The organism is Pseudomonas sp. S3_G06 (genome assembly GCF_054667565.1).
Map to the genome: position 1 here is coordinate 920,178 of NZ_CP162738.1, position 56,154 is coordinate 976,331.

Consider the following 56,154-nt stretch of genomic DNA (forward strand, 5'->3'; position numbering starts at 1 on the left):
GCCGCCGCAAGATCCGGCGCCAGCCCAAGAACCGGACGCCGCTGCACCGCAGAACGCGCAATGACTTTGATGAAGGACTGCCTGTGACTGGCTTGTTTATTACCCTGGAAGGCCCGGAAGGCGCGGGCAAGAGCACCAATCGCGAATACCTCGCCGAGCGCCTGCGCGCCGCCGGTATCGAAGTGCTGCTGACCCGTGAGCCCGGCGGTACACCGCTGGCCGAACGGATTCGTGACGTGTTGCTGACCCCGGCCGACGAAGTGATGCATCCGGACGCCGAGCTGTTGCTGGTGTTCGCCGCGCGCGCCCAGCATCTGGCCGAGGTGATTCGCCCGGCGCTGGCCCGTGGCGCTGTGGTGCTGTGTGATCGTTTCACCGATTCAACATACGCCTATCAGGGCGGCGGTCGTGGTTTGTCGCTGGAACGCATCGCCACCCTGGAAACTTTCGTGCAGGGCGACTTGCGGCCCGATCTGACACTTATTTTCGATCTGCCCGTAGAGATCGGTCTAGCCCGCGCCAGTGCCCGTGGCCGACTGGATCGTTTCGAACTCGAAGGCCGGGCGTTTTTCGAGAACGTGCGCAATGCGTTCCTGAAGCGCGCCGAAGCCGATCCTTCGCGCTATGTGCGCATCGATGCTGGTCAGCCATTGGCCAAGGTCCAGCAATCGCTGGACACCTTGCTGCCGAATCTGCTGGAGCTGGCTCGTGGCTGAGGCCTATCCATGGCAGGACAGCCTCTGGCAGCAACTGGCCGGACGCAGTCAGCATGCCCACGCGTACCTGCTGCACGGTCCCGCCGGTATCGGCAAGCGTGCTCTGGCCGAACGCTTGATGGCCAGCCTGCTGTGTCAGCGTCCTACGCCTGAGGCGTGCGGCGAGTGCAAATCCTGCCTGCTGCTCAAGGCCGGCAGTCACCCGGACAATTACATTCTGGAGCCGGAAGAGGCGGACAAGGCGATCAAGGTCGATCAGGTTCGTGATCTGGTCAGTTTCGTCGTGCAGACCGCGCAGCTCGGCGGGCGCAAGGTGGTTTTGATCGAGCCGGTCGAGTCGATGAATATCAACGCTGCCAACGCCTTGCTCAAAAGCCTTGAAGAGCCGTCTGGCGATACGGTGCTGCTGTTGGTCAGCCACCAGCCGAGCCGTTTGTTGCCAACCATCAAGAGCCGTTGCGTGCAGCAGGCCTGCCCGCTGCCTGGCGAGGCGATGAGCCTGCAATGGCTGGCCCAGGCGCTGCCGGATTGCGCGGAAGACCAACGCGTCGAACTGCTGACGCTGGCCGCCGGGTCGCCGCTGATGGCGGTCAGCCTGCAATCGCAAGGTGTGCGTGAACAGCGCGCGCAAGTGGTCGAAGGCGTGAAGAAGTTGCTCAAGGGCCAGCAATCGCCGACGCAACTGGCGGAAGAGTGGAAAAGCATTCCGATGTTGCGTCTGTTCGACTGGTTCTGCGACTGGTCGAGCCTGATCCTGCGCTATCAACTGACTCAGGACGAAGCCGGCCTCGGCCTGGCCGATATGCGCAAGGTCGTGCAGTACCTGGCCCAAAAGAGCGCGCAGGGCAAAGTGCTGGATATTCAGGACTGGATTCTCGCCCAACGGCAGAAAGTGTTGAGCAAGGCCAACCTCAACCCGGCCCTGTTGCTGGAAGCATTGTTGGTGCAATGGGTGGGATTGCCTGGTCAAAGATAAGAATGTGTACCTAGACTCTGAAGATCAGCAGTGGAGGTGAACATGATTGAACCTGTCAGCCCGGGGCCGCGTAACGGCATCTTGTCCCTGACCATCAAGGACAAGTCGGTGCTTTACGCCGCCTACATGCCGTTCATCAAGAATGGTGGTCTGTTCATCCCGACCAACAAAAGCTACCGGTTGGGCGACGAGGTGTTCATGCTGTTGCACCTGATGGATGAAGCGGAAAAAATCCCCGTCGCCGGCAAAGTCGCCTGGATCACCCCCAAAGGCGCACAAGGCAATCGCGCCGCCGGTGTCGGCGTGCAGTTCAATGACGGCGACGACACCGCGCGCAGTCGCATCGAAACTCATCTGGCCGGAGCGCTGAAATCCGACCGTCCCACTCATACGATGTAAGTTGCAGTCCTTTTTATGCTCGTAGATTCCCATTGTCACCTTGACCGTCTCGACCTCGCCGCCCATGACGGCTCGCTGGATGCCGCACTCGCTGCGGCCCGCGAGCGTGGGGTCGGACACTTTCTGTGCATCGGCGTCAGTGCCGACAACGCCGCCGACGTCAAAGCCCTCGCCGAGCGGTATGCCGATGTTGATTGTTCGGTCGGCGTGCATCCGCTGGATGTTCAGCCGGGCGCGGCACCTGCGCTGGACTGGCTTCTGCACGAACTCAATCATCCGAAAGTGGTGGCGATCGGCGAAACCGGTCTCGACTATCACTACGAGCCGGAAGCCGCCGAGTTGCAGCAGGAGTCGTTTCGCCTGCACCTGCAAGCGGCGCAGCAGACCGGCAAACCGGTGATCATCCACACCCGTGGCGCCCGTGCCGACACCCTCGAACTGCTGCGCGAAGCGGCGCTGCCCCAGGCGGGTGTGTTGCATTGCTTCACCGAAGACTGGGACATGGCCAAAGCGGCGCTGGACATGGGCTACTACATTTCCCTGTCGGGCATCGTCACGTTCCGCAATGCCGACGCCTTGCGTGACGTGGCGAGCAAGGTGCCGGCCGATCGCTTGCTGGTGGAAACCGACTCGCCGTACCTGGCGCCGATCCCGTATCGCGGCAAGCCGAACCTGCCGCAGTACGTGCGCGAAGTGGCGGAGTTTCTGGCGATGCTGCGTGGTGAGAACTACGAGCGCTTTGCCGAGCAGACCACAGAGAACTTCAAGCGTCTGTTCCCGCTGGCGAGTGTTAAATCTGCCCTGTGACGGCTGGCCAAATCGCAGGCAAAAAAAACCCGGGTTCTGGGGGGTGAATCCGGGTTAAGACCATTAGGAGTAAAACAAAGGCACGCGGTCCGTTGGTACCTTTACCGGCACGACACTTGGGGGAGATGTCGCCCGACAGTTCAAGTATTGATCAGTCTGGCGTGCAGTCCAGTGAGCCGGTCGGGGTTTTTAAACAAATTTGGAATACGTTTGCTTCAGTTGAGTTCTCATTGCACCCGAATCGTTCTCGAAATGAACAAGAAACACAGATTTGGTCGATGAACCGTGCTTTTTTGCGCAAGTTAGGCATAATACGCGGCTTCGATTTTGACCCTTCAGACCTTTTTCTTATGCATAAAGAACCTCGTAAGGTCCGTGAATTTCGTCGCCGCGAGCAGGAAATTCTCGATACCGCGCTCAAGCTGTTCCTCGACCAGGGTGAAGACAGTGTCACCGTCGAGATGATTGCTGATGCCGTGGGTATCGGCAAAGGCACGATCTACAAGCACTTCAAATCCAAGGCGGAGATCTACTTGCGCCTGATGCTCGACTACGAGCGCGATCTGAACGAGCTGCTGCATTCGGCGGATGTCGACAAGGACAAGGAAGCGCTGTCGCGCGCCTACTTCGAATTCCGCATGCGCGACCCGCAGCGCTATCGCCTGTTCGACCGTCTCGAAGAGAAAGTGGTCAAGGGCAATCAGGTGCCGGAGATGGTCGAGGAGCTGCACAAGATCCGTGCCTCGAACTTCGAACGCCTGACCCTGCTGATCAAGGGTCGCATCAGCGAAGGCAAGCTCGAAGACGTGCCGCCGTACTTCCACTACTGCGCATCCTGGGCGCTGGTGCACGGCGCGGTGGCGCTGTATCACTCGCCATTCTGGAGCAATGTGCTGGAAGATCAGGAAGGCTTCTTCCAGTTCCTGATGGACATCGGCGTGCGCATGGGCAACAAGCGCAAGCGCGACCCGGAAACGCCGAGCACCTAAGTCATTCAGCGGGCTGATTGCGCCGTGTTTTCACAACATGGCGCAATAGCGCAGGAATATACTCAGGCATAGGGCTTGCTAAAACCTGATTTCTCAGTCAAGTTTTGCTCGCTCGATTTTCTTTCGCCGGAGTGTTTCATGATCGTTGACCGTCAAGGCAGGCGTTTTCGCAATCTGCGCATCAGCCTGACCTCTGCCTGCAATTACGCCTGTACCTACTGCGTGCCCAACGGCAAGCGGTTGGTCGCTGCGCAGGATGAACTGTCGGCCGAAGCCATGGCACGCGGCGTCGAATACCTGATCGAAGCGGCCGGCATCGAGCGCCTGCGCATCACTGGCGGCGAGCCACTGGTCAGCCCCAAACTCGAATCGTTCATGACTGCCGTCGGCCAGATGGGCCTCGACGACATCAGCCTGACCACCAATGGTCAACTCCTCGCGAAAAAACTGCCGCTGCTGGTCGACGCCGGTCTGCGTCGAATCAACGTTTCCCTCGATACTCTTGATGCCGCTGCTTTTCGTAGCATCGCCCGTGGCGGCGATCTGGCCAGCGTGCTCGATGGCATGGATCAGGCTGCCGCCGCCGGGATGAAGATCAAGGTCAACATGGTGCCGTTGCGCGGGCAGAACCTCGATCAGGTCATGCCGTTGCTTGATTACTGTCTGGAGCGCGGCTTCGAACTGCGCTTCATCGAGCTGATGCGCATGGGCCACCTGGCCAAGGATTCCAATGCCTTCCTGCAGCAGTTCGTCAGCCTTGAGCAGTTGCTCGGCCTGATTGGCGAGCGCTATGAATACGCCCAGACCGACGCACCGGTGGACGCCACGGCTGTGCGCTATGCGATTCCCGGTCGCGGCAATTTCGGGGTGATCGCCAACGAAAGCGTGCCGTTCTGCCGCACTTGTTCGCGCTTGCGCCTGTCATCGACCGGTTGGCTGCATGGCTGTTTGTCGTCGAGCAACCGCCACTATGTCGGCGATCTGCTCGACAAGCCGCGCCACCAGGCTTTGCCGGCGCTGCAACGTTTGCTGGTCAAGGCGTTGGGTGACAAGCAGGAGGTGGCGTTCTCTGGCGGCGCTACTGTCATGAAGATTATTGGCGGCTGATCGGCCGCTTTCGCGAGCAGGCTCGCTCCCACAGGGGAAAGCCTTTTACTGAATTTGCCGAGCTGGCGCAAAAGCTGCATCCAACGGCCATTCGCCGGTTTTCCGACACCGGCTTCTGGAGGAATAGGATGCGTAGCCTGGTTTTGCTGCTGGCCGTTTTGGCGCTTGGTGGCTGCATGAATGTCAGCGATATGGCCGAAGGCACTCGGTATCACATGAGCGATGCGGGGCTTCTGGACCATAGCGACAGCCGCCGGGTGAACAATATCCGCATTCAGCCGGACTCGTTCATCTTCATCGCCCAGGGCGCGTTCGCACCGCCGGGTGGTTCCTATCCACGGCCGAACGTGGTCGCCGAAGAAGCCTTCAAGGGCTTTGTCGAATATTTCCCGATGGTCCGCCGCGCCCGTGCGCCGGAAGGCCTCGATCAAGCCATGGGCGAAGCCCGTGATGCCGGCGCGCATTATCTGCTGTACACACGTTTCGCCAAGGCTGACGACCGCATCGGCAACTCTGACGAGTGGCTGGACCAGGAAGCCGTGGATCGCCTCGGTATCGACGGCGGCGTGATTCAGATCATGTTGATCGAGACCAGCACCCAGTATTTGATTGATACTGCACGGATCAAGAGTCGTGGCGGTTTACTGACGTTCCATGACTCCAAACCCGAAGACCTCATCGGTCCGCCGCTGGCGCAATACGCACGCAGCCTGCTGGGGATCGGCGACCAGTAATCAAGGAGTACGCCATGAGTGACCCGCAAACAGCCAATGACCTGCTGGGGCAGATCCCCAAGACCAAAGGCCTGCCACCGGTGCATTTGTGGAACCCGGATTTCTGCGGCGATATCGACATGCGCATCGCCCGCGACGGCACCTGGTACTACCTGGGCACGCCGATCGGGCGCAAGCCGATGGTCAAACTGTTCTCCACCATCATCCGCCGCGACGGCGATGATTATTTCCTGATCACTCCGGTCGAGAAGGTCGGCATCAAGGTCGATGACGCGCCGTTCGTAGCGGTTGCCGTGGAAGTGCAGGGCGAGGGTGAGGCGCAGGTTCTGCGTTTTACCAGCAACGTCGAGGAAACCATCGAGGCGGGGGCTGAACATCCGATCCGCGTCGAGATCGATCCTGAGACCCAAGAGCCTGCGCCTTATGTGCATGTGCGCAGCAACCTTGAAGCGTTGATTCACCGCAATGTGTTTTACCAGTTGGTGGAACTGGCGGTGAGCCGCGAGATCGACGGTCAGCGCTGGTTGGGCGTGTGGAGTGGCGGCGAGTTCTTTCGCATCGGTCTGGAACCTTAAAGATCGCAGCCTTCGGCAACTCCTACATGGCGTACACCTGTAAGAGCTGCCGGAGGCTGCGATCTTTTTTCGTTGACACCTAATCATATGATGATTAGCGTAGGCATCCATCGCGATTCGCCTTGAGGTGTACATGTCCAGCAGCTTTCATGCGTCGACCGTTGACTGGCTGGGCAGTTGGATTGCTGCCGGTCAGGTCAAGCCGGGGCAGACCATCAAGGTCGAGGCGGATCTGGGCGAACAGCTTGGTGTCAGCCGCACGGTGATTCGCGAAGCCATCAAAACCCTCGTCGCCAAAGGCATGCTCGAAGTCGGACCGAAAGTCGGCACGCGAGTGTTGCCGGTCCGGCGCTGGAATCTGTTCGATCCGCAAGTGGTCGGTTGGCTATCGCGCAACGGTTTGCCGGAAAACTTCGTCGATGACCTGCTGGATTTGCGCCGCACCATCGAGCCGATGGCGGTGCGCTGGGCCTGTGAGCGGGCGACGCCGGAGCAGATCGAAGCGGTGCAACTGGCCTTCAATGCACTGGAACGTGCGGTCGACGGCGGCATCGATTACAACCGCGCCGACCAGGCCTTCCACGAATGCATCCTGGCCGCCAGCCATAATCAGTTCATCGAACAAATGGTCCCGGCCCTCGGCGCGTTGCTGGCGGTGTCGTTCGAAGTCTCCGCCGCCGACCCCGATGAACTGCGCCGCACCTTGCCGATCCATAAAGACATGGCTGACGCCATCGCCGCGCGCGATTCGACCCGTGGCGTGTGGGCGTGCATGACCTTGATCGACAACGCCGATCTGGCGATAAAACGCTTTTATCCGAAAGTCATGGCCAGTAGAAAAGCTAGCTGAAAATGTCGAGACATCCTGTGGGAGCGAGCTTGCTCGCGAATGCGTCAGGTCAGATAAATCATCATTGACTGACACTCCGCCTTCGCGAGCCAGCTCGCTCCCACAGTAAAACAACAACTCAGAAGGACTTGATATGCCGTTCACCGCACTGACCCAACATCGCGCGCAACTCGGCGAAGGCCCGTTCTGGGATGCGCCGACCCAAGCGCTGTACTGGGTCGATATCGCTGGCAAACAAGCGTTGCGCCTCATCGGTCAAAACGTGCAGATCTGGCAGATGCCGGAGCACATCTCCGCCTTCATTCCCTGCGCCAGCGGCGATGCGTTGGTCACGCTCAGCAGCGGTGTCTATCGGCTGGATCTCGATTCACCCGGCCTCGAGCCCCGCTTGACACTGTTCTGTGTCGCCGACCCGCAACCGGGCAATCGCCCCAACGAAGCCCGTTGCGATGCCTTGGGCCGCTTGTGGCTTGGCACCATGCAGAACAACATCGGCGAGCACGGCGAGGATCTGCCGCTGGTGCGCCGTTCCGGTGGCCTGTTCCGTATCGATCCCGATCAGCGCGTCACACCGCTGCTGCTCGGCCTGGGCATTCCCAATACCTTGTTGTGGAGCGACGACGGCACCACGCTGCTGTTTGGTGAAAGTCTCGACAGCACGCTCAATCGATATTTCATCCGCACCGACGGCAGTCTCGATGCTCCGCAGGTCTTTTACTCATCCGATCAGAACGGCGGCCCCGACGGCTCGGCCATGGATGCTGAAGGCTACGTGTGGAATGCGCGTTGGGACGGCAGTTGCCTGCTGCGCCTGACGCCGGACGGGCAGGTCGATCGCAAAATCGATCTGCCGGTCAGTCGCCCGACCAGTTGCGTGTTTGGTGGCGAAGACTTGAAAACCCTGTTCATCACCAGTGCCAACAGCCCGCTGAATCATCCTCTGGACGGTGCGGTACTGAGCATGCGCGTTGATGTTGCAGGAAAACTCTGTACGCGTTTTGCTGGCTAGATCCCAAAATATGGGATGCAAAATTATATATTGAGATTATTTGGCGGTCGGGTTTATAGTCGGCTCCAGCAGTAACACGCACTCACACTTAAAAAGAACAAAACTGGTGAAGTGATGCAGCGAATTCTTCTCGCCCGCGCAAGCGGGATCCGCCTTTCGCCACGGCACAATGCCGGCGGAGATGCTTGCCTGTTTGTTTTCCCGAGCCGTCAGAACCGGTCATCGACCGATGGCCGGTTTTTTTGCGCCTGCGTGCAGGAGGCCTGAGCCATGGCTGAAGCGCTGACATTGCCGGCAGTGCCGCTGCCGCCGAAAGGCGAGCGCCTGAAAAACAAGGTCGTGCTGCTGACCGGGGCCGCTCAGGGCATCGGCGAAGCCATCGTCGCCGCCTTCGCCTCGCAGCAAGCCAGATTACTCATCAGCGACATCCAGGCCGACAAGGTCGAGCAGGTCGCCGCTCTCTGGCGCGATCAGGGCCATGACGTGCAGGCGCTCAAGGTCGACGTGTCGAATCAGCAGGATCTGCACGCCCTGGCCCGACGCGCCGTGGAATTGCATGGCCGCATCGACGTGCTGGTCAACTGTGCCGGGGTCAATGTGTTCCGCGATCCTTTGCAGATGACCGAAGAGGACTGGCGCCGCTGCTTCGCCATCGATCTGGACGGCGCCTGGTATGGCTGCAAAGCCGTGCTGCCGCAGATGCTCGAGCAGGGCGTGGGCAGCATCATCAACATCGCCTCGACCCATTCCAGCCACATCATTCCCGGCTGCTTCCCGTACCCGGTGGCCAAGCACGGCTTGCTCGGCCTGACCCGCGCGCTCGGCATCGAATACGCGGCCAAGGGCATTCGCGTCAACGCCATCGCGCCGGGCTACATCGAAACGCAGCTGAATGTTGATTACTGGAATGGCTTTGCCGATCCGCACGCCGAGAGGCAGCGCGCCTTCGACCTGCATCCGCCCAAGCGCATCGGCCAGCCGATCGAAGTGGCAATGACGGCGGTGTTTCTGGCCAGCGATGAGGCACCGTTTATCAACGCTTCGTGCATCACTATCGATGGTGGCCGCTCGGTGATGTACCACGACTGAATAAAACGGATCTCCAGCGCTGAACTACGCTTGAAATCCAATCATCATACGATATGACTATTTTCAACCAGCTTCACTGAGAACACGGCTTCAACGCTTTTCAAACCTTGCTCAAAAAAAATAACAAGGAGTCATCTGATGAAACGTCGTTTCGGGATTCGTACCCTGTGCAGCACTGCCCTGGCGGTCACTGCGTTCAGCCTGAGCAGTGCGCTGCTCGCCGCCGACGCGGTGAAGATCGGTTTTCTGGTCAAGCAGGCCGAAGAACCGTGGTTCCAGACCGAATGGGCTTTTGCCGAAAAAGCCGCCAAGGACAAAGGCTTTGAACTGATCAAGATCGCCGTGCCGGATGGCGAAAAGACCCTTTCGGCGATCGACAGCCTGGCCGCCAACGGCGCCAAGGGCTTCGTGATCTGCCCGCCGGACGTGTCTCTCGGCCCGGCCATCATGGCCAAAGCCAAGATCAACGACTTGAAAGTGATTGCCGTCGACGACCGTTTTGTCGATGCCAACGGCAAGTTCATGGAAGACGTGCCGTACCTGGGCATGGCCGCGTTTGAAGTCGGCCAGAAGCAGGGCGCCGCCATGGCCGCCGAAGCGAAAAAGCGTAACTGGGACTGGAAAGACACCTACGCGGTGGTCAACACCTATAACGAACTCGACACCGGCAAGAAGCGCACCGACGGTTCGGTCGATGCCCTGAAGAAGGCCGGCATGCCCGAGGATCACATCCTCTTCGCCGCACTGAAAACCCTCGACGTACCGGGCAGCATGGACGCCACCAACTCGGCGCTGGTGAAACTGCCGAGCGCGGCGAAAAACCTGATCATCGGCGGCATGAACGACAACACCGTGCTCGGCGGCGTGCGCGCCACCGAAGCGGCCGGTTTTGCCGCGAGCAACGTGATCGGCATCGGCATCAACGGCACCGACGCCATCGGCGAATTGAAAAAGCCTAACAGCGGCTTCTTCGGTTCGATGCTGCCAAGCCCGCACATCGAAGGCTACAAGACCGCCGAGATGATGTACGAGTGGATCACCGCCGGCAAAGAGCCGCCGAAGTACACCGCCATGGATGACGTCACCCTGATCACGCGCGAAAACTTCAAGCAAGAGCTGGAAAAAATCGGCTTGTGGAACTGAGGCAGCGACGGCCCGGGCAGCCGGGCCGTTTTTCGGTGTGAAGAGGTGGCTTTATGCACGCGCAAGTACAGACACAAGAACAACACGGCGCCAGCGGCAGCCTGCGCTTCAACGGGATCGGCAAGACCTTTCCCGGCGTGAAAGCGCTCGACGGCATCAGCTTCGTCGCCCACCCCGGTCAGGTTCATGCCTTGATGGGCGAGAACGGCGCGGGCAAATCGACCCTGCTGAAGATTCTCGGTGGTGCTTACATTCCGAGCAGCGGCGAGCTGCAGATTGGCGAGCAGGCGATGGCGTTCAAGTCCACCGCTGACAGCATCGGCAGCGGCGTCGCGGTGATTCACCAGGAACTGCATCTGGTCCCGGAAATGACCGTGGCCGAAAACCTGTTTCTCGGTCATCTGCCGGCCAGTTTCGGCCTGATCAATCGCAGTGAGCTGCGTCAGAAAGCCTTGAATTGCCTGAAAGGCCTGGCAGACGAAATCGATCCGCAAACCAAAGTCGGACGCTTGTCGCTGGGGCAGCGGCAGTTGGTGGAAATTGCCAAAGCGCTGTCGCGCGGCGCCCACGTTATCGCTTTCGACGAACCGACCAGTAGCCTTTCGGCACGCGAGATCGATCGCTTGATGGCGATCATCGGTCGTCTGCGCGACGAAGGCAAAGTGGTGCTCTACGTGTCCCATCGCATGGAAGAGGTCTTCCGCATTTGCGACGCCGTCACCGTGTTCAAGGACGGCCGCTACGTGCGTACCTTCGACGACATGAGCCAGTTGACCCACGATCAACTGGTGACCTGCATGGTCGGTCGCGACATTCAGGACATCTACGATTACCGCCATCGTCCGCGTGGCGCCGTGGCGTTGAAAGTCGACGGTCTGCTCGGTCCGGGCCTGCGCGAGCCGATCAGTTTCGAAGCGCACAAGGGCGAAATCCTTGGCCTGTTCGGACTGGTCGGGGCAGGGCGCACCGAGCTGTTTCGCCTGCTCAGCGGCCTGGAGCGCAACACCGCCGGCCGTCTCGAATTGCGCGGTCATGAGCTGAAACTGCGCTCGCCGCGTGACGCGATTGCCGCCGGCATTCTGCTCTGCCCGGAAGATCGCAAGAAAGAAGGCATCATCCCCCTGGCCAGCGTCGCCGAGAACATCAATATCAGTGCCCGTGGTGCGCATTCCGGGCTCGGCTGCCTGATTCGCGGCCTGTGGGAAAAGGGCAACGCCGACAAGCAGATCAAGGCCCTGAAAGTAAAAACCCCGCACGCCGGCCAGCAGATCAAGTTCCTTTCCGGCGGCAATCAGCAGAAGGCGATTCTCGGCCGCTGGCTGTCGATGCCGATGAAAGTCCTGCTGCTCGACGAACCGACCCGTGGCATCGATATCGGCGCCAAGGCCGAGATCTACCAGATCATTCATAACCTCGCCGCCGACGGTATTTCGGTGATCGTGGTGTCCAGCGATCTGATGGAAGTGATGGGCATTTCCGACCGCATCCTGGTGCTGTGCGAAGGCGCCCTGCGCGGCGAAGTCAGCCGCGACCAGGCCAATGAATCCAACCTGCTGCAACTGGCTTTGCCACGCCACCGCGCTGACGGCGTGGCGAACTGAGAGGTGACTATGATGACTACGCAAAACGAAACCCTGCCGACCGAGCGCAAACCGCTGGACATGCGGCGCTTCCTCGATGACTGGGTCATGCTGCTGGCGGCGATCGGCATCTTTGTCGCCTGCACATTGCTGATCGACAACTTCCTCTCGCCGCTGAACATGCGTGGCCTGGGCCTGGCGATTTCCACCACCGGTATCGCCGCGTGCACCATGCTTTATTGCCTGGCGTCCGGGCACTTCGACCTCTCGGTCGGCTCGGTTATCGCCTGTGCCGGCGTGGTCGCGGCGGTGGTGATGCGTGACACCAACAGCGTGTTCCTCGGGGTCAGTGCGGCGCTGGTGATGGGCCTGATCGTCGGGCTGATCAACGGCATCGTGATTGCCAAGTTGCGCGTCAATGCCCTGATCACGACGCTGGCGACCATGCAGATCGTTCGCGGTCTGGCCTATATCTTTGCCAACGGCAAAGCGGTCGGCGTTTCGCAGGAATCGTTCTTCGTCTTCGGCAATGGCCAGCTGTTCGGCGTGCCGGTGCCGATCCTGATCACCATCGTCTGCTTCCTGTTCTTCGGCTGGCTGCTGAACTACACCACCTACGGGCGCAACACCATGGCCATCGGTGGCAACCAGGAAGCGGCGCTGCTGGCGGGCGTCAACGTCGACCGGACCAAGATCATCATCTTCGCCGTGCACGGTGTGATCGGTGCGCTGGCGGGTGTGATTCTGGCGTCGCGGATGACTTCCGGGCAGCCAATGATCGGTCAGGGTTTTGAACTGACGGTGATCTCGGCTTGCGTGCTGGGCGGGGTTTCGTTGAGTGGCGGCATCGGCATGATTCGCCATGTGATTGCCGGGGTGTTGATTCTGGCGATCATCGAAAACGCGATGAACCTGAAGAATATCGATACGTTTTATCAGTATGTGATTCGGGGTTCGATTCTGTTGCTGGCCGTGGTCATCGACCGCTTGAAACAGCGCTGACACAAGCACTTCCCTGTGGGAGCGAGCCTGCTCGCGAAGGCATTGGCACATCCAGCGTTGATGTGTCAGGGATACCGCCTTCGCGAGCAGGCTCGCTCCCACAGTTGATCGCGCCATTCCTGCCTTCTGTCATCTCCCTTAAATAATTCTTGCTCGTCAGCGACCGTTTCGGTTATCAATTTGTACATGATTAGACAGGTACGATTCGACAAGAAGCAAAGGGTGGTCGACGAGCTCGTCCGACGCATCGAGAGCGGCCTCATGGAGGACGGTTTTCTGTTGCCCGGCGAACATCAGTTGGCTCAAGAATTCCAGGTCAGCCGTGGCACCTTGCGTGAGGCGCTGGCCGAACTGAAGCGGCGTAATTACATCGCCACGCAGAGCGGTGTCGGCTCCATCGTCACTTTCGACGGTGTCGCGCTGGATCAGCGCAGCGGCTGGGCGCAGGCATTGGCCGACAGCGGGGCGCTGATCAATACCGAAGTGTTGCGCCTCGAAGCGGTGACTCGCCCGGATCTGCTGGTGCGTTTCGGCACCGATCAATTCATCACCCTCGACCGTCGCCGGCGCGCCACCGACGGTACGCTGGTGTCTCTGGAACGATCCTTGATGCCGGCCAACGGCGGCCTGGAAAGCCTGCCTCGCGTCGGTTTGATCGACAATTCCCTGACCATCACCCTGGCCGCCTACGGCTATATCGGCGAGCGCGGCGATCAGTGGATCGGCGCCGAGCCGCTGAATGCCGAAGACGCCGAGCTGCTCGGTCGCCCGGTCGGCACGGTGTTTCTCAAAGCCCTGCGCACCACCTACGACCGGCAGAACCGTTTCATGGAGCAGGTTGAAAGCCTGCTCGACCCGGTGCACTTTCGTCTGCACCTGCAATTCGGAGAATCGAAATGACCGCGCTCAATCGTGCGCTTGGCGCTTTCTATGGTCTGGCCCTGGGTGACGCGCTGGGCATGCCGACGCAATCGCTCGATCGCGAAACGATCAAGGCGCGCTTCGGCCAGATCACTGATCTGCAAGACGCCGGCCCACTGCAACCAATCGCCGCGAACATGCCCAAAGGCTCGATCACCGATGACACCGAGCAGGCGATTCTGGTCGGCGAATTACTGGTCGAAGGCCACGGCCGCATCGAGCCGGCGGTCCTCGCCCAGCGCTTGATCGAATGGGAAGCCGAGATGCAGGCCAAAGGCTCGCAGGACTTGCTCGGCCCCTCGACCAAACGCGCCATTGAAATGATCCTCGCCGGGCATTCGCCGGAAGAAGCCGGGCGCTACGGCACTACCAACGGCGCGGCGATGCGCATCACCCCGGTGGGCATTGCCGCGAACGTGGCCGATCCGCAGCGCTTCATTGCGGCGGTCGTGCAGGCTTGCCAAGTGACGCATAACACCACGCTGGGAATTTCCAGTGCGGCGGCGGTGGCGGCGGTGGTCTCTGCTGGCATCAATGACGTCGATCTCGGCGAGGCGCTGAACCTCGGCCAGCAGATCGCCCAGCAGGCCGAAGCCCACGGGCATTGGGTGGCTGGCGGGCGCATAGCCTCGCGTATCAGTTGGGCGCGCAGCATCAGTGTCGACAGCGACAAGGCGCTGCTGGCGGATCTGCTCTACGACGTAATCGGCACATCGGTGGCTTCGCAGGAGTCGGTGGTGGTTTCATTCGCCCTGGCCCAGCAAGTGGCCATCGGTGAAATGACGGCATTCGAAGCGCTGTGCATGGCTGCCAGCCTGGGCGGCGACACGGATACCATCGCGGCGATTCTCGGCGCCATGCTCGGGGCTTGCCTGGGCCTTGAGTGCTGGCCGGAGCAGATGATCGAAACGGTGAAAGCTGTTAATCAGCTGGAGCTTGAGCCTTTGGTGCAGGGGCTGTTGGCCTTGCGCTGACTGGCTGGCCTCTTCGCGAGCAGGCTCGCTCCCACAATTGGAATGCATTTCCTTGTGGGAGCGAGCCTGCTCGCGAAAGGGGCGGCGCATTTCTAAAGAATTCACACAGCAATGGATCGCACAGACAGGCCTCGGAAGGCCGGTTGTCTTGTTGTTTTGCATCATTGCCACAACCACAAAAAAGGCAAACAGGAGCATTTTTCATGAGTTCATCAACCGCCGGGCAAAGCGTCGGGCAATTGGAAACCCGGGGCATCGAGCCGGTACCGGAAGCCGAGTGCAACGGTCATCCGCTGCAACTGTTCTGGGTCTGGTTTGCGGCCAATATTTCCATCCTCGGCCTGCCGCTGGGCGCCACGCTGGTGGCGTTTCGCGGATTGGCGATCTGGCAGGCGATCATCGTCGCCATCCTCGGTGCCGCCGGCTCATTTGCCGTGGTCGGGATCATCTCGATTGCCGGGCGGCGTGGCCGCGCGCCGAGTCTGACGCTGTCCCGGGCAATTTTCGGCGTACGCGGCAACATCGGCCCGACGCTGGTTTCGCTGATGTCGCGTCTGGGTTGGGAAACCGTCAACACCACCACTGCGGCGTTTGTCCTGCTGTCGCTGTGCTCGATCCTGTTCGGCTCGCCGGTCGAGGCGAAAAGTGCGCCGGTACTGACGCTGATCTTCATCGCCATCTTCGTCCTGCTGACGTTGGCGGTGTCCGGCCTCGGCCACGCGACTTTGCTGGTGATCCAGAAGTGGGCGACGTACGTGTTCGGTGCGCTGAACATTCTCGTCGGTGGTTTCCTCTGCGCGACCATCGACTGGAGCGCGGTATTCAACGCCACGCCAGCACCACTGAGCGCGATGATCATCGGCATCGGCACCATGGCCGCCGGCACCGGCATCGGCTGGGCCAACGCCGGTGCCGACATGTCGCGCTATCAGCATCGCAGCGTCAAGGCTGTACGCCTGGTGGCGTCGGCGGCGTTCGGCGCGGGCATTCCGCTGGTGCTGCTGATCACTCTCGGCGGCTTGTTGTCGGTCGGCAACAATGATCTGGCGTCGGCGACTGATCCGATCGTGGCGATCCGCGACATGCTGCCGACGTGGATGGCCGTGCCGTACCTGATCACCGCGTTCGGCGGCCTGCTGCTGTCGAACAACCTGTCGGTGTACTCCGCCGGCCTGACCACGCTGACTCTGGGCCTGAAGGTCAAACGCGTCTACGCGGTCGTGGTCGACATTGTCGCGATCTTCGCCGGTTCGATCTACTTCATGCTGATCGCCGACAGTTTCTACGGCCCGTTCATCACCTTCATTTCCCTGCTCGCAGTGCCGATCACTGCCTGGGTCGGGATCTTCGTCGTCGACCTGATTCATCGCCACTACTACAGCCCCAAAGACCTGCTCGACGTCAGCCCGAGCAGCGCCTACTGGTATCGCGGCGGCATCGAGTGGCGCGCATTTGGCGCGTGGGCGATCGCCATCGTGCTTGGTTTCAGCTTCACCACCATCGGCACCACGGCGGAAAACGTCTGGTTCAAGGGCTTTCTGTCCGACTCCTGGCTAGGCCACAACGGCCTCGGCTGGATCGTGACCTTCGTCGTCGCCGGTGGCATTTACCTGGTACTTGGCGGTGCGAAAGATCGCCGCGCCGCGCAACCCGAGAATGCTCATGCCTAAGATGTTGCACACCGGCCAGGTCATCATCGACCTGGTCATGGCCGTGGATAAACTGCCGCAGATAGGCGGCGACGTGCTGGCGCAGTCGGCGGGGTTCGAAGCTGGCGGCGGTTTCAACGTGATGGCCGCTGCGGTGCGTAACGGTCTGCCGGTGGTTTACCTCGGTCGCCATGGCACGGGGCGTTTTGGTGACCTGGCGCGCCAAGCGATGCAGGCGGAAGGTATCTGCATCGGCATCCGCGAACCGGCCGAGCGCGATACCGGTCTGTGCGTGGCGCTGACCGACGCTTCGGCTGAACGCAGTTTCATTTCCTACATCGGCGCTGAAGGCGAGGTGACCGAGGAGGACCTGAACAGTGTGGCTGCCGAGCCCGGCGATTACGTTTATCTCAGCGGTTACAGTCTGCTGCACGAGGGCAAGGCGCAGGCGTTGCTCGACTGGACGCTGGCGCTGCCGGCGGCGGTCAATGTGGTGTTCGACCCGGGGCCGTTGGTGGAGTCGCCCGATGCGCCGATGATGCAGACGTTGCTGCCGCGCATCGATGTGTGGACCAGCAACAGTGTCGAGGCGCTGCGGTTTACCGGAGCCGATGAGATTGGTATCGCGATGGATCGCCTCGCGGAACTGCTGCCGGAAAGTGTGCTGATGGTCGTGCGCGACGGGCCGCAGGGTTGCTGGATTCAGCAGCGTGGCGAGCGTCGACAGGTGCCGGGGTTTGCTGTCAAAGCAGTGGACAGCAATGGCGCTGGTGATGCGCATGCCGGGGTATTTGTTGCTGGATTGGCGCAGGGGTTGGAGGCACCGGAAGCGGCGCGGCGGGCGAATGCGGCGGCGGCGCTGGCGGTGACTCGCTGGGGGCCGGCGACTTCACCTGGGGCGACTGAGGTGGATGCTTTTATCTGTCAGTCCTGCGGCGATTGAGCCGAAGCCTTCGCGAGCAGGCTCGCTCCCACAGGTACGATGCAGTGCCCAATGTGGGAGCGAGCCTGCTCGCGAAGAGGCCGTGGGGGGATGGCGCAAAACTTAGCCCGCCTTGCGCAACGCCTCAATCAACTCCTGCTTGCGCATCGACGAGCGCCCCGGAATGTTCTTCGCCCGGGCCTCTTTCATCAGGCTATCGACAGTCTGCGTATCCTTCGAAGTCTCGCTGTTGCGTGAATGGCCCTTGCGGCTGGCCACCGCGCGGCGCGATGACTCTTTGCGATCTTCCGACTTGGCACTGGCGGGCTTCTTGCGACCCGAACCGCCGGACTTTTCACCGCCACCGGACTGTTTGTTCACCGTCGCCCAGGCGCGCGCCTCAGCTTCATCTTTCGACACGCCTTTTTTCTCGTAGCTGTCTTCGATGTGCTCGGCTTTGCGCTTCTGTTCGCTGGTGTATTTGTCTTTGCTTCCACGAGGCATGGGATTTCTCCTCAAGTTGCGGATCCGGCCGCTCGCCGCTGCGACGGCGAGCGGCTTGGCACTACTGCATATCCAGTTTGCGCGCCGCTTCGACGCCGGCAGAACTGAGCTTGATCGGCAGGTTCAGCGAGTGTTCGCCCGCTTCGCTCATGGTCACATGACCATGATGAATCAGCCCGCGATCCTGCAGGGCGGCGAGGGCGCTGGCCACGACTTTCTCGCCCCGGTAATTGTCCAGCACCTCCTTGCCCAGGCCGTTGGGATGGGCGTGCAGCAGGCGGGTGAGGACTTCTTTTTCCAGGTCTTTGTCGACGTTCATGGTTACCTCTTCATGGGAGTGAATAGGGCGCTCGCGTCGGCGAACTACTGACCGGCACCTTCGGAACCGGAGCCACCAGTGGTGGTCTTCGAGCCGACACCGGGGCCGGCATTGTCAGGCGCAGTGCCAGGAGAATCAGGCGTGTTCATGCCACCCTGACGCCCCGGATCACTGCCTTGAGTGCGCGGGTCGGTGCCGGTGGCGGGTGGCTGATTGATCAGCGGCACGCCGGAACCATCGGTATTCATCCCGGGGGCACTGTTGATGGCGGGCGCGCGTGGCGGGGTCGGATCGGTAGGGCCGGTGCCCGCTGCCGTGGACGAGGCGGCGAACACCGCAGGGCAGAGCAGGGCGCTGAAGACTAAAGCGGTCAACCTTGACGGGATCATAGGGCTTCTCCAGTGATTGGAATCCTTACACTGGATTGGTCAGCCCTGATGACGGATTGGTGCCTGATGATCGACGAACGGTCTTCGCCGGGGTCATGTGGCTGCTGTTCAGACGATGCCTATTTCCTCCTTGAACTGCTCCATGAAACCCTTCAGTCGTTGATGACGAATGTGCGCCAGGCGCTGACCGGTCACCGTTTGAAAACCGTCGGCCAGATGTAGCAGTTTGGTCTGGAAATGATCGAGGCAAAAACGCGTGTCATCGTACTCACGCTCAAGCGCTTCGGGATCCTGCGAGTCGTACAGCGCCGAGCCCATGCGTCCGGCCACATAGAAGGTTCGGGCAACACCGAGCATGCCCAGCGAGTCGAGGCGATCGGCGTCCTGGACGATTTTCGCTTCGAGCGTGATTGGGTGATGTTGGCAGAGAAGCTGTGGGCTTCGATGGCGTGGGCGACGTTGCTGATTTTCTCGTTGGGCCAGTCCAATTCCTTCAGCACGGACGAAGCTTTGTCCGCTGCCAGACGCGAAGCTTGCGAGCGAAGCGGCGAGTTTTTTTCGACCGATACGCAGTCGTGCAACAGCACCGCTGCGAGCAAAACCTCCAGATCGCCGCCTTCGGTTGCATGCAGGGTGCGTGCGGTGTGCCACACCCGCTGCAGGTGGGCGACGTCGTGGGCGCCGTCATCTGACGGCTCCAGTGTGTGCCTAATAAGCGCTGATGCCAGTGCTTCCATCGGCGCAAAACAGTTAACGGTCATAAGCATCCTTTCAGAATTTGCGATATCAACTGTGGGAGCGAGCCTGCTCGCGAAAGCGTCATTTCAGTCAGATGTTGATTCAACTGACGGAATGCTTTCGCGAGCAGGCTCGCTCCCACAAGGGCAACAGTGTTCAGTAAATTGGGCAGGTCAGTATGTTTTGCCATGTGACGAGCGCCGCTGCGCGCCTTAGTATGGCGCTTTAATTTGCAGACAAGGCCTGTCCATGACGATCGAAATCCGCCCGGCGACCCCCAGCGATGCGCCGCAAATCCTCGCCTTCATCACCGAACTGGCAGATTTCGAGAAGGCCCGTCACGAAGTCATCGCCAGCGTCGCCGACATCGAACGCAGCCTGTTCGGCGAAGGCGCCACCGCCCACGGCCTGATCTGCCTGCGCGACGGCTCGCCGATCGGCTTCGCGGTGTTCTTCTTCAGTTATTCAACGTGGCTGGGCAGCAATTGCCTGTACCTCGAAGACCTCTACATCACCCCCGAACAACGAGGCGGCGGCGCCGGCAAAACCCTGCTGCGCCACCTGGCAAAAATCGCCTGCGCCAATGACTGCGGCCGCTTCGAATGGAGCGTGCTGGAATGGAACACCCCAGCCATCGAATTCTATAAATCGCTCGGTGCGCAACCGCAGGAGGAATGGGTGCGGTATCGCATGGATGGCAAAGTGTTGCGCGAATTTGCCGAGGGCTGAGCACAATGATGGCAATCTACTGCTGATTCAGTTGTCGCCACCGCTCTAGTCCGGCATTCTGTGCGCCATTTTTGCGCGCTCACGGACGACACCTGCAATGCATCTGGCAAAATTTCTCCGCGCCTGTGGAGCCCTCGCTGCGTCAATGAGTGACCAGCTATGAGCGGACTGCAGGCGTCCATGCGTCTGTATGGTCTGGTGAAAACTACCGGCTCTTCTGACGACCCGAATCGACAGGCTGTGGAAATTCTCTGCATGGCCCAGCGCACTGGCGGCGTGGCTATACGGGCTTTCGTGTCGCGGCTCGACGCTGAGTTGATGTCGCGCAGCGCCGGCCTCGGCGAATACCGTGTGGTAGCGCTGAGAACCTTTGATCCAACTGCGATTATCGACGCTCATCGAGGCTGGCTGATGCTGCACATCTGTTGCGGTTTTGTCGCTCTCGCCGGTCATTCTCTGTTGAAAAACGGTGCGTTGATCCCGATGGGCTGGCACGTCTACTCCGAAGTAGGGCGCTGGACCTCCAGGCATCATCTGGACCTTGGCGTGGAAATGGGCGACTTGCTGCAATCGACTTTCGAGCGCAATCACCTGCGCAACTACAACGCCTGGCTCAACGAACTTGATGATGCAACGCCTGCCGAGTTGAGTTGGCAAGCCAACGAAGCCTGGCGTGCCATACAAACCGCGACATCACCTGAAAGCCGTGAGCATTGTCATGCTTTGTTCGACCCGGTCGACAATCGCTGGCGCTTTGCCGCGACCGACATCGACATCTATCAGCCATCCCCGGCACCCCTTAAGCAAGGAGCTTTGAATTGAGTGGTAAACCCGCAGCTCGCGTCTCCGACCCAACCGCCTGCCCACTGCCAGGTCACGGCGCCAACCCGATTGTCTCCGGCTCGCCGGACGTATTCTTCGACGGCCTCGCTGCTGCCCGCATGACCGATAAATCAGCGTGTGGCAGCCCTATCACCGGAGCGGTCTCCGGCACTGTTTTCATTAACGGCCTGAACGCCGCGATTCTCGATAGCACTGGTGGGCATGGCAATGTCGTGATCGGTGGCTCGGGCACGGTGATCATCGGCCAAAGTGGGGGAGGGGCCGCATTTAGTGGGCTGTTGCCGATGCCTGTGCATTTCACTGACAGGTTGCAAGTAGTCAATCAGGACACCGGAGAGCCGGTCTCTTATCACCCTTACATCATTCAGCGGGGTGACGGCAGTGAAGAGTCTGGCGTGACGGATGCGGCGGGATTTACCCATACCGTCAGTTCTCACCTGGCTGAGACGATTAAATTACTTGTGGAGTAATTAGAGATGGCAAATGGAAGTGCTACAGCAGAGGCTCCACCACCGCCAATGGCGAAAAGGGATCCCGTGAGTCATACACTTACTTGCAAGACAGATCAATCGGTCAAGCAAGTAACAGTAAGCATCCGCGATGCAATGGTTTTTCTTGTTGGTGGAGCTGGCGATCAGGAACGGTATTACGTTGATGGTCCCAATCACAATGTCGACTATGTGCGAGACATGGTCGACGCGGACATCGAAGCACTGGAAATACAGAAATCTTGTACGACGTTGCCTCTTGGTTATAACTCATTTATGAGTGAGGAGGATTTGGAGCGTAACGTTATTCGAAAAATTCCAAGTTGCAATACTGCGATTTATATCATTGGCCACAGTTTGGGTGGCTGGAACGGTGCTCATTTGTCTGCCGTTTTAACCGAGCGCGGTTTCAAAATAAAAATTTTGGTGACCCTGGATCCCGTAGGACACGGCAAAATCGTATATGGTATTTCGAAAATATATCGTCAGGTTCCCAAGCCTAAAGCGCAGTATTGGGTAAATATCAGGGCAGCCGCGGTCGATTGGAACCTGTCAGATCTGGTTGCAGACTTCGGTGAGCAATGGGAGATCTCCGAAGGACCGAACGTCATGGGGCGGCTCGATATCAATCACGCAGATGCCAACTCTATGTATGCTCACGCCTTGCCCGGTGGAAAGTCAGCGCGACAGATTGTAGCGGAGTCAATATTCAAGTGGATTAAGGGGTAACAACCTGTGAAGGTTTTAATCTTGACAATATGTATGTCGGTTCTCTCGGCTTGTTCTTTGAATCATGGTCGGCCCATTGCTAACCTTAAATACGAAAAGACAGAGCGGCTTCGTACTACCGGAATTTATCAAGTTTATTTCAAGTCCGACGTGGAACTTCTCGGCCTGTTCAAGTCGTCTATAGGGCGTGGGCTGGTCTGCTCGTTGACAAATGACCTTGATTTTTCTCAGGCACATCGAATTAAACAGTCCGGCTTCGGGTTTATCGAGAGGGTTTCGCCGGACTCGTTAACTTACAGGGCAGATGTCATTTTTGACGAGTCGGTAGACGATGAGGGGGGAGAAAGGCGCCTGAAAGGGGAAACACTGGATCCCTTTTTAAAAGCCAGAGATTCCTTTTCCTGTGTGTATAGAGTCCACTCCACTACATACAAGACGTATTTTTCCAAGATTATGCGGGTACCTAGCGCGGATTTGCTGACAACTGAACCTGCAAAATAAAAACTATCCCGTCCGGCCTTGCCTCTTTCGAGGGCCGCTCTCCCTGAATTTTTCCCGACCGCAGCGGCATGGCGAACCTTGCATTTTTGTCCGTGCAAGCCTGACTCGGCCCTTCCCGGCATTCGATCGCCATCGTTGCAGCCCAAGGGCGGCGTTTTGAGTGAGGTGATACCGTTACTGTTGATGCTTCCCATAATGTGGGATTGATATTTATATATTGAGATTTCCCGTCCCTCGGGTTTATAGTCCGTCGCACTCACTGCCAAAAACAAAACAGGTGAAGCGATGCAGGCGCAATTGATCGCGCTCGATTGGGGGACGACCTCATTACGTGCTTACAAACTCGCGGCGGACGGTGTGGTGCTGGAGCAGCGTGCGCTGTCGTCCGGGATCATGCAGTTGCCCAAGACCCCGCGAATCATCCACGGCCGTGAATGCGCCGATGGTTTTGAACTGGCCTTCGACGAAGCCTGCGGTGACTGGCTCGATGCGCAGCCGGATCTGCCGGTGATCGCTTGCGGCATGGTCGGCAGTGCGCAGGGCTGGCGCGAGGCGGCTTACTGCGAGACGCCGGCCGACGTCGCCCATCTCGGAAATTCCCTACAAACCGTTGTCAGCTTGCGCGGTACGCCGGTGCATATCGTCCCGGGCGTGATCCAGCGTTCGCGTCTGCCGAATGTAATGCGTGGCGAAGAAACCCAAGTCCTCGGCGTGCTGCAGAGTCTGCCGGCCGAGGCGGGTAGCGATCTGCTGATCGGCCTGCCCGGCAGCCACTCGAAATGGGTGGAAGTGGTCGATGGCCGCATCACCCATTTCGACACGTTCATGACCGGCGAAGTGTTTGCCGTGCTCAGCGAGCACAGCATCCTCGGTCGTACCCAACAACCGAGCGCGACCTTCGATGCGCAGGCGTTTGATCGCGGCGTGCAGATCGCGCTGTCGGCGGATGCCGAGCTCGGTGTGCTGTCGACCTTGTTCAGCGCCCGTACCCTCGGTCTTACCGGCGAACTGAGCCCGACTGCTCAAGCGGATTATCTCTCCGGCCTGATGATCGGCCATGAGCTGGCCGCACTCGCCAACGTGCAGAGGCGCCGGCGCAAACAAGCGAATCTTCCATCGATCGTGCTCATCGGTAATGCGCAGCTGTGCGCGCGTTATCGCCGTGCCCTCGACGCCTGCGGCTTTGCTCAGGTGACGCTGGCCGAGCAGGCCACCGAGCGTGGCCTGTGGCAACTGGCGCGTGCCGCCGGACTGATCGATTCCTCATCCCGTTAACCCTGACTGGAGGCCTGACATGCTCAAGCAAGCACTGGCACAAAACGGTCTGATCGCGATTCTGCGTGGCCTGCAACCGCAGGAAGCGGCGGCTGTCGGAGAAGTCCTGTATTCCGCCGGATTTCGCGTCATCGAAGTACCGCTCAATTCCCCATCGCCGTACGAAAGTATCCGCATCCTGCGTGACGCGCTGCCCGCCGATTGCCTGATTGGTGCCGGCACGGTGCTCAGCCCCGAGCAGGTCGAGCAGGTCAAAGCGGCTGGCGGCCAAGTGATCGTCATGCCGCACAGCGATGCCAAAGTGTTGCGCGCGGCGAAAGCGGCGGGGCTGTACCTGTCGCCGGGCGTGGCCACGCCGACCGAAGCCTTCGCCGCATTGGCCGAGGGCGCGGACATTCTCAAGCTGTTTCCGGCCGAGCAAATGAATCCAGCGGTCGTCAAAGCCTGGCTCGCGGTATTGCCAGCCGGCACGGTGCTGGCGCCGGTCGGCGGCATTACGCCGGACAACATGCAGGCCTTTATCGATGCCGGTGTGAAAGGTTTCGGTCTCGGTTCCGGCCTGTTCAAACCGGGCATGACGCCCGAGCAGGTGGCCGTCAACGCCAAGGCCTACGTGGCTGCCTGGAAAGCCCTGCGTTAAGACTTTTTGGCGCTGTGTGCGCTGCATCTAATAAAAGCTGCATTTACAAAAGAGAGCAGAGATGAAAATCACCAAACTCACGACCTTCATCGTTCCGCCGCGCTGGTGCTTCCTCAAGGTCGAAACCGACGAGGGCGTGACCGGTTGGGGCGAGCCTGTTGTCGAAGGGCGCGCGCATACCGTAGCGGCTGCGGTGGAAGAATTGTCCGACTACCTGATCGGCAAAGACCCGCGCAATATCGAAGACATCTGGACCGTGCTCTATCGCGGCGGCTTCTACCGTGGCGGCGCGATTCACATGAGCGCGCTGGCCGGTATCGATCAGGCGTTGTGGGACATCAAGGGCAAGGCCCTCGGTGTGTCGGTCAGCGATCTGCTCGGTGGCCAGGTGCGCGACAAGATTCGTGTCTATTCGTGGATCGGCGGCGACCGTCCGGCCGACACCGCGCGTGCGGCGAAAGAAGCGGTGAGCCGTGGTTTCACGGCGGTGAAAATGAACGGCACCGAAGAACTGCAGTTCCTCGACACCTTCGAGAAGGTCGACCTCGCCTTGGCCAACGTCGCCGCCGTGCGTGATGCGGTCGGGCCGAACGTCGGTATCGGCGTCGACTTCCACGGCCGCGTGCACAAGCCGATGGCCAAGGTGCTGATGAAGGAGCTCGACCCGTACAAACTGATGTTCATCGAAGAACCGGTGCTCAGCGAAAACTACGAAGCATTGAAAGAACTGGCGCCGCTGACCAGCACGCCGATTGCCCTCGGCGAGCGGCTGTTCTCGCGCTGGGACTTTAAACGGGTGTTGAGCGAAGGCTACGTCGACATTATCCAGCCGGATGCCTCCCACGCCGGCGGCATCACCGAAACCCGCAAGATCGCCAACATGGCCGAAGCCTACGACGTCGCGCTGGCGCTGCATTGCCCGCTAGGCCCGATCGCCCTGGCGGCCTGTTTACAACTGGACGCGGCTTGTTACAACGCCTTCATCCAGGAGCAGAGCCTGGGCATCCATTACAACGAGAGCAACGACTTGCTCGACTATGTGAAGGATCCGCGCGTCTTCGACTACGACCAAGGCTTCGTCAAGATCCCGAACGGCCCGGGGCTGGGCATCGAGATCAACGAGGAATACGTGATCGAACGCGCCGCCGTCGGCCACCGCTGGCGCAACCCGATCTGGCGTCATGCCGATGGCAGCTTTGCCGAGTGGTGATCTCCTGATTCAGCACTGATCCCTGTGGGAGCGAGCCTGCTCGCGAATGCAATGTCACATCCGCCATCCACGTGACTGACCCGACGCTTTCGCGAGCAGGCTCGCTCCCACAGTTTGATCTCCAGGGAGAGGAGATCTGCGTCATGACCTCAACAAACATAAAAAGAGGCATCTCTCATGCAAACGCATACCCTCTCCGGGCAGGCGTCTTTAGTCACGCCTAGCCGCAAGCGATTTTTCATCATGGTGTTGCTGTTCATCACCGTGGTCATCAACTACCTCGACCGCAGCAACCTGTCGATTGCCGCGCCGGCGCTGACCAGTGAGCTGGGCATCGATCCGGTTCACGTCGGTCTGATCTTCTCCGCCTTCGGCTGGACTTACGCTGCCATGCAGATCCCCGGCGGCTGGCTGGTCGATCGCGTGCCGCCGCGCATCCTTTACAGCGTCGCGCTGCTGCTGTGGTCGGTGGCCACGGTGATGCTCGGGTTCGTCAGCAGCTTCATCGCCCTGTTCGTGCTGCGCATGGCCGTCGGTGCGCTGGAGGCGCCGGCCTATCCGATCAACAGCCGCGTGGTCACCACCTGGTTTCCTGAGCGCGAGCGCGCCACGGCGATCGGTTTCTACACCTCCGGACAGTTTGTCGGTCTGGCTTTCCTGACCCCGGTGCTGGCGTGGCTGCAACATGCATTCGGCTGGCACATGGTGTTCGTCGCCACCGGCGCGGTGGGCATTCTCTGGGCGCTGATCTGGTACGCGGTGTATCGCGAGCCGCGCGATTTCAAAGGCACCAATCAGGCGGAAATCGACCTGATCCGCGAAGGCGGCGGGCTGGTGGATATCCAGGCCGAGACGGCCAAGGCCAAGGCCAGATTCAGCTGGACCGATCTGGGCATCGTCCTCAGCAAACGCAAGTTGTGGGGCATCTACCTTGGCCAGTTCTGCCTGAACTCGACGCTGTGGTTCTTCCTCACCTGGTTTCCGACCTATCTGGTGAAATATCGCGGCATGGACTTCATCAAGTCCGGTCTGCTCGCATCGCTGCCGTTTCTTGCCGCGTTCGTCGGTGTGTTGTGCTCGGGATTCTTTTCCGACTTCCTGATCCGTCGCGGCTACACCGTGGGCTTCGCACGCAAGTTGCCGATCATTGGCGGGCTGTTGATTTCGACCTCGATCATCGGCGCCAACTTTGTCGAGTCGACGCCGCTGGTGATTGCCTTCCTCGCGCTGGCATTTTTCGGCAACGGGCTGGCGTCGATCACTTGGTCATTGGTGTCGACACTGGCACCGGCGCGGTTGCTCGGTCTGACCGGTGGCGTGTTCAACTTCATCGGCAACCTCTCGGCGATTGCTACGCCGATCGTGATCGGCTTCCTCGCCAGCGGCGATTCGTTCGCGCCGGCGATCACCTACATCGCCGTGCTCGCGCTGGTCGGTGCCTTGTCCTACGTGCTGCTGGTGGGCAAGGTCGAGCGTATCGAGTTGTAGTGCTCAGTCTCGGGCGACCATAATGCCGCCCGTTCCTTCGCTCAACGGTAAAAGGCTGGATATGCAGGAAGACGCCCCGGAAAAAACCAAGGACGCCACGCCCACTGGCACCCAGACCCTGCTGCGCGGCCTCGGTGTGGTGCAGGCGGTGGCCAGTGGCGCGCGCGATCTCAAGGAGATTGCCCGGCTGATCGGCACCACGCGCAGCACCACTCATCGCCTGGCCAGTTGCCTGGTCGACGAGCGTTATCTGCGCGTGGTGCCGCAAATCGGTTATCTGCTCGGGCCGAAACTGATCGAACTGGGCTTTCAGGCCCGCGAAGAGTTGCCACTGGTGACCCTGGCCGGGCCGTATCTGGACGAGCTCTCGGCACTGACCGGCGACACGGTACATTTAGGGATCAGGGAAGGCGACGAAGTGCTGTACCTGCTGAAGAATCCAGGACGCAACGGCCCGGAAATGCGCTCGCGGGTCGGCCATCGCATGCCGCTGGTGCGCACCGGGATCGGCAAGGCGTTGATGCTCGATGATTCGCCGCAGGACTGGCGGCGGCTGTACGACATCAGCCTGCCGGCGGGTGGCAAAAGCCAGTTCTGGCCGCAGCATCCCCAGCAGTCGTGGGAACAGCTTGAGCAGCGCATGGGCGAATACGTTGCCGGTGGCTACGCGTTCGATCTGGAAGACAACGAACCGTCGATCCGCTGCGTGGCGGCGCCGATTCGCGATGCGAGCAAGGGCATTGTCGCGGCGATCAGTATCGCCAGCACCGTGCCGTACATGCCGCTGGAAAAAATGGCCGAGTTGATCCCCCTGCTCAAAGGGGTCACAACCCGGCTGTCGGCGGAGCTTGGCTTGAAGGTTTAGCCGTGAGGGTTAGGCCTTCAGCGTCGCCATGTCGATGACGAAGCGGTACTTCACATCACCGGCAATCATCCGCGCGTAGGCTTCGTTGATCTGGCGGATATCGAGCATTTCGATGTCGCAGGTGATGTTGTGTTCGGCGCAGAAATCCAGCACTTCCTGGGTTTCGGCGATACCACCGATCAAGGAGCCGGCCAGCACGCGGCGGCTCATCACCAGTTTGCCGGCGTGAACGGGCGGGTTCACCGGCTCGATCAGGCCGACCAGAATGTGCACACCGTCGAAACGCAGCGTGTCGAGGTACGGGTTCAAATCGTGTTGCACCGGAATGGTGTCGAGCAGGAAGTCGAAGTAGCCGGCCGCGGCCTTCATCTGCTCGGCATCGGTGGAGACGATGACGTGATCGGCGCCCTGACGGCGACCTTCTTCAGCCTTGCTCGCCGAGCGGGTGAACAGCGTGACTTCCGCGCCCATCGCCTTGGCGAACTTGATGCCCATGTGGCCGAGGCCGCCCATGCCGAGAATCCCGACCTTGTCACCGGCCTTGACGCCGTAATGCTTGAGCGGCGAGTAAGTGGTGATACCGGCACAGAGAATCGGTGCGGCGCTGGCCAGAGCCAGTTTCTCGGGGATGCGCACAACGAAGTGTTCGCTGACCACGATGCTGTCGGAGTAACCGCCCATGGTGTTGCTGCCATCGACCCGGTCCGGGGTGGCGTAGGTCATGGTCGGGCCTTCGAGGCAATATTGCTCGAGGTTCGCCTGGCAGGCGTCGCAGCTGCGGCAGGAGTCGACCATGCAGCCGACGCCAACCAGATCGCCTACCTTGTGACGGGTGACATTCGCACCGACAGCGGTGACTTTTCCGACAATCTCATGGCCGGGCATCAGCGGATAAACGGCGATGCCCCATTCGTTGCGTGCCTGATGGATGTCGGAATGGCAGACGCCGCAGTAGAGAATTTCGATCGCCACGTCGTCGGCGCGCGGGCTGCGGCGTTCGAATTTCATCGGGGCGAGGGGAGTGGTGGCCGATTGGGCGGCATAGCCGATGGCGGTGTACATGGGTGACCTCGCAAAAACAGTGACAAGTGAGGCGGTGAATTCTGGCCGCCAGAGGCGGGGGCGGCCATGACGATTTCTCCGGGTCTCATGCCTAATCCTCCGGCATGCGGGTTTCGGCGATCGCATTGGCCAGCGGATCTGCGATGATGTTTTCATCCCTTTTTCCGTGAATTTTACGAAGACCTATTCGATGCAGTTGACCCGTCATCTTGATGCCAATGCCCGGCTGGTTTCGTTGATCGAACCGCTGGCGCTGCGCGATGGCTACAGCCAGACCGGCCTGCCCGGTGTGCAGATTTTGCGCGCCAGTTGCGACGTCGCCCGTGGCCCGCATATTTACGAGCCGAGCCTGATGATCATCGCCCAGGGCAGCAAACTGGCGTTCCTCGGCCCACGAACCATGGAATATGGCGCCGGGCATTACCTGATCCAGGCGCTGCCGGTGCCGTTCGAATGCGAAACCTTTGCCTTGCCCGACGCGCCATTGCTTGGTGTGTCGGTGGCGATCGATCGTGTCCTGCTCGGCGAACTGGTGCTGGCCATGGGGCTGGCGCCGGGTCGGCATATTCCGGCGCAGACGCCGGAGTCGATGACCTCGGTGGTGCTCGACGATGGCATGCGCGGTTGTGTCGAACGGCTGCTCAGCTGTCTGCACGATCCGCTGGAATGCCAGATTCTCGGCCCGGCACGGGTTCGCGAGTTATTGTTCGTCGCGCTGCGCGGGCCGCAAGCGGATGTGTTGCGGGCGTTGGTCGAGCAACAAGGGCAATTCGCCCGGGTGGCGGCATCGATCAGCCATCTGCATGCACATTACACCGAACCGCTGAATGTCGAGACATTGGCCGGTTGCGCGAACATGAGCGTGTCGACCTTTCATGAGCATTTCAAACGCAGCACGCTGTTGTCGCCGGTGCAGTATCTCAAGCGTTTACGTTTGTTGAAGGCGCAGACGCTGCTGGTGGCGGAGGGGCTGGGCGTGGCGCAGGTGGCGCATCGGGTGGGGTATCAGAGCACGTCGCAATTCAGTCGCGAATACAAGCGCTACTTCGAACGCAGTCCGGGGGATGAGCGCGCTGCCTGATCCGACGATATCCCCTGTGGGAGCGAGCCTGCTCGCGAAGTCGGTGCATCAGTCGACATCATCTTCATATGACACACCGCTTTCGCGAGCAGGCTCGCTCCCACAGTTGTTTTGTGGTGTCAGAGGAATTTTGGGCAACAAAAAGGCCCCCATGTCGGGAGCCTTGTTGTTCAGCGTTTCGACTTACATGTTCGGGTAAGTCGGGCCGCCGGCACCTTCCGGTGCGACCCAGGTGATGTTCTGCGCAGGGTCCTTGATGTCACAGGTCTTGCAGTGCACGCAGTTCTGGGCGTTGATCTGGAAGCGCTTCTCGCCATCTTCCTTGGTGATCACTTCGTATACGCCGGCCGGGCAGTAGCGCTGCGCCGGTTCGTCGTACAGCGGCAGGTTTTTGCTGATCGGGATGCTCGGATCGGTCAGCTTCAAGTGGCACGGCTGCTCTTCTTCGTGGTTGGTGCCGGAGATGAACACCGAGCTGAGTTTGTCGAAACTCAGTTTGCCGTCAGGTTTCGGGTAGTCGATCTTCTTGCAGTCGGCCGCGAGCTTGAGGCAGGCGTAATCCGGCTTGGTGTCGCGCAGGGTGAACGGCAGTTTGCCGCCGAAGATGTTCTGGTCCAGCCAGTTGAAACCACCGCCGATGATTGCGCCGTACTTGTGAATCGCCGCGCCGAAATTACGGCTGGCGAACAGTTCTTCGTGCAGCCAGCTGTTCTTGAACGCGTCGACGTAAGTGGTCAGTTCGACGGTGCAGTCCTGCTCGGCGAACAGCGCATCTGCTACCGATTCAGCCGCGAGCATGCCGGACTTCATCGCGGTGTGGCTGCCTTTGATCTTGGCGAAGTTCAGGGTGCCGAGGTCGCAACCGATCAGCGCGCCGCCCTTGAAGACCATTTTCGGCAGCGAGTTCAGGCCGCCCTTGGCGATGGCGCGGGCGCCGTAGCTGACGCGCTTGCCGCCTTCCAGATATTGCTTGAGCACCGGGTGATGCTTGAGGCGCTGGAACTCATCGAACGGCGACAGGTAAGTGTTGCTGTAGGACAGGTCGACGATCAGACCGACTACCACCTGATTGTTTTCCAGGTGATAGAGGAACGAGCCGCCGGTGTTCTCGGTGCCCATGATGTCCAGCGGCCAGCCGGCGGTGTGCACCACCAGGCCTGGCTGATGCTTGGCCGGGTCGATTTCCCAGATTTCTTTCAGACCGATGCCGTAGTGCTGAACGTCGGCATCGCTGTCGAGGTTGTAGCGCTTGATCAGTTGCTTGCCGATGTGGCCACGGCAGCCTTCGGCGAACAGCGTGTATTTGCCACGCAGTTCCATGCCCGGGGTGTACAGGCCTTCTTTCGGATGGCCTTCACGGTCGACGCCCAGATCACCGGTGATGATCCCGCGCACCACACCGTTTTCATCGATCAGCGCTTCCTGAGCGGCGAAGCCCGGGTAGATTTCCACACCGAGGTTTTCCGCCTGCTGAGCCAGCCAGCGGCACAGGTTGCCCAGGGAGATGATGTAGTTGCCTTCGTTGTGCATGGTCTTGGGCACAAAGAAGTCAGGAATCTTCTGCGCGCTGTCAGCGTTTTTCAGCACGAAAATGTCATCGCGTGTGACGGGCGTGTTCAGCGGCGCGCCGAGCTCTTTCCAGTCCGGGAACAGTTCGTTCAGGGCGCGGGGTTCGAATACCGCACCGGAGAGGATATGCGCGCCGACTTCGGAGCCTTTTTCGACCACGCAGACGCTGATTTCCTTACCGGCGTCAGCGGCCTTCTGCTTCAAGCGGCAGGCGGCGGACAGACCAGCGGGGCCGGCACCGACGATGACGACGTCGAATTCCATGTATTCGCGTTCCACAGGCTATCTCCTACTCAAGGCTCAACAGTTTTTTTTCTAATATGGAGGTTTGATCTCGCATCCGTATTGCCTTTACGTTAACGTCAAAGGGAATATTGGCGAATCCACCTTTCTCTCTAGGCGGCGCATTATATCTACACCACTCCGAGCGTCCAATACAAACGTTTGTTTGAATCGCCTCCAGCCCTGATAAATCAAAGAAGCGCGGCTTATGACAGGGCATTTTGGCGTATTGACCAGAATGGGCGTTCCGGTCAAGATACGGGCGGTTTTGCGCTCGCCGTAGGCAGACTGGCGGTTTCAAGAGCACCTCTAAAGACAGGGCACAGGCAGTAGACGGTGATGCGCAGCGCAAGTCCGGCGCGCAGTTTACACAGCGTGAGAATGAATGACCCGATAGTCACCCCTGACGAACGGTCACCTCCCTTCGCGAAGTGAATCACCTCACATTTAAGCCGGCGTTTTTAGAGGTGCCCTTGTCGCCCGATGAGCATCATCCGCCAGGTTCGCCTAGGCGACTTTCTTTTCACCGGAGAGTAACGAGGAATCCATGAAGGTTCTTGTAGCTGTCAAACGCGTTGTGGATTACAACGTCAAGGTTCGCGTCAAGGCGGACAATTCCGGCGTCGACCTCGCCAACGTCAAGATGTCGATGAACCCATTCTGCGAAATCGCCGTGGAAGAAGCCGTACGCCTGAAAGAGAAGGGCGTTGCGACTGAAATCGTCGTCGTCTCCATCGGCCCGACCACCGCTCAGGAGCAGTTGCGTACCGCGCTGGCTCTGGGTGCCGATCGCGCCATCCTCGTCGAATCCGCTGAAGACCTGACCTCGCTGGCCGTGGCCAAGCTGCTCAAGGCCGTCGTCGACAAGGAACAGCCGCAACTGGTGATCCTTGGCAAACAGGCGATCGACAGCGACAACAACCAGACCGGTCAGATGCTCGCGGCACTGAGCGGCTACGGTCAGGGCACCTTCGCTTCGAAAGTCGAAGTCTCCGGCGACAGCGTTGCCGTGACCCGCGAGATCGATGGCGGCGCGCAGACCGTTTCGCTGAAACTGCCGGCCATCGTCACCACCGACCTGCGTTTGAACGAGCCGCGCTACGCGTCCCTGCCAAACATCATGAAAGCCAAGAAGAAGCCTCTCGAAGTGCTGACTCCGGACGCTTTGGGCGTTTCCACCGCCTCCACCAACAAGACCCTGAAAGTCGAAGCGCCGGCTGCACGCAGCGCGGGTATCAAGGTCAAGTCGGTGGCTGAACTGGTCGAGAAACTGAAAAACGAAGCGAAGGTAATCTAATCATGACTATCTTGGTAATCGCTGAACACGACAACAAAGTGCTGGCCCCGGCCACGCTGAACACCGTGGCCGCTGCTGCCAAAATCGGCGGCGACATCCACGTTCTGGTGGCAGGTCAGGGCGCAGGCCCGGTGGCTGAAGCCGCGGCGAAAATCGCTGGCGTGAGCAAAGTCCTCAACGCTGACAACGCCGCGTACGCGCATCAGTTGCCGGAAAACATCGCGCCGCTGGTAGCCGAGCTGGGCGCTGGTTATAGCCACATCCTCGCTGCCGCCACTTCCAACGGCAAAAACATCCTGCCGCGCGTTGCTGCTGCGCTGGACGTTGACCAGATCTCCGAGATCATCTCGGTTGAAAGCGCTGACACCTTCAAGCGCCCGATCTACGCCGGTAACGCCATCGCTACCGTGCAATCGACCGCCGCGATCAAAGTGATCACCGTGCGTGCCACCGGTTTCGATCCGGTTGCTGCTGAAGGTGGGTCGGCTGCCGTTGAAACCGTTGGCGCTGCCCACGACGCCGGTACTTCGAGCTTCGTCAGCGAAGAGCTGGCCAAGTCCGATCGTCCTGAGCTGACCGCTGCCAAGATCGTCGTTTCCGGCGGTCGCGGCATGCAGAACGGTGACAACTTCAAACACCTGTACGCGCTGGCCGACAAGCTCGGCGCGGCTGTTGGCGCTTCGCGCGCTGCGGTCGACGCAGGTTTCGTACCGAACGACATGCAGGTCGGTCAGACCGGCAAGATCGTTGCGCCACAGCTGTACATCGCCGTCGGCATCTCCGGCGCGATCCAGCATCTGGCCGGCATGAAAGACTCCAAGGTGATCGTTGCGATCAACAAGGACGAAGAAGCGCCGATCTTCCAGGTGGCCGATTACGGTCTTGTGGCGGATCTGTTCGAAGCAGTACCTGAGCTGGAGAAGCTGGTCTAATCCGGCGGCTTCACTTATAAAGAGCCCGGCCTGTTGGTCGGGCTTTTTTTTGTCTTGGATTTGACTGGGGAGCGTTTTGCCATGGATCTGCGCTGCGGATGGTTGTTGGGATTGGTGCTGTTGCCAGGTTTGGCCATGGCCGCGGGCAAGTGCGAGCGCCTGGTCGTCACCGGCAGCCCTGACGCGCCGCCGTACCTGTGGCAGGACCCGCAAAACCCCAAGCGCTTGATCGGTGCCAGTGCCGATCTGTTGCAGCAAGTGGCCAAGGATCTGGGCATCAAAGTCGACCTGCTCTACGCCGGCAAACGCTCGCAGGCGCTTGATGAAGTGCGCAGCGGACGCATGGACATGCTGGCCGATGCGCCGCTGACGGTAAATGAGCTGGAAAACCTCGACTATATCCATCCGCCACTGCTGGAAAACGACTATCTGGTGTGGACGCGCAAAGGCTCGACGCTGACCTATGCCGAGGCCAGCGACCTGAAAGGCCATGTCGGCGCGTTGTCGGAAAAGTCTCGGATGACCCAGGCATTCGGCACTTTCGCCGAACAGAATCTGACCCTGACCCGCACAGTAAACCTTACCCAGGCACTACAGAAACTGCTGTTGGGCGAAGTGGAATATGTCCTCGCCGGGCGCTACTCAGGCCTTGCCGCCGCGCAGACATTGGGCATGACCAGCGATCTGCTGGCGTTCGAGCAACCCATCGATCGTCCGGGGCTGTTCCTCGCGGTTTCGCATAACTCGGCCTGCAACGATCCGTGGTTGCGCGGACAGCTCGCCAAAAAGATGACAGAATTGCCCGCGTCCGGACTGACGGAAGCCGCGCTGCAACGCAACATCGAGCGCTGGAAGGCGCAACAGCAACAGCCGCCACAACCTGTCAGTGCCCCAAAACAGTAGGGATTCTTAGTGAGTATTCGACCTCTTTTCGCGGCTGTGGCCGTTCTGGCCCTGGCCGGGTGCGCAACCGATCCGGCACCCAGTGAACAAATGCGTTTGACCGAACAAGCCATCGTGCAGGCCAAGGCAGTCGGCGCCACCGCTGACGAAGTGCCGGAAATGCAACTGGCCGAAACCAAGTACAACCGCGCCAAAGGCAACATGGCGGACGAGTCCTATCGCAACGCGCGCATGCGTGCCGAGCAGGCCGAACTGGATGCGCGTCTGGCTGAAGCCAAGGTGCTGACGAAAAAAAGCGAAGAGCAGCTGAATGTGCTCAATACCCGCATTGTCCGCCTGCGCAAGCAGCTGCAACTGGGGGAAGCGCAATGAGCCTCAAGTCCAACGCTCTCGGCATTCTGCTTGTTGCCGGTTGCGCCAGCCTGTACGGCTGCGCCGGCCAGCACAGCGAGGCGGCGCTACAACAGGCCGGCGCTGATTTCCAGAAGGTCAAGGAAGATTCCAACGTGCTGCGCATCGCGCCGAAGGACGTGATCCGCGCCGGCGAGTCCCTGGCCCGCGCCGATCGGCTGTCGACCTATTGGGGCAGCGGTGCCGACGTGGTGCATTACGCCTACCTGAGCCAGCGCTACAGCGAAATCGCCCGTGAGCACACCAATCAGGCGCTCAACGAGGAGCACGCCGCCAAGCTCGAGCTTGAGCGGCAACGCCTGCAACTGGCCCTGCGCGAATCGAAACTGCTCAGCGTGCAGCAACAAGGCAAGTGGCTGGAGGAACAGATCGTCGCGCTGGCCACCACTCAGACCGATCGGGGTCTGGTGATGACCCTCGGCGACGTGTTGTTCGACACCGGCCAGGCGGAACTGAAAAACTCGGCCAACCGCGTCGTACTGAAGATCGTCCAGTTCCTGCAACTGAATCCCAAGCGCGTTGTGCGCATCGAGGGTTACACCGACAGCACCGGTGGCAGACAGGAAAACCTCAAACTGTCTCGCGATCGTGCGCAATCGGTGGCTGACGTGCTGGTCGATCTGGGTATCGATGAAAAACGTATCCAGGTTGAAGGTTACGGTGATCAGTTCCCGGTCGACGCCAATGCCTCCGAGCGTGGACGGGCGCAGAACCGCCGCGTAGAAATCGTGTTCTCTGATGAAAAAGGCCAGCTCGGCGCCGCCCGCTAAGGGCTGCGTCTCTGGAAAGCCCGGACTGTCATGCAGTGCCGGGCTTTTTTGTGTCTGTCGATTGCCGCGCAAAACCGTACAGATGGGGCAGACACCGCACTGTACGGTCGAGTAATCTGGCAACTGTCCCAGTACACTTCTAAACTGTTCCGGTATTGTTTCAGACAAGAATAAAACGCCCGTGAAATCGAGTGCTGCGTCATGACCAATCTCTTGCTCTACCAACGTATTGCTCAGCAACTGGCCGAAGACATCCGCCGTGGTGTTTATCAACCGGGGGAGCGCGTGCCTTCGGTGCGCAAGATGAGTTCGCAGCTCAACGTCAGCCATGCGACGGTGTTGCAGGCTTACGCCAACCTTGAGGATCAGGGCCTGATCCGCGCCCGGCCACAGTCGGGTTACTACGTACACCAGACCCCGGCGCTGACCGCGCCGACGCCGGACATTGCCCGGGTCGAACGGCCGGGGCTGGTGACGCGCAGCAGCATCATTCAACAGGTATTGGTCGAATCCCGCCGCGAAGGCGTGTTTCCGCTGGGCGCTGCGGTGCCGAGTGTCGATTATCTGCCGGTGCGCGCGCTGCATCAGCAATTGGCCAAGGTCACCCGCTTCCACAGCCCTCGGGCGTTCAGCTACATGTTCAGCCCCGGCTTCGAACCGCTGCGCCGGCAAGTGGCGATCCGCATGCGTGACGCTGGCGTGGTGGTCGATCCATCGGAAGTGGTGATCACCCACGGCTGTGTCGACGCCTTGCAGATGTCGTTGCGCGTGCTGACGCGGCCGGGCGATCTGATTGCTGCCGAATCGCCGACCTATTACGGCCTGCTGCAACTGGCCGATCTGCTCGGCCTGAAAGTCATCGAAATCCCCAGCGACCCCGCCACCGGCATGAGTCTGGAAGCCTTGCAACTGGCCGCCAACCAATGGTCGATCAAGGCGCTGGTGCTGACTACGCGCCTGAGCAATCCCCTTGGCGGCACCATGCCGGAAGAGCGGCAGAAACAGTTGCTGCGCCTGGCCTCGGATTTCGACATTCAGATTGTCGAAGACGATATCTACGGCGAACTGATGTTCGAACAGGGCCGCACCAAAGCGCTGAAAGCCTACGACCGCCTGGATCGGGTGATCTACTGCTCAAGCTTCTCCAAAACCTTGTCACCGGGTGTGCGCATCGGCTGGATGATCGCCGGCAAATACCAACAGGAAATCCAGCGCCTGCAAACCTTCAGTACCCATTCGGCGTGCAGCGTCACGCAGATGGCGATTGCCGCGTATCTGGAAAACGGCGGTTATGACCGGCATTTACGCTACATCCGTCAGGAGTACCGGAAAAACCTCAGCGCGTTCCAGCTGGCGGTGCAGCAGCACTTCCCCGAGGGCACGCAAATGTCCCGGCCCACGGGCGGTTTCATCCTCTGGGTGAGCTTGCCGGGGCGGGTCAACACTCAGGAATTGCATGTCCGCGCGCTGCAACAAGGCATCAGCATCGCGCCGGGGCTGATCTTCAGTAATACCGAGCAGTTCAACCACTGTATCCGCCTTAACTGCGGCATTCCGTGGAACCGCGAAGCGGAGCGGGCGCTGATGACGCTGGGTCTGTTGGCCACCCAGCTGTGTCAGGAAACCGCTGGCGGATTCTGAACGGGGAGGGCGGTGAGGCTTGTCATGTGACGCACAACAGGCGAGCATGTGGCCCTCTGCCGTTAGTTCGTTGGGTCCATGAAAGCCATTGTTCCTGCCGCGTGGGTACTGCTGGGTTTGCTGATGATCGGCCAGGCGCCGGGTGTCCTGGCGGCCGCAGCCCAGGAAAAACCGGCAGCGACCAATACCACGAACAAAGCCACCAAAACCGCGGCTCCGGCAAAAAAAGCCCAGGCGAAAAAAAACGCCACGGTGAAGAAGCGCCGCCCGGTTGCTTCGAAATCGAAACCCGCCAGCGAAGTGGCCAAGACCAAATTGCCGCCGGCAAAACTCGATCTCAGCCTGCCCAAAGATATGGTTGAAGAGTTGAAGCCACAGGGCACCGTTGAGCTGCCCAAACGCGAGGCCATCCTGCCGCAGATGTTTGGCGAGAAAGATAACGGCTTCCAGCTCAACGGCCGTTTGCTCAGCAACGAAATGCAGTTGCAACTGCGCAACGAAGCGCGACGCGATGTGGAAGGTGCGGCGCTGGATTTCGAATTCAAGCAATAGATGCTGCCCTCTGCAACGCGCAGAGCAGACGCTTCGTCGGAGACTGCCCGGTCACTTTTACTTATCGTTGAAAACCCGCTCGTAGCAATTTGAAACAGTCGTTTTAGCGGTTACTCTGTTTCCCGTCTCTTTACACATCGCCCGTCGCGAGGATCTGTTCGTCATGAAATGCCGTGAAGGCTGTGGCGCTTGCTGCATTGCCCCCTCCATCAGTTCGCCGATCCCCGGCATGCCCGATGGCAAGCCCGCCGGCGAACGTTGCGTGCAACTGTCGGTCGATAACCTGTGCAGCATTTTCGGCCGTCCGGAACGTCCGGCTGTGTGCTCGGGCTTCGCTGCGGATGTCGAGGTGTGCGGCAGCAGTTCGGAAGAAGCGATCAGATTGATCGGCTGGTGGGAGCAGATGACGGCGGCGTGATGTGTTCACCAACGGAACTTCAACAATAAGGAATAAGACTATGGGTTCGCTGCACCGTATCGCTGTGTTGTGTGGTCTGACTGCCGTACTTGCCACTTCGGTCGCTCAGGCGGAAGACTGGAAAGTGGCCAAGAACGAAGACGGCATCAAGGTTTCCCTGAGCGAAATACCCGGTTCGGACTACAAGTCCTACCAAGGCGTCGCGCTGATGAAAACCACCGTCGCCAAACTGCGCGCCTTGCAGGAAGACGTCTCCGGCGCCTGCGCGTGGATTCACGAATGCAAGAGCCAGAAACTGCTCAAGCACGAAGGCGATCTGAGCTGGACCTATTCGCAATTCAACACGCCGTGGCCGGTGACCCCGCGTGATTCGGTGCTGAAGATCACCACCGTTGAGGGCGCCGATGGCAGCCTGACCCGTAATCTTGAAGGCGTACCGACCTATCTCCCGGAAGAAAAAGGCTTCGTGCGGGTCCAGCAAGTCAAAGGCTTCTGGAAGTTCGTGCCTAAAGGCGATCAGGTTGAAGTGACTTATCAGGTGCACACCGAGCCGGGCGGTAGCGTACCGGCCATGGTCGCCAACAAGTTCGTGGTCGATGCGCCATTCAATACCCTGAAAGCGCTGAAAGAACGCGCCGAGAAATAATCAATTCGCTGTAAGCAAAACGCCCCGACCGGTTCGGGGCGTTTTGTTTTGTCTCTAAATTGTATTTCCAGATATGCGTTGCACGAAATTTTCACAAAGTCTCCAAGACAATTCGCCCGCACTTGTTACCTGCCATAGCGCTGCCAGCCCTTTGAATGAAAGTCTTGAAGAGCAGGACAGTAATCAATGGCAATGGTGTGAACGATCGTGCAACATTTGCGCACCGCGCACGCCCCGGGGTCTGGACTGACCAATAGAGGGCCTGGCGCCGCTGTATTTTTGCAACTTCAACTTCCAATGGGTCCTAAAACGACATGGCAAACCCGGACGCCCTGAATCAGCAGCGATCTTCTGCTCGCCTGCTGCAACCGACCGTCAAATCGCATCTGGCCTACACGCTGCTGTGCGCACTGGTCATGATGGTCATGTTTTCCGCGCTGCGCCTCGCGCTGCTGGTCTACAACCGCGAGATGATCCTCGACACCCCGGCCGCGACCTTCCTCGAAGCGTTCGTCAACGGTCTGCGTTTCGACCTGCGCCTGGTGGTCTATCTGTGCATTCCGCTGGTGCTGGCACTTTTCAGTGCCCGGGCCATGGCCGCGCGCGGTTTCTTCCGTCTGTGGCTGACCGTCGCGTCGAGCATCGCGCTGTTCCTCGGCCTGATGGAAATGGACTTCTACCGCGAGTTTCACCAGCGCCTCAATGGTCTGGTGTTCCAGTACGTGAAGGAAGACCCGAAAACCGTAATGAGCATGCTCTGGTACGGTTTCCCGGTGGTTCGCTACGTGCTGGCGTGGGTGATCGGTACGGTCATTCTGACCCTGGCGTTCAAAGGCGCCGACCGCGCCACCCGCCCGCGCGGACCGTTCAGCGGCGGCAGCGTCAGCTCCCGTCAGGTTGCGCCGTGGTACACCCGCCTGGCGGTGTTCGTGGTTTGCCTGCTGATCTGCGTCGTCGCCGCTCGCGGCACCCTGCGTCAGGGCCCGCCGATGCGCTGGGGTGACGTCTACACCACCGATTCCAACTTCGCCAACCAGCTCGGCCTCAACGGCACGCTGTCGCTGGTCGCCGCAGCCAAGGCGCGCATGGGCGAAGACCGCGACAACATCTGGAAAGCCACGCTGCCGCAGGAGCAGGCGCAGCAAGTGGTGCGCGACATGCTGCTGATGCCGGACGACAAACTGGCCGATGCCGACATCGCCGCTGTTCGCCGCGACTACATGCCGCCGGCCGACAAGACCCTGCCGATCAAGAACGTCGTGGTGATCCTGATGGAAAGCATGGCCGGTCACTCGGTCGGTGCTTTGGGCGCGCCGGGCAATATCACCCCGTACCTGGACAAGCTGTCGAAGGAAGGTCTGCTGTTCGACCGTTTCTTCTCCAACGGCACCCACACCCATCAGGGCATGTTCGCGACCATGGCCTGCTTCCCCAACCTGCCAGGTTTCGAATACCTGATGCAGACCCCGGAAGGCAGCCACAAACTGTCCGGCCTGCCGCAGTTGCTCAGCGCCCGCGACTATGACGATGTCTATGTCTACAACGGTGATTTCGCCTGGGATAACCAGTCGGGCTTCTTCAGCAACCAGGGCATGACCAACTTCGTTGGCCGCAACGACTTCGTCAATCCGGTGTTCTCCGATCCGACCTGGGGCGTGTCCGACCAGGACATGTTCGATCGTGGCCTGCAGGAATTGAAGGCGCGGGAAAACGGCAAGCCGTTTTACGCATTGCTGCAAACCCTGTCCAACCACACGCCGTACGCCTTGCCCACGCCATTGCCGGTCGAGCGCGTGACTGACCGTGGCAGCCTCAACGAACACCTGACCGCCATGCGCTACTCCGATTGGGCACTCGGCCAGTTCTTCGAAAAGGCGCGCAAAGAGAAGTACTTCAACGAAACCCTGTTCGTCATCGTCGGCGACCACGGCTTCGGCAACGAGCGCCAGATCACCGAAATGGACCTGGGCCGCTTCAACGTGCCGATGCTGATGATCGCCCCGGGCATTCAGCAGAAGTTCGGAACCCGCGACCACACCGTGGGTACGCAGATCGACATCGTGCCGACCATCATGGGCCGTCTCGGTGGCGAAGTGCGTCACCAGTGCTGGGGTCGTGATCTGCTCAACCTGCCGCAGGGCGACACCGGTTTCGGTGTGATCAAGCCATCTGGCAGCGAGCAGACCACCGCCATCGTCACCGCCGATGAGATTCTGGTGCTGCCGCGTGACAAGGACATGGGCCCGAAAATCTGGAAATATCAACTTGGCGCCAACCCGCACGCCGAAGTTGTACCGGACGCGCCGCGCACTGCCGAACTCAAACTCAAACTTGAGGCGTTCCTGCAAACCGCGACCAAGAGCCTGCTCGATAATACCGCCGGTGTCATTCACGGCAAGCCGGACTGATCACTCCTTAAAGTCCACGCAATAAAAAAGAGGCCCTTGAACAAGGGCCTCTTTTTTTACAGCTTCAAATCGTCATATCTTGCCGAGTAACAACAGCACCAGCAGCACGACCAACACCACGCCGATAATGCCCGACGGGCCATAACCCCAACTTCTGGAGTGCGGGAAGACCGGCAGACCACCGATCAGCAACAGGATCAGGATGATGATTAGAATTGTGCCCATGGGTGATTTCCTTGTTCAGAGTCTGGAAGAGTCTTGATGCTCAGTGGGCAGCTGGAGAGCAACTAAATTCCAGCCGGCTTACATGTTCCGACTTGCGCCGGTGAAAAATAATTCAATGTTTTTTTAATGTATTTGGATTGCTCGGTTATTTCCTTTAAAGCAGAAAAGCAATAGATCGCAGCCTTCGGCAGCTCCTACAGGAGACCATCCCGAAAACGATGACGGCTGGAATCTTTTGATCCTCCATTCAGCAATTGGATGGAGCGTGGGCGGCAGTCGAACCTTCGCTACACTCGGCGCATCTCTCCCGGAACAACAAGGCTGTCCGCTATGCAAAATCGCATGATGATCACTGGTGCAGGCTCAGGCCTGGGTCGCGAAATCGCCCTGCGCTGGGCCCGTGAAGGCTGGCGGCTGGCCTTGTCCGATGTCAGTGAACCCGGCCTGCAGGAAACCCTGAAACTGGTGCGCGAGGCGGGCGGTGACGGCTTCATTCAGCGCTGTGACGTGCGCGATTACAGCCAGCTCACCGCCTTCGCCCAGGCCTGCGAAGAGAAGCTCGGCGGCATCGACATCATCGTCAACAATGCCGGCGTCGCATCGGGCGGATTCTTCAGCGAACTGTCCCTGGAAGACTGGGACTGGCAGATCGCGATCAACCTGATGGGCGTGGTCAAAGGCTGCAAGGCGTTCCTGCCGCTGCTGGAACAGAGCAAGGGCAAGATCATCAACATCGCCTCCATGGCCGCACTGATGCAAGGCCCGGCGATGAGCAACTACAACGTGGCCAAGGCCGGCGTAGTGGCGTTGTCGGAGAGTCTGCTGATCGAACTGGCGCAGCAGGAAGTGGCGGTGCATGTGGTTTGCCCGTCGTTCTTCCAGACCAACTTGCTCGATTCTTTCCGTGGCCCGACCCCGGCCATGAAAGCCCAAGTCGGCAAGTTGCTGGAAAGTTCGCCGATCAGTGCCGCCGACATCGCTGACTACATCTATCAGCAAGTCGCCGCCGGTGAGTTCATGATCCTGCCCCACGAACAAGGGCGCATGGCCTGGGCGATCAAGCAAAAGAATCCGCAACTGCTCTACAACGAGATGACTTCCATGGCCGAGAAAATGCGCGCCAAGGCCAAACAAAACAACGCTTGATCTTGTTCGATGCCCGCCGCGTCGTTAGGGTGGCCGCCATGGTCACCCTGTCGAGACGCCTCCATGCTCAATTACTTGTGGTTCTTCCTTGCAGCGCTGTTTGAAATCGCCGGCTGTTTTGCCTTCTACATGTGGCTGCGCCAGGGCAAGAGTGCGTTGTGGGTGATTCCCGCGTTGCTCAGCCTGACCCTGTTCGCGCTGTTGCTGACCCGTGTTGAAGCGGCCTACGCCGGGCGCGCCTATGCCGCGTATGGCGGGATCTACATCGTTGCTTCGATTGGCTGGCTGGCGGTGGTCGAGCGGGTGCGTCCGCTGGGCTCGGACTGGATCGGCATGGCGCTGTGCGTGGTCGGTGCCAGCATCATTCTGTTCGGGCCGCGCTTTTCCGCCGCCTGAGGCTTTTGTGCGAAGCGTCTGACAGCTGTGGGCGTGGGCAGCTGTAGGGCAAGACTGATTTGCTCGTCGTGGATTGTGAAGACGCTGTAAGCCGCGCATCTTCAGGGTTTGCCAGTCCTGAAGGATGAATCCCATGCTTGTACTCAGCCGTGTGGTCGGTGAGTTGATTTCAATCGGAGACGACATCACCCTGCGTGTTCTGTCGGTCAACGGCTCCAGCGTGCGCTTCGGCGTCGAGGCGCCGAAAAAGGTCCATGTACACCGCGCCGAGGTCTATGACCGGATCAAGCGCAAGGAGGCCGCGGCGAAGGCTGGCTGACGGTTTCAGTCGAACAGATGCTTGGGTACGTCGTGCTTGAGCATCAGCTGGCACTGTTCGCTTTCCGGGTCGAACACGATCAAAGCCTGGCCTTTGGTCAACGCCTGGCGCACGCGCAGGACGCGGGTTTCCAGCGGGGTGTCATCGCCGTTGTCGGTACCGTCGCGGGTGACGAAATCCTCGATCAGGCGGGTGAGGGTGTCGACTTCAAGCGCGTCGTGGGGAATGAGCATGGGCACCTCGGTCAAATCAATGTCGGGATGCTACGGGGATTGGGTTCTGCCTGCCAGTTCTGTATCGGTCTTGCCGGCCCATTCGCGAGCAGGCTCGCTCCCACATTTGAATGCGATCCCCTGTGGGAGCGAGCCTGCTCGCGAAGGCGGTTATCTGTTCCGAAGGCTCAACTGTCAGAACGCTGCCCAACCAGACTGTCCACCGGCGGCACGCGGGTTTCGCTTTCCATCTGCGTGTCATGCTCGATCTGATGGCTGAAGCGATCCAGTGAAGCATTGGCCGGCGCCGCATCGCTGGCGAAGACCGGCGGGCTCAGAATGTACGCGCCGAGCAAGCGACTGAGCGCCGCCAGGCTGTCGATGTGCGTGCGTTCGTAGCCGTGGGTGGCATCGCAGCCGAAGGCGAGCAGGGCGGTGCGAATGTCGTGGCCGGCGGTGACCGCCGAGTGCGCATCGCTGAAGTAATAGCGGAACATGTCACGGCGCACCGGCAATTCGTGTTCATCGGCCAGACGCAACAGATGCCGCGACAGGTGATAGTCATACGGCCCGCCCGAATCCTGCATCGCCACGCTCACCGCGTGTTCGCTGGAATGCTGGCCGGGGGCGACCGGTGCGATGTCGATGCCGACAAACTCGCTGACGTCCCACGGCAATGCCGCCGCTGCACCGCTTCCGGTCTCTTCGGTGATGGTGAACAGCGGATGGCAATCGATGTTCAGTTCCTGGCCGCTGTCGACAATCGCCTTGAGCGCGGCGAGCAGCGCTGCGACGCCGGCCTTGTCGTCGAGGTGGCGCGCGCTGATATGCCCGCTTTCGGTGAACTCCGGCAGCGGATCGAAGGCCACCACGTCGCCGACATGTATGCCCAGCGATTCGCAATCGGCTTTGGTCGTGCAGTAGGCGTCCAGACGCAGTTCGACGTGGTCCCAACTGATCGGCATTTCATCGACCTGGGTATTGAACGCATGCCCGGACGCCATCAGCGGCAGCACGCTGCCGCGAATCACGCCGGTGTCGGTGAACAGGCTGACCCGGCTGCCCTCGGCAAAGCGGCTCGACCAGCAACCGACCGGGGCGAGGGTCAGGCGACCGTTGTCTTTCACCGCACGCACAGCAGCGCCGATGGTGTCCAGGTGCGCCGACACCGCGCGGTCAGGGCTGCTCTTTTTGCCCTTCAAGGTCGCGCGGATGGTCCCGCGCCGGGTCATTTCAAACGGAATGCCCAGCTCTTCGAGACGCTCGGCGACGTAGCGCACGATGGTGTCGGTGAACCCGGTAGGGCTGGGAATGGCGAGCATTTCCAGCAGGACTTTTTGCAGGTAAGCCAGATCCGGTTCAGGGATTTGTGTGGTGATGGTCATGGAAACTCCTGATGGGTTGAGCACACCGATGGTTTCGATGAGAGAAAGATTTGTGGCGCCTGATGCAACCCTTTCGCGAGCAAGCTCGCTCCCACATTTGGAATGCATTCCCCTGTGGGAGCGAGCTTGCTCGCGAAGGCGTCAGTGGAGGCGCTGCATAATCAAGAGACAGCCGGCTGACTATGCGGAAACAACAGATCGACAAAGCGTTCCGCCGTCGGCTGCGGTTCATGGTTGGCCAGGCCGGCGCGCTCATTGGCTTCGATGAACACGTACTCGGGCTGATCCGCCGCCGGCACCATCAGATCGAGCCCGACCATTGGAATGTCCAAGGCCCGCGCCGCGCGCACGGCCGCGTCGACCAGGGTCGGATGAAGAATGTCGGTCACGTCTTCCAGCGTCCCGCCGGTGTGCAGGTTGGCCGTGCGCCGCACGAACAGATGCTCGCCGGCCGGCAGGATGCTGCTGTAGTCGTAACCGGCCGCATGCAGCGTGCGTTGGGTTTCGTGGTCCAGCGGAATCTTGCTTTCGCCACTGGTGGCGGCTTGCCGGCGGCGGCTTTGCGCTTCGATCAGCGCACCGATCGAATGCTGACCATCGCCGACCACTTCGGCGGGCTTGCGAATCGCCGCCGCCACCACTTCAAAGCCGATCACCACGATGCGCAGATCAAGGCCTTCGTGGAAGCTTTCCAGCAGCACGCGACTGTCGAACTGCTTGGCGGTTTCGATAGCCTTCTGCACTTCTTCGATGGTGCGCAGATCCACCGCGACGCCGTGGCCCTGTTCGCCATCGAGAGGCTTGACCACCACCCGTTGGTGCTCATCGAGGAAGGCCAGGTTGTCGTCGGCATTGCCCGCCAGTTGCTGCGCTGGCAGTTTCAGACCTGCGCCTTTCAGCACCTTGTGGGTCAGACTTTTGTCCTGGCACAGGGTCATGCTGATCGCACTGGTCAGATCGCTCAGCGACTCGCGGCAGCGCACGCGACGGCCGCCATGGCTAAGGGTGAACAGCCCGGCGTCGGCGTCATCGACTTGCACGTCGATGCCGCGTCGATGCGCCTCTTCGACGATGATCCGCGCGTAAGGATTGAAATTCGCCTCCGGGCCCGGGCCGAGAAACAGCGGCTGGTTGATGCCGTTCTTGCGCTTGATGGCGAAGGTCGGCAGGTTGCGGAAACCCAGTTTGGCGTAAAGGTTTTTCGCCTGACGATTGTCGTGCAGCACCGACAGATCCAGATAAGCCAGGCCGCGACTCATGAAGTGCTCGACCAAATGTCGCACCAGCACTTCGCCGACGCCGGGGCGCGAGCAATGCGGGTCGACCGCCAGGCACCAGAGGCTGCTGCCGTGTTCCGGATCGTTAAAGGCTTTTTGATGATTGAGGCCCATGACACTGCCGATCACCGCGCCGCTGTCTTCGTCTTCCGCCAGCCAGTACACCGGGCCGCCCTGATGATGTGGGGTGAGCAGCTCCTGATCGATCGGCAACATGCCGCGCGCCTGGTACAAACGGTTGATGCCCTGCCAGTCGGTTTCGCTTTGCGCACGGCGAATGCGGAAGCCGCGAAACACCCGCGTGGCCTGCCGGTAATCGCTGAACCACAAACGCAGGGTGTCGGATGGATCGAGAAACAGCTGCGTCGGCTCGAGGCCGAGAATCTGCTGCGGTGCGGCAACATACAGGGCGATGTCGCGCTCGCCGGGTTGCTCGTTGAGCAGCTCCTGCGCCAGCGACGCCGGGTCGGGAAAGGTGTGGCCGATCAGCAGCCGGCCCCAACCGCAATGCACGGCAATCGGGGCGCTGGCAAGCTCGCTGCCGTCTTCGGCCAGGCGCGCCTGCAAACGTTCATACGAGGGGGCCTGACCACGCAACAGGCGTTGGTTGATGGACGTGGCATGGGGTTTCATCAATCAGATTCCTTGTTCACTGAGCCACAGGTTCAGGGCCGCCAGTTGCCACAGTTTCGAGCCGCGCAATGGGGTCAGCTGGCCTTGCGGATCAGTCAAAAGCTTGTCGAGCATGCTCGGGTTGAACAGGCCGCGATCCTGGCTCGGATCCAGCAGCAGCTCGCGCACCCAATTGAGTGTGTCGCCCTGCAAGTGCTTGAGACCCGGCACCGGGAAATAGCCTTTCTTGCGGTCGATCACTTCGCTTGGAATGACCCGGCGCGCAGCTTCTTTCAGCACTTGCTTGCCGCCATCGGGCAGCTTGAATTTGCCCGGAACGCGAGCCGACAGTTCGACCAGTCGATAATCGAGAAACGGCGTACGCGCTTCCAGGCCCCAGGCCATGGTCATGTTGTCGACGCGTTTGACCGGGTCATCGACCAGCATCACTGTGCTGTCCAGACGCAGCGCCTTGTCCACGGCAGCATCGGCGCCGGGCTCGGCAAAATGCTGTTTGACGAAGTCGCCCGCCGCATCATGATCGACCAGCCATTTCGGCTGAACTGTCGCCGCGTAGTCGTCGTAGCTGCGATCGAAGAACGCGTCGCGGTAGGCCGCGTATGGGTCCGCCGCGCCGTCGACCTGCGGATACCAGTGGTAACCGGCAAACAGTTCGTCTGCGCCTTGGCCGCTCTGCACCACTTTGCAGTGCTTGGCCACTTCACGGGACAACAGATAGAACGCGATGCAGTCATGGCTGACCATCGGTTCGCTCATTGCGCGGAAGGCGGCGGGCAGTTGCTCGATGATTTCTTTCTCGTCGATGCGCAACTGGTGGTGGCGGGTGCCGTAGTGCTTGGCGATCAGGTCCGAATACTGGAATTCGTCGCCGCGCTCGCCGCCGGCATCCTGGAAACCAATGGAGAAGGTCGACAGATTTTCTACGCCGACTTCGCGCAACAGGCCGACGAGCATGCTCGAATCGACACCGCCCGAAAGCAACACACCGACATCCACTGCCGCACGCTGACGGATCGCCACTGCTTCGCGGGTGCTGCCGAGGACGCGATCGACCCAGTCTTCCAGATTGAGGTTTTTCTCGTCTTCATTTGGGCCGTAGGGCAGGGTCCACCAGGTTTTCTGCTCGGTGCCGCCATCGGCTTCAACGCGCATCCAGGTGGCCGGCGGCAGTTTTTCAATACCGGCCAGCAAGGTGCGCGGCGCAGGCACCACCGCATGGAAATTCAGATAGTGATTGAGCGCCACCGGATCAAGAATCGGGTTGATATCGCCGCCCTTGAGCAATGCCGGCAATGCCGAAGCGAAGCGCAGGCGTTGGCCGGTTCGCGACAGGTACAGCGGCTTGACGCCGAGACGGTCGCGGGCGATGAACAGACGCTTGGCATCGCGCTCCCAGATGGCGAAGGCGAACATGCCGTTGAGTTTCGGCAGCAGTGCCTCGCCCCAGGCGTGATAACCCTTGAGCAGCACTTCGGTGTCGCCACCCGAATAGAAGGCATAACCCAGTGCTTCAAGCTCTGCGCGCAGTTCCGGGAAGTTGTAGATCGCACCGTTGAACGCCAGGGACAGGCCCAGTTGGCTGTCGATCATCGGCTGCGCCGAGCCGTCCGACAGGTCCATGATTTTCAGGCGTCGATGACCCAGGGCAATCGGCCCTTGGGCATGGAAGCCCCACGCGTCAGGGCCGCGAGGGGCCAGGTGATGGGTGATTCTCTCGATCGCTGCAAGGTCTGCAGGTTGTTGATCAAAACGTAACTCGCCAGCTAATCCGCACATAATCCAAAAAGGCCTTGTGTCTGCGGGGGTCAAGCGTATTTACCGCGAATCAGGTACCAATGCTGTACCGTTTTTTTGATAAATCCGGCTTTTTCATGTTCCGCGAGGTCACTCGCAAAGCTGATTCGCCCGGCATCGGTTGAAAGCAGAACCTGGGCACTGCGTCTGAGCTGCAAGGTAACGATTCCCATATCCCCGCACATCACGCATATCACGATCAGGTGTGCCTGATGTTATGCATCTGGCGATACTGAATCTTCGCCTGCCGCAGCCCCTTCAACCAGTGGCGCTTGGCCCCTGTTTCGGAACGGATGTGCAGCTCTGATCTATCACCCGAACCTTTCGGCGCGAAAACGTCATCAGAGCGCGCCGCCGTAGTAGGTCTGGCTTTTTCGAGTACCTGCAGAGCGCGATCGTTCAATAAAACTTCCCGCGACGCGTCCGTCCCCTTCGGTTGCGACCACGCGGGAGCGAAAATGGCCGTACTCCCGGACCCAGCGAACGACCGCCGTGGGGCCGTTGGATACAGCCCCGGAAATGTCATTTTGCGTTGATCGACTTCGTTGTCGGGATCGTATCTGAGGGTGGCATGTATCGGCTGAGATCTTTTTTTCTAAACAGTTTGAGAATCATCTGTTGGCAAGGCTTTTCAATGCACAGATGCAGGCCGACGGATATGCTGATGACACCTCCTAGAAATAAAGCCTGGTGAAGTATGACAAAAAACATCGATTCACCAGTATGAGGTATGTACATCGCACCAAGGAGAACATGGATCAAATACAAGGCGTACGATGCTTCGCCTAGTAGAACGATCTTTTCCCCGGAAAGGAATCGGGCTACGTGGGTTTTGTTGGAGATGACGATACTCAGTATGAGTAACGTGTACGGGACAGCGTAAGCGGCGTCCCACTTGAAAGCACTGCCGGCAACGGTCAAAGAAGTTGCCAGTGTGAATATATAAGCGATACATGCGTAAGTTAGCGCGCTCCACATGTAATTGGTTGTTCGTGTCGGTTTGAAAAAACGCTGATAATAAATCGCCGCGAGTATTCCCAGCATAAAGTCGAGAGATCTGTACGCCGGCCCTCGGTATAGCCAGCGATGCGAAGATCCTGGTTCGGTGGCCACGAGACCGGCGCGCTCAGGTGCTGAAAAGTAGATTGCAATAGCGATTTGAGCGACAACTATGAGCGTCGCGGCTATCATCAGTTTGTATCGGTCGGTGGAAATTCCAACTGCTTTAAGTGCTGGAATCAGAAACGGAAACAATAAGTACAGGAACACCTCGACGCTGATGCTCCATGACGGGCTGTTTAGCCCCATAGCGACAAACAGATCTCCACTCCATGCCTGAGTTGCGGTGAGGTACGGCGCGATTGGAATGGAGCCACCCGAATTCATCCAGGAAAAAATTATTATAAGAGCGTACAGCGGATATATCCTGGCGAATCTTGAAAGCAAGAAGCGTGGTGTTGATTGCAATGGCCGTGACTCAAATCGCTCCAGATAGTTGTACGCAATTATAAAGCCTGAGAGAACGAAGAAAAAAGTAACGCCATTAAATCCGGAAGTTTGCAGTAGTAAAATATTTTGATTTTGCGTTTTGATCGGGAAGTGAGAGAAAAAAACCATCAGGGCCGCGAAGAACCTCAGTCCGGTAAGCGCCGGTATATTTCCGCTTTTTTTGTTAGGTTGCAACATCGCAGCTGTCCATTGAGTGTATGGCCGCAATTCTACCTTAGCGCCGCTCTAAATGGACGATGTTGCATTTTAAAATGCCACTATCCAACCCTGGCAGCTGTCGACGCTCCCTGATGTCTCTGAACAGCCGGGTATACGGGTTGCGCTGAATGCCAGTACGGTTGGGGCTTGCCGTGTGATGCAGGGCTATTTTTTCCATACAAAAACACGTTTGATCTGCGCGGATTCTGCGCAGGAATTTGAACTGTTACTGGCCGTCCGGTACCGCTAGAGTCGAGGGTTCGAATCGCAATAAAGGACTATTGCCATGCCCAGCCAAGACAAGACCCATCCGCAGACTCAGGACTCGGTCCTGAGCACCCTGTACGACGCTACCGGTGATCTCGATACCGCTGAAAGCCTGGAAAAAAGCTTGCCGGCGTATCTGCTCACGGCTTCTGCGGCCACGCTGAACAAGCTGGATGAAATCAATCGTGAATTGCACACCCTGCAAGTAAAAGTCGACAAGGATCTGACCCGGCTCAAACCATTGCACAGCTTCTGCATCAGCGAACTCAACGCCGCGCTGAACGAGAAATGGCCAGCGTCCTATGACGTGGGCGAGGATGTGCTCAGTCTGCCGGGCGTCGATTGCGGCTGCGATGGGAAGGCGACGGATCAGGCCGATATCGACTTGGTCGAACACGCGACGCAGACCCTGTTGCAAGCAGCCATGCAGAATTTCACCGAAGACGAGGAGCAGGCCGATGGTTTCCCCGCCGGCAGTCTGGTGCGCGTCAAAAGTGTGCCCGCTGGCGTGAAAGATCTGACGCCGGCAGCGTTCGCAGCGTTGTGCCGCAAGCTGGATCTGGGCAAGAAATACCAGGAGCATCTGCAGCAAGTGTTCGGTCTGCGTGATGACTGCGGCAAAGTCGTAGCCACCAGTGCCATGACTCGCGATATCGCCGCATTGAAGCAATCGCTGCTGGAGCTGGACGCTCATCTTGCGCAGCTCAAGGGCGATATCACCGCGGCAGGTTTGCGCATGCTGCAGGATCTGATGCTGGCCGAGGGCGTCGCTTCGGCGCAAAACCTGCGCTACGGCAAAGACCCGATGATCATGCAGGGCGTCAGAATCCTCGACAGCTGCGTTTGGGGCGTCGTCGTATTTTCCAAACGCTCCGTGGAACAGCACCCTGAGGATGGATGCATGGTGTATATGCCCGGCGAGCCCGAGCGCGCCGTGTATGAGTACCCGAGTTTCAACGCGTTCAAGCGCTACCTCGCGCAACAACTCAAAAGCACGGAATATCAGGGGTATTTCGCCGGCAGCCTGGATGAAGATGACAAGGCGGACTTCTTCAAGGCGTTAGCTGAAAAGCCTGACCTGGGCGTCGTCGAGCATTGGCCGATCGATGTGCCGCTTTTCGATTTCATGGTGCAAAGCCATGTCGGAAAATTGCAGATCGACGCGCGCAAACTGGCGGTGCCAACCGCTGATATCGATGAAGAGATCCGACAGAAACGTCTGTTGGATTTCATTCAACGCGGGGTGACCGTGGCGTCGGTGGCAGGGCTGTTCGTGCCGGTCCTGGGACAATTGATGATGGGCGTCGCGGTCGGGCAGTTGCTCGGTGAAGTGTACGACGGCGTCGAGGACTGGCGCCGTGGTGATCATCAAGAGGCGCTGTCACATCTGCTCAGTGTGGTAGAGAACATCGCATTGATGGGCGTTTTTGCCGGCGCTCAGAAGGCGCTGGGAACACTGGGCAAAAAGCTCCTGCGTGCGCATCCGGAGTTCTTCGCGCAGTTCACCGCGATTCTTGATCGGGCAGGCAAGCCGCGCCTGTGGAAGCCTGATTTGAGCCCGTACGAGCATGCTTTGCCGGCCGGATTCACCATCGGTGCCGGTTCAAAGGAGTTCTACCAGATCGGCAACAAGACCATCGGCCGCCTCGAGCATCGCCTGTTGGCTGGCAACTTTGATATCGACACTCAGCACTGGCGCCTGGAACACCCCGCACGCGCCCAAGCCTATGCTCCGGAACTGATCCGCCACGTCGAGGGTGGCTGGCGCTTACCCGCTGAAGAGCCCGAAGAATGGGGCAGCAGCGCCTACACGCTCAAGCGCATCGATCCGCAGTTGAGCGAATTTGCTGACAGCGATCTGGATATCCTTCGCCGGCTGAGCAACACCTCGCAGCAGACCTTGCTGGAAACCTTCAACGACAATCTGAGCCTGCCTGTACGCCTGCGCGATACCGTCGAGCGCGTGCGCATCGAGCGCCAGTTTCGTGAGTTGACCACGGAACTGGAAAACGGCGAGATCCACTCCGAGCAGCCTCTTGAAGAACAGATGCATGCCTTGACGAAACTGCCGGGCTGGCCGACTGACCGGTACCTTGAGGTGATCGGTCATGAGGGAGACGTCGAAACCACTTACCCAGCAAACACCACGCTCGACGATACCTTGGGAGTGCCGGTCACCCAAGGTCAGTTGGCACTCGGGCGCTTGCTGCAAACCGTCATCGATGGTCTTTACGAGCATGAAGTCGAGGCCTTGCTCGGCGGCAAAGTCGCAAAAAGCACGCAAGCACCTGCGCTGGCGAAAAAACTCGGTGCTGCGCTCAAGTCCGATTACCGCGCGGCGTTCGAGCGGATGTACAAGCGCTATGACCACAGTGACGCGCAGGACCTGGGCAAATTACGCCAGGTCTTCGCCGACATTCCGGCGCGCCATGGTCAAAGGCTGATCGACCGTGCCTCGACTGTCGAGCGCCTGCACTTGCGCTCGACCGGGAGCGCGCCCTTGCGGCTGGGGCAGCGGACGCGGGCCGGTGTTGCCGAGGTGCGGCTTGACCGGGCGCTGAGCGGGTTGCACTGGTCGTGGCTGGCCAATGCTGACACCGACAGCCTGGCCATGAAATTACTGCCGCGCCTGAGCGGCTGGAACGCGCAGCTGCGTCTGCAAATGCGCGACAAGGCCTTGACCGGACCGATCCTCGAAGACATCGGCGATGCGTCGGCGACTTCGGAAAATACCGGTTATCTGGTGAAAACCACGCAGGGCTATGAGGCGTTTGGCGGCGACAAAAAATCCTTGGGCAAGGTGGCATCCGGCCCCGACGCTTTGTACATGGCCATCCTCAAGGCATTGCCGCCACGTCAGCGGGCAGCACTCGGGTTTGCCGATACCGGACAGGTCAGTACGCAACAGTTACGCAAAAAGCTGCTCAACGTTGCCCTCGACGAACGCGAGTTCACTGCGCGGGCATTGCGCGGCGGCAGTACGGAGTCACTTCCCGTCGAGCCGGCCTGTGTGCAAGGCGATCAGGTCCCCGTGGCTGGCCATTCACGCAAACTGCTGCGCAAAGTCCGCAGGCTTTATCCGCGTCTGAGCGAGCCGCAGCTCAATCAATTGCTCAACGAACTGGGTGATGATCCGTTGAGCCGTGCGACCCGGATCAAAGCCCTGCGTCAGGATCTGCAAACCCTGCGTGACGCGCTGTTTGTCTGGAGTGAAGATGGCGCCGCGCTGCAAGCCATGGGGGGCGATCTGGCCGAAGCGCGGCACAGTCGGAAAATGGCTGCCGAGCTGATCGAGGAAGCGTTTCGACGCTTTCATTGGGCCGCCAACGAGGAGGGAAAGAACCTCTGTACCCTCGATCTTGACGGCATGCGCATCGGTAAGGTGCCAACATTGCCGCCGTCGGTGAGCTTCGACCACATAGAGCAATTGTCGATGCGCAACATGGCGCTGGGTGATGATGTCGCGCACTTCCTCAAGTCCTTCAAACAGCTCGAGCTACTGGAACTGGGCAGCAACACGATCACCCGGTTGCCTGAAGTGTTGTCGCACATGCCGCGTCTGCAACGGCTGAGCCTGGCAAACAATCAGCTCAAGCTCACCGAGCAGACACTGGCGAAGCTGAACAGGCTGAGCACGTTGCGCTACCTGAATCTGGACAAGAATCCGTTGGGCGCCACCCCGGATTTCAGTCAAATGACGCAACTGCGCCGCTTGTCCCTGCAAGAAACCGGCATCACGGAACTGCCAGAAGGCCTGTCCAATTCCGTCCACATTGAATTGATGAACCTGACCGGGAATAAAATCAAAGAGCTGCCCGACTGGTTATTCCAGAAAACACGCCATTTCACCAGCGCACTCAAGCTGGGACTGAATCCTTTTTCCGAACGCAGCAAAACGCATCTGGAAAACTATCGCGATAATTTCGGCATCGGTATGGACTACCTCCCCGATGACATCGCACGGATGAACGAGCAAACGGCGCGCTCGCTCTGGTTGACCAAGGTCAGTGGCGAAGAGTGGGCAGAGCAGTCGCGCATCTGGGCGGCATTGCGTAGCGATCAGACGGCCGATGGCTTGTTCACTTTGCTGGCGCAACTGGGTGATACGGCGGACGGCAAACTGGGCAGCGCTGACATGCAGCGACGCGTCTGGGCGGTACTGAAGGCGGCGGAAGCTGACGAGCCACTGGGTCGTCAACTGCTCGACATCGCGGCCGATCCGCTTCATTGCACCGATAACGCGGCGCTTGTCTTCAGTCGCCTTGAAGTCGCAGTAGAAGTGGAGCGGGTAAGCAGCGCCGCAAGTGGTCGCAGGGTAACAGCCAAGGCTCTGTTGGAACTGGGTCGCAGTCTGTTCAGGCTGGACAGGCTGGAAGAAATCGCCCGGGAGCATTCGCTCCGGGCTCCAGAGGTTGATGCGCTGGAAATGAACCTTGCTTATCGCATCGGTCTGACCGATGAGCTGGGGCTGCGCGGTCAACCGAAAGGTATGCTGTTCGATGCCCAGAGTGGCGTGACAGCCGCTGATCTTGAGGTCGCCAGAAATCGCGTGATGACTGCCGAACTTTCCCCGCAATGGCTGGATTACATGCAGGGGCGCACGTTCTGGCGTGACTATCTGCGACGCACATTTGTCCGCAAGTTTGCGTTGATCGATGACG

54 protein-coding genes and 1 pseudogene (2 of these 55 running past the window's edge) are annotated in these 56,154 nt (G+C 59.7%); 43 read left to right on the plus strand and 12 right to left on the minus strand.

All coding sequences use genetic code 11. The features are described 5' to 3' along the window. The 19 genes from mltG to AB4N47_RS04285 form a co-directional block, all read left to right on the plus strand. Nucleotides 1–64, plus strand: partial view of an endolytic transglycosylase MltG gene (gene mltG / locus AB4N47_RS04195; protein ID WP_016770986.1) — the 3' end only. Its footprint begins 1,118 nt before the window's first position; 64 of the gene's 1,182 nt are visible here — the last part of the coding sequence; the start codon falls outside the window, past its left edge; its stop codon occupies nucleotides 62–64. 19 nt (nucleotides 65–83) lie between these two features. Continuing rightward, complete coding sequence (gene tmk, locus AB4N47_RS04200) at nucleotides 84–716, plus strand: dTMP kinase (RefSeq protein WP_016770985.1); 633 nt, start codon at nucleotides 84–86, stop codon at nucleotides 714–716. Next, on the plus strand, nucleotides 709–1,692 hold the full coding sequence (locus tag AB4N47_RS04205) for a DNA polymerase III subunit delta' (RefSeq protein WP_341639311.1): 984 nt from the start codon (nucleotides 709–711) through the stop codon (nucleotides 1,690–1,692). Before tmk ends, AB4N47_RS04205 begins: the two co-directional genes overlap by 8 nt. Before the next feature lie 42 nt (nucleotides 1,693–1,734). Next, nucleotides 1,735–2,091 (plus strand): PilZ domain-containing protein, encoded by a 357-nt coding sequence (locus AB4N47_RS04210; protein ID WP_016770983.1) that lies wholly within the window; start codon nucleotides 1,735–1,737, stop codon nucleotides 2,089–2,091. A 15-nt stretch (nucleotides 2,092–2,106) separates the two neighbouring features. Continuing rightward, a complete protein-coding gene (locus AB4N47_RS04215) occupies nucleotides 2,107–2,898 on the plus strand; it encodes a TatD family hydrolase (protein WP_116658525.1) in 792 nt (263 codons plus the stop codon). 350 nt (nucleotides 2,899–3,248) lie between these two features. Next, nucleotides 3,249–3,887: a TetR/AcrR family transcriptional regulator gene (locus tag AB4N47_RS04220; RefSeq protein WP_016770981.1), complete on the plus strand. Its 639-nt coding sequence runs from the start codon at nucleotides 3,249–3,251 to the stop codon at nucleotides 3,885–3,887. A gap of 138 nt (nucleotides 3,888–4,025) precedes the next feature. Continuing rightward, on the plus strand, nucleotides 4,026–4,994 hold the full coding sequence (locus tag AB4N47_RS04225; RefSeq protein ID WP_076563802.1) for a GTP 3',8-cyclase MoaA: 969 nt from the start codon (nucleotides 4,026–4,028) through the stop codon (nucleotides 4,992–4,994). 128 nt (nucleotides 4,995–5,122) lie between these two features. Further along, the gene (locus tag AB4N47_RS04230) at nucleotides 5,123–5,728 is read left to right on the plus strand and encodes a DUF4823 domain-containing protein (RefSeq protein WP_024013915.1); all 606 of its coding nucleotides are present in this window, start codon (nucleotides 5,123–5,125) and stop codon (nucleotides 5,726–5,728) included. Nucleotides 5,729–5,742: 14 nt separating this feature from the next. Further along, nucleotides 5,743–6,303 carry a DUF1285 domain-containing protein gene (locus AB4N47_RS04235; protein ID WP_016770978.1) on the plus strand — a complete coding sequence of 187 codons (561 nt, stop codon included), beginning with the start codon at nucleotides 5,743–5,745 and terminating at the stop codon, nucleotides 6,301–6,303. 133 nt (nucleotides 6,304–6,436) lie between these two features. Then, on the plus strand, nucleotides 6,437–7,153 hold the full coding sequence (locus AB4N47_RS04240) for a FadR/GntR family transcriptional regulator (protein WP_341639312.1): 717 nt from the start codon (nucleotides 6,437–6,439) through the stop codon (nucleotides 7,151–7,153). A gap of 133 nt (nucleotides 7,154–7,286) precedes the next feature. Further along, complete coding sequence (locus AB4N47_RS04245; protein WP_341639313.1) at nucleotides 7,287–8,162, plus strand: SMP-30/gluconolactonase/LRE family protein; 876 nt, start codon at nucleotides 7,287–7,289, stop codon at nucleotides 8,160–8,162. A gap of 270 nt (nucleotides 8,163–8,432) precedes the next feature. Next, a complete protein-coding gene (locus AB4N47_RS04250; protein WP_341639314.1) occupies nucleotides 8,433–9,251 on the plus strand; it encodes an SDR family oxidoreductase in 819 nt (272 codons plus the stop codon). Between the two features lie 138 nt (nucleotides 9,252–9,389). Further along, the gene (locus tag AB4N47_RS04255) at nucleotides 9,390–10,394 is read left to right on the plus strand and encodes a substrate-binding domain-containing protein (protein ID WP_016770973.1); all 1,005 of its coding nucleotides are present in this window, start codon (nucleotides 9,390–9,392) and stop codon (nucleotides 10,392–10,394) included. 53 nt (nucleotides 10,395–10,447) lie between these two features. Next, nucleotides 10,448–11,995, plus strand: coding sequence for an L-arabinose ABC transporter ATP-binding protein AraG (gene araG, locus AB4N47_RS04260; RefSeq protein ID WP_041479431.1), 1,548 nt, complete (start codon nucleotides 10,448–10,450; stop codon nucleotides 11,993–11,995). A 12-nt stretch (nucleotides 11,996–12,007) separates the two neighbouring features. Further along, on the plus strand, nucleotides 12,008–12,976 hold the full coding sequence (araH, locus tag AB4N47_RS04265) for an L-arabinose ABC transporter permease AraH (RefSeq protein WP_042610738.1): 969 nt from the start codon (nucleotides 12,008–12,010) through the stop codon (nucleotides 12,974–12,976). A 186-nt stretch (nucleotides 12,977–13,162) separates the two neighbouring features. Beyond that, a complete protein-coding gene (locus AB4N47_RS04270; protein WP_016770970.1) occupies nucleotides 13,163–13,876 on the plus strand; it encodes a GntR family transcriptional regulator in 714 nt (237 codons plus the stop codon). Further along, nucleotides 13,873–14,871 (plus strand): ADP-ribosylglycohydrolase family protein, encoded by a 999-nt coding sequence (locus AB4N47_RS04275; RefSeq protein ID WP_341639315.1) that lies wholly within the window; start codon nucleotides 13,873–13,875, stop codon nucleotides 14,869–14,871. The genes AB4N47_RS04270 and AB4N47_RS04275 overlap by 4 nt, the downstream gene beginning before the upstream one ends. Before the next feature lie 203 nt (nucleotides 14,872–15,074). Then, entirely contained in the window at nucleotides 15,075–16,541 is a 1,467-nt protein-coding gene (locus AB4N47_RS04280; RefSeq protein WP_341639316.1) for a purine-cytosine permease family protein, read from the plus strand. Next, entirely contained in the window at nucleotides 16,534–17,463 is a 930-nt protein-coding gene (locus AB4N47_RS04285) for a PfkB family carbohydrate kinase (RefSeq protein WP_341639317.1), read from the plus strand. The genes AB4N47_RS04280 and AB4N47_RS04285 overlap by 8 nt, the downstream gene beginning before the upstream one ends. Before the next feature lie 102 nt (nucleotides 17,464–17,565). Here AB4N47_RS04285 and AB4N47_RS04290 read toward each other — a convergent pair whose 3' ends face one another. From AB4N47_RS04290 to AB4N47_RS04305, 4 genes and pseudogenes are all read right to left on the minus strand, one after another. After that, nucleotides 17,566–17,946 (minus strand): Rho termination factor N-terminal domain-containing protein, encoded by a 381-nt coding sequence (locus AB4N47_RS04290; RefSeq protein ID WP_024013908.1) that lies wholly within the window; start codon nucleotides 17,944–17,946, stop codon nucleotides 17,566–17,568. 61 nt (nucleotides 17,947–18,007) lie between these two features. Next, complete coding sequence (locus AB4N47_RS04295) at nucleotides 18,008–18,265, minus strand: hypothetical protein (RefSeq protein ID WP_110646004.1); 258 nt, start codon at nucleotides 18,263–18,265, stop codon at nucleotides 18,008–18,010. 44 nt (nucleotides 18,266–18,309) lie between these two features. Further along, a complete protein-coding gene (locus tag AB4N47_RS04300) occupies nucleotides 18,310–18,654 on the minus strand; it encodes a hypothetical protein (RefSeq protein WP_341639318.1) in 345 nt (114 codons plus the stop codon). Between the two features lie 108 nt (nucleotides 18,655–18,762). Continuing rightward, nucleotides 18,763–19,415, minus strand: a pseudogene (locus AB4N47_RS04305) (HD domain-containing protein). A 226-nt stretch (nucleotides 19,416–19,641) separates the two neighbouring features. On the opposite strand from AB4N47_RS04305, the gene AB4N47_RS04310 reads away from it, so the two are divergent. The 9 genes from AB4N47_RS04310 (at nucleotide 19,642) to AB4N47_RS04350 (ending at nucleotide 28,160) form a co-directional block, all read left to right on the plus strand. Then, nucleotides 19,642–20,121, plus strand: a complete 480-nt coding sequence (locus AB4N47_RS04310; protein WP_071173199.1) for a GNAT family N-acetyltransferase — start codon at nucleotides 19,642–19,644, stop codon at nucleotides 20,119–20,121. Between the two features lie 159 nt (nucleotides 20,122–20,280). After that, nucleotides 20,281–20,943, plus strand: a complete 663-nt coding sequence (locus AB4N47_RS04315; RefSeq protein WP_341639319.1) for a hypothetical protein — start codon at nucleotides 20,281–20,283, stop codon at nucleotides 20,941–20,943. Beyond that, nucleotides 20,940–21,434 carry a PAAR domain-containing protein gene (locus AB4N47_RS04320; protein ID WP_341639320.1) on the plus strand — a complete coding sequence of 165 codons (495 nt, stop codon included), beginning with the start codon at nucleotides 20,940–20,942 and terminating at the stop codon, nucleotides 21,432–21,434. Before AB4N47_RS04315 ends, AB4N47_RS04320 begins: the two co-directional genes overlap by 4 nt. Nucleotides 21,435–21,440: 6 nt before the next feature. Beyond that, nucleotides 21,441–22,181, plus strand: a complete 741-nt coding sequence (locus AB4N47_RS04325; RefSeq protein WP_110646008.1) for an alpha/beta hydrolase — start codon at nucleotides 21,441–21,443, stop codon at nucleotides 22,179–22,181. A gap of 786 nt (nucleotides 22,182–22,967) precedes the next feature. After that, nucleotides 22,968–23,957 carry a 2-dehydro-3-deoxygalactonokinase gene (locus AB4N47_RS04330; RefSeq protein WP_341639321.1) on the plus strand — a complete coding sequence of 330 codons (990 nt, stop codon included), beginning with the start codon at nucleotides 22,968–22,970 and terminating at the stop codon, nucleotides 23,955–23,957. 19 nt (nucleotides 23,958–23,976) lie between these two features. Beyond that, nucleotides 23,977–24,597, plus strand: a complete 621-nt coding sequence (locus AB4N47_RS04335) for a 2-dehydro-3-deoxy-6-phosphogalactonate aldolase (protein ID WP_071173195.1) — start codon at nucleotides 23,977–23,979, stop codon at nucleotides 24,595–24,597. Between the two features lie 61 nt (nucleotides 24,598–24,658). Then, on the plus strand, nucleotides 24,659–25,807 hold the full coding sequence (gene dgoD, locus AB4N47_RS04340) for a galactonate dehydratase (protein ID WP_016770960.1): 1,149 nt from the start codon (nucleotides 24,659–24,661) through the stop codon (nucleotides 25,805–25,807). Nucleotides 25,808–25,984: 177 nt separating this feature from the next. Next, the gene (locus AB4N47_RS04345; protein ID WP_460154423.1) at nucleotides 25,985–27,295 is read left to right on the plus strand and encodes an MFS transporter; all 1,311 of its coding nucleotides are present in this window, start codon (nucleotides 25,985–25,987) and stop codon (nucleotides 27,293–27,295) included. 61 nt (nucleotides 27,296–27,356) lie between these two features. Continuing rightward, a complete protein-coding gene (locus tag AB4N47_RS04350) occupies nucleotides 27,357–28,160 on the plus strand; it encodes an IclR family transcriptional regulator (protein ID WP_130911919.1) in 804 nt (267 codons plus the stop codon). Nucleotides 28,161–28,169: 9 nt separating this feature from the next. Here AB4N47_RS04350 and AB4N47_RS04355 read toward each other — a convergent pair whose 3' ends face one another. Further along, nucleotides 28,170–29,222 (minus strand): NAD(P)-dependent alcohol dehydrogenase, encoded by a 1,053-nt coding sequence (locus tag AB4N47_RS04355; protein WP_341639323.1) that lies wholly within the window; start codon nucleotides 29,220–29,222, stop codon nucleotides 28,170–28,172. Nucleotides 29,223–29,412: 190 nt separating this feature from the next. Between AB4N47_RS04355 and AB4N47_RS04360 the strand changes: the two genes are divergently transcribed. Further along, on the plus strand, nucleotides 29,413–30,303 hold the full coding sequence (locus AB4N47_RS04360; protein ID WP_016770956.1) for an AraC family transcriptional regulator: 891 nt from the start codon (nucleotides 29,413–29,415) through the stop codon (nucleotides 30,301–30,303). A 183-nt stretch (nucleotides 30,304–30,486) separates the two neighbouring features. On the opposite strand, the gene AB4N47_RS04365 is transcribed toward AB4N47_RS04360, so the two are convergent. Beyond that, on the minus strand, nucleotides 30,487–32,151 hold the full coding sequence (locus tag AB4N47_RS04365) for an electron transfer flavoprotein-ubiquinone oxidoreductase (RefSeq protein ID WP_039760105.1): 1,665 nt from the start codon (nucleotides 32,149–32,151) through the stop codon (nucleotides 30,487–30,489). Between the two features lie 550 nt (nucleotides 32,152–32,701). Between AB4N47_RS04365 and AB4N47_RS04370 the strand changes: the two genes are divergently transcribed. The 10 genes from AB4N47_RS04370 (at nucleotide 32,702) to AB4N47_RS04415 (ending at nucleotide 42,132) form a co-directional block, all read left to right on the plus strand. Next, entirely contained in the window at nucleotides 32,702–33,451 is a 750-nt protein-coding gene (locus AB4N47_RS04370) for an electron transfer flavoprotein subunit beta/FixA family protein (protein ID WP_007908338.1), read from the plus strand. A gap of 2 nt (nucleotides 33,452–33,453) precedes the next feature. Next, nucleotides 33,454–34,383 (plus strand): electron transfer flavoprotein subunit alpha/FixB family protein, encoded by a 930-nt coding sequence (locus AB4N47_RS04375; protein WP_341639324.1) that lies wholly within the window; start codon nucleotides 33,454–33,456, stop codon nucleotides 34,381–34,383. Between the two features lie 81 nt (nucleotides 34,384–34,464). After that, on the plus strand, nucleotides 34,465–35,286 hold the full coding sequence (locus tag AB4N47_RS04380) for a substrate-binding periplasmic protein (RefSeq protein ID WP_341639325.1): 822 nt from the start codon (nucleotides 34,465–34,467) through the stop codon (nucleotides 35,284–35,286). A 9-nt stretch (nucleotides 35,287–35,295) separates the two neighbouring features. Continuing rightward, nucleotides 35,296–35,658: a DUF4398 domain-containing protein gene (locus AB4N47_RS04385; protein WP_172667940.1), complete on the plus strand. Its 363-nt coding sequence runs from the start codon at nucleotides 35,296–35,298 to the stop codon at nucleotides 35,656–35,658. Next, nucleotides 35,655–36,467, plus strand: coding sequence for an OmpA family protein (locus AB4N47_RS04390; protein WP_341639326.1), 813 nt, complete (start codon nucleotides 35,655–35,657; stop codon nucleotides 36,465–36,467). Before AB4N47_RS04385 ends, AB4N47_RS04390 begins: the two co-directional genes overlap by 4 nt. A gap of 201 nt (nucleotides 36,468–36,668) precedes the next feature. Further along, a complete protein-coding gene (locus tag AB4N47_RS04395) occupies nucleotides 36,669–38,108 on the plus strand; it encodes an aminotransferase-like domain-containing protein (protein ID WP_024013893.1) in 1,440 nt (479 codons plus the stop codon). 78 nt (nucleotides 38,109–38,186) lie between these two features. Next, entirely contained in the window at nucleotides 38,187–38,660 is a 474-nt protein-coding gene (locus tag AB4N47_RS04400; protein ID WP_341639327.1) for a translation initiation factor 2, read from the plus strand. 163 nt (nucleotides 38,661–38,823) lie between these two features. After that, nucleotides 38,824–39,078 (plus strand): YkgJ family cysteine cluster protein, encoded by a 255-nt coding sequence (locus tag AB4N47_RS04405; RefSeq protein ID WP_016770949.1) that lies wholly within the window; start codon nucleotides 38,824–38,826, stop codon nucleotides 39,076–39,078. A 40-nt stretch (nucleotides 39,079–39,118) separates the two neighbouring features. Next, nucleotides 39,119–39,724 (plus strand): START domain-containing protein, encoded by a 606-nt coding sequence (locus AB4N47_RS04410; protein WP_016770733.1) that lies wholly within the window; start codon nucleotides 39,119–39,121, stop codon nucleotides 39,722–39,724. 314 nt (nucleotides 39,725–40,038) lie between these two features. After that, nucleotides 40,039–42,132 carry an LTA synthase family protein gene (locus AB4N47_RS04415; RefSeq protein ID WP_341639328.1) on the plus strand — a complete coding sequence of 698 codons (2,094 nt, stop codon included), beginning with the start codon at nucleotides 40,039–40,041 and terminating at the stop codon, nucleotides 42,130–42,132. A 72-nt stretch (nucleotides 42,133–42,204) separates the two neighbouring features. Here the strand turns inward: AB4N47_RS04415 and AB4N47_RS04420 are convergent, their stop codons facing one another. After that, entirely contained in the window at nucleotides 42,205–42,357 is a 153-nt protein-coding gene (locus tag AB4N47_RS04420; RefSeq protein WP_003183939.1) for a DUF3309 family protein, read from the minus strand. A 330-nt stretch (nucleotides 42,358–42,687) separates the two neighbouring features. Between AB4N47_RS04420 and AB4N47_RS04425 the strand changes: the two genes are divergently transcribed. The 3 genes from AB4N47_RS04425 (at nucleotide 42,688) to csrA (ending at nucleotide 44,218) form a co-directional block, all read left to right on the plus strand. Continuing rightward, nucleotides 42,688–43,503 carry an SDR family oxidoreductase gene (locus AB4N47_RS04425; protein WP_122880400.1) on the plus strand — a complete coding sequence of 272 codons (816 nt, stop codon included), beginning with the start codon at nucleotides 42,688–42,690 and terminating at the stop codon, nucleotides 43,501–43,503. A gap of 63 nt (nucleotides 43,504–43,566) precedes the next feature. Further along, nucleotides 43,567–43,899 (plus strand): YnfA family protein, encoded by a 333-nt coding sequence (locus tag AB4N47_RS04430; RefSeq protein ID WP_016770946.1) that lies wholly within the window; start codon nucleotides 43,567–43,569, stop codon nucleotides 43,897–43,899. Nucleotides 43,900–44,032: 133 nt separating this feature from the next. Then, nucleotides 44,033–44,218 (plus strand): carbon storage regulator CsrA, encoded by a 186-nt coding sequence (gene csrA / locus AB4N47_RS04435; protein ID WP_024013891.1) that lies wholly within the window; start codon nucleotides 44,033–44,035, stop codon nucleotides 44,216–44,218. Between the two features lie 5 nt (nucleotides 44,219–44,223). Here csrA and AB4N47_RS04440 read toward each other — a convergent pair whose 3' ends face one another. The 5 genes from AB4N47_RS04440 to AB4N47_RS04460 all read right to left on the minus strand — a co-directional run bounded on the left by AB4N47_RS04440 (nucleotide 44,224) and on the right by AB4N47_RS04460 (nucleotide 51,205). Continuing rightward, nucleotides 44,224–44,451: a YheU family protein gene (locus tag AB4N47_RS04440; protein ID WP_003172962.1), complete on the minus strand. Its 228-nt coding sequence runs from the start codon at nucleotides 44,449–44,451 to the stop codon at nucleotides 44,224–44,226. A 167-nt stretch (nucleotides 44,452–44,618) separates the two neighbouring features. Further along, nucleotides 44,619–45,815 carry an osmoprotectant NAGGN system M42 family peptidase gene (locus tag AB4N47_RS04445; RefSeq protein ID WP_341639329.1) on the minus strand — a complete coding sequence of 399 codons (1,197 nt, stop codon included), beginning with the start codon at nucleotides 45,813–45,815 and terminating at the stop codon, nucleotides 44,619–44,621. 161 nt (nucleotides 45,816–45,976) lie between these two features. After that, entirely contained in the window at nucleotides 45,977–47,725 is a 1,749-nt protein-coding gene (gene ngg / locus AB4N47_RS04450) for an N-acetylglutaminylglutamine synthetase (RefSeq protein ID WP_341639330.1), read from the minus strand. Between the two features lie 3 nt (nucleotides 47,726–47,728). Then, nucleotides 47,729–49,501: an N-acetylglutaminylglutamine amidotransferase gene (locus tag AB4N47_RS04455; RefSeq protein ID WP_341639331.1), complete on the minus strand. Its 1,773-nt coding sequence runs from the start codon at nucleotides 49,499–49,501 to the stop codon at nucleotides 47,729–47,731. A 540-nt stretch (nucleotides 49,502–50,041) separates the two neighbouring features. Next, on the minus strand, nucleotides 50,042–51,205 hold the full coding sequence (locus AB4N47_RS04460) for an acyltransferase family protein (protein ID WP_341639332.1): 1,164 nt from the start codon (nucleotides 51,203–51,205) through the stop codon (nucleotides 50,042–50,044). A gap of 307 nt (nucleotides 51,206–51,512) precedes the next feature. Here AB4N47_RS04460 and AB4N47_RS04465 point away from each other — a divergent pair, with 307 nt between their 5' ends. Further along, nucleotides 51,513–56,154, plus strand: the 5' portion of a protein-coding gene (locus AB4N47_RS04465; RefSeq protein ID WP_341639333.1) for an NEL-type E3 ubiquitin ligase domain-containing protein. The gene runs 185 nt beyond the window's last position; only the first 4,642 of its 4,827 coding nucleotides appear in the window; the start codon lies at nucleotides 51,513–51,515; its stop codon lies off the right edge, out of view.

Bases quoted from the DNA above. Each gene is read 5' to 3' on its own strand.
- AB4N47_RS04210 (WP_016770983.1), top strand. From the start codon at position 1,735: ATGATTGAACCTGTCAGCCCGGGGCCGCGTAACGGCATCTTGTCCCTG.
- AB4N47_RS04215 (WP_116658525.1), top strand. From the start codon at position 2,107: ATGCTCGTAGATTCCCATTGTCACCTTGACCGTCTCGACCTCGCCGCC.
- AB4N47_RS04220 (WP_016770981.1), top strand. From the start codon at position 3,249: ATGCATAAAGAACCTCGTAAGGTCCGTGAATTTCGTCGCCGCGAGCAG.
- AB4N47_RS04225 (WP_076563802.1), top strand. From the start codon at position 4,026: ATGATCGTTGACCGTCAAGGCAGGCGTTTTCGCAATCTGCGCATCAGC.
- AB4N47_RS04230 (WP_024013915.1), top strand. From the start codon at position 5,123: ATGCGTAGCCTGGTTTTGCTGCTGGCCGTTTTGGCGCTTGGTGGCTGC.
- AB4N47_RS04235 (WP_016770978.1), top strand. From the start codon at position 5,743: ATGAGTGACCCGCAAACAGCCAATGACCTGCTGGGGCAGATCCCCAAG.
- AB4N47_RS04240 (WP_341639312.1), top strand. From the start codon at position 6,437: ATGTCCAGCAGCTTTCATGCGTCGACCGTTGACTGGCTGGGCAGTTGG.
- AB4N47_RS04245 (WP_341639313.1), top strand. From the start codon at position 7,287: ATGCCGTTCACCGCACTGACCCAACATCGCGCGCAACTCGGCGAAGGC.
- AB4N47_RS04250 (WP_341639314.1), top strand. From the start codon at position 8,433: ATGGCTGAAGCGCTGACATTGCCGGCAGTGCCGCTGCCGCCGAAAGGC.
- AB4N47_RS04255 (WP_016770973.1), top strand. From the start codon at position 9,390: ATGAAACGTCGTTTCGGGATTCGTACCCTGTGCAGCACTGCCCTGGCG.
- araG (WP_041479431.1), top strand. From the start codon at position 10,448: ATGCACGCGCAAGTACAGACACAAGAACAACACGGCGCCAGCGGCAGC.
- araH (WP_042610738.1), top strand. From the start codon at position 12,008: ATGACTACGCAAAACGAAACCCTGCCGACCGAGCGCAAACCGCTGGAC.
- AB4N47_RS04270 (WP_016770970.1), top strand. From the start codon at position 13,163: ATGATTAGACAGGTACGATTCGACAAGAAGCAAAGGGTGGTCGACGAG.
- AB4N47_RS04275 (WP_341639315.1), top strand. From the start codon at position 13,873: ATGACCGCGCTCAATCGTGCGCTTGGCGCTTTCTATGGTCTGGCCCTG.
- AB4N47_RS04280 (WP_341639316.1), top strand. From the start codon at position 15,075: ATGAGTTCATCAACCGCCGGGCAAAGCGTCGGGCAATTGGAAACCCGG.
- AB4N47_RS04285 (WP_341639317.1), top strand. From the start codon at position 16,534: ATGCCTAAGATGTTGCACACCGGCCAGGTCATCATCGACCTGGTCATG.
- AB4N47_RS04290 (WP_024013908.1), bottom strand. From the start codon at position 17,946: ATGCCTCGTGGAAGCAAAGACAAATACACCAGCGAACAGAAGCGCAAA.
- AB4N47_RS04295 (WP_110646004.1), bottom strand. From the start codon at position 18,265: ATGAACGTCGACAAAGACCTGGAAAAAGAAGTCCTCACCCGCCTGCTG.
- AB4N47_RS04300 (WP_341639318.1), bottom strand. From the start codon at position 18,654: ATGATCCCGTCAAGGTTGACCGCTTTAGTCTTCAGCGCCCTGCTCTGC.
- AB4N47_RS04310 (WP_071173199.1), top strand. From the start codon at position 19,642: ATGACGATCGAAATCCGCCCGGCGACCCCCAGCGATGCGCCGCAAATC.
- AB4N47_RS04315 (WP_341639319.1), top strand. From the start codon at position 20,281: ATGAGCGGACTGCAGGCGTCCATGCGTCTGTATGGTCTGGTGAAAACT.
- AB4N47_RS04325 (WP_110646008.1), top strand. From the start codon at position 21,441: ATGGCAAATGGAAGTGCTACAGCAGAGGCTCCACCACCGCCAATGGCG.
- AB4N47_RS04330 (WP_341639321.1), top strand. From the start codon at position 22,968: ATGCAGGCGCAATTGATCGCGCTCGATTGGGGGACGACCTCATTACGT.
- AB4N47_RS04335 (WP_071173195.1), top strand. From the start codon at position 23,977: ATGCTCAAGCAAGCACTGGCACAAAACGGTCTGATCGCGATTCTGCGT.
- dgoD (WP_016770960.1), top strand. From the start codon at position 24,659: ATGAAAATCACCAAACTCACGACCTTCATCGTTCCGCCGCGCTGGTGC.
- AB4N47_RS04345 (WP_460154423.1), top strand. From the start codon at position 25,985: ATGCAAACGCATACCCTCTCCGGGCAGGCGTCTTTAGTCACGCCTAGC.
- AB4N47_RS04350 (WP_130911919.1), top strand. From the start codon at position 27,357: ATGCAGGAAGACGCCCCGGAAAAAACCAAGGACGCCACGCCCACTGGC.
- AB4N47_RS04355 (WP_341639323.1), bottom strand. From the start codon at position 29,222: ATGTACACCGCCATCGGCTATGCCGCCCAATCGGCCACCACTCCCCTC.
- AB4N47_RS04360 (WP_016770956.1), top strand. From the start codon at position 29,413: ATGCAGTTGACCCGTCATCTTGATGCCAATGCCCGGCTGGTTTCGTTG.
- AB4N47_RS04370 (WP_007908338.1), top strand. From the start codon at position 32,702: ATGAAGGTTCTTGTAGCTGTCAAACGCGTTGTGGATTACAACGTCAAG.
- AB4N47_RS04375 (WP_341639324.1), top strand. From the start codon at position 33,454: ATGACTATCTTGGTAATCGCTGAACACGACAACAAAGTGCTGGCCCCG.
- AB4N47_RS04380 (WP_341639325.1), top strand. From the start codon at position 34,465: ATGGATCTGCGCTGCGGATGGTTGTTGGGATTGGTGCTGTTGCCAGGT.
- AB4N47_RS04390 (WP_341639326.1), top strand. From the start codon at position 35,655: ATGAGCCTCAAGTCCAACGCTCTCGGCATTCTGCTTGTTGCCGGTTGC.
- AB4N47_RS04395 (WP_024013893.1), top strand. From the start codon at position 36,669: ATGACCAATCTCTTGCTCTACCAACGTATTGCTCAGCAACTGGCCGAA.
- AB4N47_RS04400 (WP_341639327.1), top strand. From the start codon at position 38,187: ATGAAAGCCATTGTTCCTGCCGCGTGGGTACTGCTGGGTTTGCTGATG.
- AB4N47_RS04405 (WP_016770949.1), top strand. From the start codon at position 38,824: ATGAAATGCCGTGAAGGCTGTGGCGCTTGCTGCATTGCCCCCTCCATC.
- AB4N47_RS04410 (WP_016770733.1), top strand. From the start codon at position 39,119: ATGGGTTCGCTGCACCGTATCGCTGTGTTGTGTGGTCTGACTGCCGTA.
- AB4N47_RS04415 (WP_341639328.1), top strand. From the start codon at position 40,039: ATGGCAAACCCGGACGCCCTGAATCAGCAGCGATCTTCTGCTCGCCTG.
- AB4N47_RS04420 (WP_003183939.1), bottom strand. From the start codon at position 42,357: ATGGGCACAATTCTAATCATCATCCTGATCCTGTTGCTGATCGGTGGT.
- AB4N47_RS04425 (WP_122880400.1), top strand. From the start codon at position 42,688: ATGCAAAATCGCATGATGATCACTGGTGCAGGCTCAGGCCTGGGTCGC.
- AB4N47_RS04430 (WP_016770946.1), top strand. From the start codon at position 43,567: ATGCTCAATTACTTGTGGTTCTTCCTTGCAGCGCTGTTTGAAATCGCC.
- csrA (WP_024013891.1), top strand. From the start codon at position 44,033: ATGCTTGTACTCAGCCGTGTGGTCGGTGAGTTGATTTCAATCGGAGAC.
- AB4N47_RS04440 (WP_003172962.1), bottom strand. From the start codon at position 44,451: ATGCTCATTCCCCACGACGCGCTTGAAGTCGACACCCTCACCCGCCTG.
- AB4N47_RS04445 (WP_341639329.1), bottom strand. From the start codon at position 45,815: ATGACCATCACCACACAAATCCCTGAACCGGATCTGGCTTACCTGCAA.
- ngg (WP_341639330.1), bottom strand. From the start codon at position 47,725: ATGAAACCCCATGCCACGTCCATCAACCAACGCCTGTTGCGTGGTCAG.
- AB4N47_RS04455 (WP_341639331.1), bottom strand. From the start codon at position 49,501: ATGTGCGGATTAGCTGGCGAGTTACGTTTTGATCAACAACCTGCAGAC.
- AB4N47_RS04460 (WP_341639332.1), bottom strand. From the start codon at position 51,205: ATGTTGCAACCTAACAAAAAAAGCGGAAATATACCGGCGCTTACCGGA.